This window comes from Rathayibacter sp. Leaf299 (assembly GCF_001423055.1).
Lineage (GTDB): Bacteria > Actinomycetota > Actinomycetes > Actinomycetales > Microbacteriaceae > Rathayibacter > Rathayibacter caricis.
This window is the reverse complement of the sequence record NZ_LMNT01000001.1, coordinates 1,406,415-1,461,849: the sequence shown is the minus strand read 5'-3', so window position 1 is coordinate 1,461,849 and position 55,435 is coordinate 1,406,415. Positions and strand designations below refer to the sequence as shown.

The following is a 55,435-nucleotide window of genomic DNA, read 5'->3' as shown; positions in this document are numbered from 1 at the left end:
TACAACTCCGAGCTTCAGAAGGAGATCCCGGACCGAATCACCGGGCCCGCGGTCGGAGTCACGGTCGACTCCAGCGCTTACGACCGATTCGTCTTCGGCATTCCCAAGCGCATCGGCGGACCGGCAATCACCATGCGAGTCAAGGAGGAGCGCTACTAATGGCCACTCTCATTCATCAGCTCGGGATGAGCGCGAATGTCGCCGCGCTCGAAGCCTCGTCTATCCAGTGGAATGTCGACACTCGGACCATCGTGCACGAGCTTCTCGGCAGCATCTCGCCGGACTTCACCTTCCGCCCGCGTGGCCTTCGTCGGGGCACCCTCACCTACATCCTCCCCGACAAGGAGTCTGCCGACACGGCCATGTCGATTCACACTCAGCCGGGTCGCATCGTCGTGGATGAGCCCGGTGTGGTGAACCTTCGTTATCGGGCAGTGGGAGAACTCCGTCTCGCTCAGGATCCGGTGTCTCGGAAGGCCTGGATCCTCACCACTGATTTCGTTGAGGTGTACGCCACATGATCTCGCAGGACATCGTTAGCGCGGCGCTCATCAGCTCGAATGGCACTCGGCTGGCCGAGCTTCCCATCATCGCCGGTTCCCTGACTCTGGACGAGCGGAACGTCCCCTTCGTGGAGGCTGACCTCACCATCCCGCTCCCTGACTTCGACACCCTCCGGCTCCTGGACCCCCGGACACTTCAGCGCGTGCGGATCGAGATCACGAAGCGGTTCGACGGCGGTGAGCCGCTCTCCATTGCCGTGCTGACATCCCGGTACCGCGGGCGTGGGCTGGCCGGAATGTCGCAGGACTACGCCCCCTCGAAGCAGATTGCTGTGCTCAGCGAGTCGCTCATCAACCGGTGGAACGGACCGAACCCTCCCGAGGACCAGACCCTCTACACCGACCTTTATCTCATGGAGGCGGAGGCCGACTACCAGCGCGACGAGATGACCCTCGTGCTGGCCGGTGAAGAGGCTCTCCTGATGCAGGACGCCAGCTCGGGACAGACGCCCTACGCACCCGGGAATGAGTTCCTCGGCACGATTGTCAGCTACGTGCTTCAGAACACGGTTGGCAGGGTGCTCCTCTCGGAAGACCTCCCTTACCCGAAGGTCGACCCCGAGGCGTCGGTCTGGGAGGCCGGAGTGACGGCATGGGACTACCTGAAGCCGATGGTCGAAGCGGCCGGAAAGCAGCTCTGGTGCGATCACCTGGGCTACTGGCATCTGAAGTCGCAGAACGTCGGCCCGCGCACGCACTCTTTCGAACGAGAGAATGTGACCTCGATGTCCGACGTCCGGAGTCGCCTGAATACCTGGGGTGACGCGGTGATCGTCAAGTACTCCTGGGACGATGCGAACGGAGACGCACAGACCCGGATCGACTATGCGAAGTCCGTTCCCGATCCGACCAAGCCGAGAGTCTTCGAACGAGAGTCGCCTTACCCGGGTCCTGGCGCGGCATCGACTCTTCTTCGATTCGTGCGCACTCGTGGTCAGGATGTCAGGCTGACCGCCGTTTCGGACTACACGGTTTATCCTGGGGATAGTGTGAATCTGCGCCTTCCCGATGGCACTCGACTCACGAAGGTCGTGGCTTCAGTCTCCTACTCATTCGACTCCGATGAGATGACTGTCGTTACCCGCGACGCAATCGCAGAAGGCGAGACCCTCTAATGCCCGGATTCTACGACGAGGATGGCGCCTACGTCTTCGCAGAGGATGACCTTGCCGCACCCGATAGCAAGTTCTCTTCGCTCCTGAACAAGGGCCTCCAGAGCATCAAGGCCGTCGCCAAGATTCCGGGTCCCGCAGGCCCCCGAGGGCTCGCCGGTCCGGCTGGTGCCGCTGGCCCTGCTGGCCCCGCTGGTGCGTCGGTGCAGATCTTCGAGCACGGCTCCAACGCGAACATGATTCGTCCGGCCACCGCTGGCCCGGTCATCTGGGTGGGCACCGTCGATCCCGTCGGACGCATCAACGGTGATCTCTGGCTCACGCCTACCTCTGCCCCCACGCCGGAGATTCCGTCCGGCTTCATTCACCGCTTCGAGGCTGTCGACATCACCTCCGCCGACGGCACGACCGCGACGACCTGGCCCAACCGTGTCGCCGGTGCACCCGCCTTCACCGCCACTGGTGGCGTGATCTTCCAGAACACGAATGGTCTTAAGTCTTTCGTGTTCGACGGCACGAACGGACGGATGGACGCCGCAATCGCGACCGTCCCGCAGGCGTACACGAAGCTCATCCTGGCCCGCTACGTGACCGCAGCAGCGTCCAAGGTGCTGGTCGGTGGCTCGTCCGGCAGCAACAACATCGCGAGCACGAGCACCTCCAAGATTTCGATGACGAACGGCACCACGCTCTCCCACACGGCCACCGTCGATACCGCATGGCACCTCTTCACCGCGGTCTCGGATGGCGCTTCGTCTCAGATTTGGGTGGATGACGTGACCCTCGGCGGTGCCGCAGGAGCGAGCGGTCAGATCGAGCTTCGCCTCGCCGCCAACGGTGGACTCACCAGCTTCGCCAACGTCAAGATCGCCGCAGTCTTCGTCTACCCGCGCTCCCTGACGCCCTCAGAGGTCGCAGCCGTCAGGGCCTACGCCAAGGTTGCCTACCCGGGAACGATCTCCTGATGGCCGGGTACACGGGCGAGTTCTCGGGCCTCCGTATTCGGACCTCCGGAGGATGGACGACGGTCGGCGGCATCACGCCCAAGGTCGTCCCGCCCGCACCGCTGGCGCAGTGGAACTTCACCGAGTCCGCAGCGCCGTTCCGCTCGACGGCGGGAGACCTCCCGCTCTCTCAGGCTGGACCCGGCACGGCTACCCGTGTCACGACCCCCTTCGGCACCGGGATCAACTTCTCGGGCAACAGCTTCCTGCGCCTCGCCAAGGAGAACGTCGGACGGCTCAACATCGGGCTGACCGGCAACGCCGTCACCGTCGCCGCATGGGTCAACCTCACCGACACCAACGCGGGCTTCGTCGGCGGGTGCTGGCAGGAGGACAACGACGACCCCCGCCGCAGCTATGGCCTCTTCTACGACCTGAACACATACGGCGGCGACGAGAAGAGCAACTTCCACATCTCGAAGGATGGTCGCCCCACTCCCGGCTACCCCTTCTCCCGCGACTACGCCGCCAGCAAGCAGAGCTTCACCCGAGGCGCCTGGCAGCTCCACGTGGGCACCTACGACGGTGCGCAGGCCATCTCCTACCTGAACGGTGTGGCGGAGCGCTACCCGACCTACACCGATGGGCTCGGGAACACTTACTCCAAGAACCCCTACGTCTTCACGGCGGGCCTCAACTCGACCCCGTGCGACTTCACCGTCGGTGCCGTCGAGCTGACTGCCGGACCGGGTAACTACGTCATCGGCTCCATCGCTCGCCTGAGGGTCTGGGATCGAGCGCTGACCCCGCAAGAGGTCGCAGCCCTCTACTCCGCGGAGGTGCCCTCGTGAAGATCATCAAGGCAGCACGTGGCCGGGTCACAGGCCACTTCGGAGCGACGAACGTTCCCGGCTCGAACGTGCCCTCCCACCTCGGCACCGACATCGGCCACGGCGACCAGACGGAAGAGGACCTCAGGGTCAACGCGCCCGCCGCGGGCAAGGTCATCGCCGTGGGCAAGCAAGGCACCTACGGCCTCCGCGTCCTCATCGACCACGGCAACCGCTACGAGTCCCTCCTGGCCCACCTGAGCGCCGTACACGTCGCCGTGGGGGAGAACGTCGCGGAGGGCCAGCACATCGCTCGGATGGGCAACAGCGGCGGCAACTGGCCCGTGCACCTCCACCAGGAGCTTCGGCTTAACGGCGTGTTCCTCAACCCCGAGAAGTACTTCTACAACCCCACCGCAGAGAGTGAAGACGACATGTTCAGCGAAGAAGACCGAGCCCTCCTCGCGCGCATCGAGAAGCGCCTCGACGCCCTCGAAGGGGCCGAGCGCGACGCCGACAAGGACCGAGAGAACATCGGCGCGCACATCACCCGCGAGGTTGACCGGATCGCGGGGGTGCTGAACAAGATCATCACCCGCGAGGGCAAGGGCGCCCGCGCCTACGTCGCCACCGACAACGGCGAGTGCATCGTCGTCTCCACCCTCGGCAAGTGGTGGCTCCCGATCGCTACCGAGGGCGCCGAGGGGACCGTCAACATCCTGGAGGACCGCGGCTGGTGCCAGCCCTGGGCCGACCGTAAGAAGCTCGACCGCCCCGCGTTCGATCAGGCCATGCGGTTCTACGACCGCCTCAACACCGGCGCGTTCCACCTGGAGGTGACCCTGTGAACAAGAACGTCATGTTCCTCGCCTTCTCGCTCCTGGGAGGAGTGGGCATCGTGGGGACCTTCATCCTCCAGATCCACCGTCCGGACGCCTCCGCCACCTTCACAGCGTTCGTAGCCACCATTCTCGGGCTCACGGTCACGGCGGCGGTGACGTTCTACGGCCTGGGCAAGGTCAACGAGAAGCTCGACGAGGTGAAGACCCAGACGAACGGCACGCTCTCCAAGCGCGACGAGAAGATCGCGGAGCAGGAGGCCGAGCTGATCGAGCTTCGTGCCGCCGTCGCACGCAAGCAGGGGCAGCACTCCGCGAGCTGAATACCCTTACTCCGAGTAAGGGAATGAGGGGGTGTCCAAAGTTTGGACACCCCTTCGCTCACCAGGCTCCTCCGCCTCCAGTGGGCCACACACCCGGTCGGAACTTGACCGAGTATCGTCCTCCGACCAGGAGTGAGATGTGCACCTCGATGCACCGATCCTCGCTGTCAGCTAGCAGGAACGGCTGATCGAACTCGAAGTGCCACGTCTCCGGACCGCCCGTGATGTCCGCGCCAGTTGCTCTGGCGTACTCGTCGTTGTCCAACTTGGCGGTGAAGTACTGGCGACCACCGCCCACGTTGTCTCGTCGCGGGGCGATGCGTCCGAAGCCCGGGATGGCGATCCATCCGGTGCCTTCTGCGCTCTGCCATTCATCGCTCATGTGCGTTCTCCACTTCTACTTCTGGCCAGAGGTTGCTTGGAAGCGGAACTCCACCACGTCGCCGTCCTGCATCACGTAGTCCTTGCCCTCGATGCGGGCCTTGCCCTTCGAGCGGGCCTCGGCGATCGACCCGGTCTCGACGAGGTCGTCGAACGAGATGATCTCGGCCTTGATGAAGCCCTTCTGGAAGTCGGTGTGGATCACGCCGGCCGCCTGCGGAGCGGTCCAGCCCTTCCCGATCGTCCAGGCGCGCGTCTCCTTCGGGCCCGCCGTGAGGTAGGTCTGCAGGCCCAGCGTGTCGAAGCCGATGCGCGCGAGCTGGTTCAGGCCCGACTCCGTCTGGCCGGTCGACTCGAGCATCTCGGCGGCGTCGGCCTCGTCGAGGTCGATCAGCTCGGACTCGATCTTCGCGTCGAGGAAGATCGCCTGCGCCGGAGCGACCAGCGCCGACAGCTCGGACTTCCGGGCGTCGTCCGTCAGCACGGCCTCGTCGACGTTGAAGACGTAGATGAAGGGCTTCGCGGTCAGGAGCCCGAGCTCGCGGATCGGCTCGAGGTCGATCGTGGTCGCCGACAGCGGCTTGCCGGAGTCGAGGAACTCGCGCGCCTTCTTCGCGGTCTCGAGCACGATCGGCTCGATCTTCTTGCCCTTGAGCTCCTTCTCGTAGCGCGCCTCGGCCTTCTCGAGGGTCTGCAGGTCGGCGAGGATCAGCTCGGTGTTGATGGTCTCCATGTCGCTGGCGGCGTCGACCTTGCCGTCGACGTGCACGACGTCCGAGTCCTCGAAGCCGCGGATGACCTGCGCGATGGCGTCGGCCTCGCGGATGTTGGCGAGGAACTTGTTGCCGAGCCCCTCCCCCTCGGAGGCGCCGCGGACGATGCCGGCGATGTCGACGAAGGAGACGGGAGCGGGCAGGATGCGCTCCGAGCCGAAGATCCCGGCGAGCACCTCCAGTCGCGGGTCGGGCAGGTTCACGACTCCGACGTTGGGCTCGATCGTCGCGAACGGGTAGTTCGCCGCGAGCACCGTGTTCTTGGTCAGTGCGTTGAAGAGCGTCGACTTGCCGACGTTGGGGAGACCGACGATTGCGATAGTGAGAGCCACGGGCATCCATCCTACGGCGTGGCGGCGCAGGCCCCCGCGTGCCTTTCCCGGCCGCGTCGGAGGTGCGTGAGAGGGTGAAGCGTGCCCATCGACTTCACCGCCATCGATTTCGAGACCGCCAACTCCCACGGGGCCTCCGCCTGCTCGGTGGGGCTCGTGAAGGTCCGCGACGGCCGCGTCGTCGACCGCGCGGGGTGGCTCATCCGCCCGCCGTTCGGCTTCGACGACTTCCTCGAGTGGAACACCCGGATCCACGGCATCCGCAAGGCGGACGTGCACGGCGCCCTCGGCTGGAGCGACCAGTTCGCCGACCTCGCGGCGTTCGCCGGCGACGACGTCTTCGTCGCGCACAACGCCGGCTTCGACATGGGCGTCATCCGGGCCGCCTGCGCGGCGACGGAGCTCGAGCACCCCGAGTACGACTACCTCTGCTCGCTGCAGCTCGCCCGCAAGACCTACGAGCTCGAGTCCTACCGGCTGCCGTTCGTGGCGCGCGCGGCCGGCTTCGAGGATTTCCGCCACCACGACGCCTCGGCCGACGCCGAGGCGTGCGCGGCGATCGTCGTGCACGCGGCAGCGCGCCACGGAGCGCGCAGCATGGCCGAGCTGGGCGAACTCGCCGGCATCGCCGTCAAGCGCCTGCGCCCCGCCGCTCCCGTCGCCGCCTGACGCCGCTCAGCCGGCACGCGGGTCGCCGAACCAGTCGCTGAACAGTCGCCAGAAGTTGCGGTTGCCGTACGCCGAGCACGCATCGCCCTCGCCGTACAGGTTCTCGAGGGCCGCCGCGTTGGGCTGATAGGGCGTGTAGTAGTAGAGCCCCGCGGTCGCCGCGTTCTCGATCAGCACCGGAGCCGTGCCGCAGCTCGCATCGGGTGAGTACTGCACCTCGCTCACCTCGCCGACGGGGTACCAGTCGAAGCTGCTGTCCGGGTTCGCGTAGCGCTGGAACTGCCACGCCGCTCCGTAGACCTGGCCGAAGAAGCCGAAGTAGTCGCTGTCGCAGTCGGCCGTGTCGGGGCAGCCGTAGCCCGTCGCGCTGCGGAACTGCCGCTCCCCGGGGGACGGATCGGTCACCAGCGACTGCTCCTTCTGCAGCAGCACCAGGAGCACCGCGGGGCTGACGTCGCAGGCGGCCCCGACCGACCCGATGATCTCGGCCGCCGAGCGCCCCGGGCCTCCGACGTACGCGGCGCACTGCTCGTCGGCCACCACGTCGCCCGTGTCCTCCGCGTAGTCGCGCAGGCAGGGCACGTCCTCGCCCTCGCACTCGAGCACCCGCGCGTCCAGGAACGCCTGGATCGCGGTCGGCGCGAGAGCGTCGCCGTCGAAGAACACCGCGTCCGACACGATCTCGCCGGGGTCGAAACCCGACGCGTCGGCTCTCGGCACGAAGTCCGTCCACATCCGCACCTCGGCGACCGAGGACGGCGTCGCGGCCGACCCGCCGAGATCGCTCGCACCGGACAGCAGCACCGCCGCCGCGAGCGACGCGAGAGCGACCGCCCCTCCCCGGCGCCGACGGGCGGCGCGCGGGGAGGTCGGCGTACTCATCCCTCCACGCTAGCGGCGACCCCCGACGGGGTCGGCCGCACTGCGTGACCCGGGATCAGCCGCAGGGCGTGAGCCGCGCGACCGAGTCCGACAGCGTGTTCGTGCTGCCCAGCAGGACGACCCTCTTCGCGCCGAAGCGCGCGATGTCGTCGAGCACGGCCCGCGGGACGCAGTCCCTCGGCACCGCGAACAGCGGGCTTCCGCTGTAGCCCGCAGCCGTGGCTCCTGCGAGTGCGTCCGGGTAGTTCTCGCCGGTCGCCAGGAGCACGGTGCTCGCCTTCTGGAAGGCCGCCGCGTTCAGCTTCTCGGAGGTGTCGTAGCGGTCGGTGCCGCCGATCCGCGTCGAGGCGATCGGGAGCGTCCGCTTGATGCCGTCGCTGACCGAGAGCGCGCTGCCGGCGATGGTCAGCGTCTTCACGCCGAGCCGGGTGACGACGGTCTTCGTCGCCGGGTCGGCCGCGGGGAGACCGCCGTTGACGAGGATCACCGGAGCGTCGACCGAGCCGGCCGCCGCACTCGCGCCCAGCGCGTCCGGGAACTTCTCCCCGGTGGCGAGCCACGCCTTCGAGGAGCCCTGCGGGAACGCGTAGGCGATGATCTTGCGCGAGGTGTCGTAGCGGTCCACTCCGCCGATGCGCTGGATGGACTTCGTGTAGCGGGCCAGCTCCCGGCCGAGGGAGTCGCTGACGCTCTGCGCCGAGCCGACGACGACGATCTTCGCGGGCTTCAGGCGGGCCAGCTCGTCGCGGACGGGCTGCGACATGGAGTCGCGGTCGACCAGCAGCAGCGGGCCGCCCTGCTTGGCGGCGGCCGGAGCGGCGCTGAGCGCGTCCGGGAAGTTGCCGCCGGTGGCGATGTAGACGACGGGCACGTCGGCCTTGAAGGTGGCCTGCGAGATCTTCACCGCGGTCTCCTGGCGGTCCTTGCCCGCGAGGCGGTCGACCTGCAGCGACCCCTGGCCGCCGACGCTCGAGCAGCCGAGGTCCTTCGAGCCGGGGCCGCGCGAGTCGCCCGAGCCGACCCAGCGGTTCCAGTCGACGGAGGCGGCGCTCACGCAGACCGTGTAGGCGCCGGACTGGGAGGCGGGCGTGGTGACAGTGAAGCCGTGGTTCCCGCCCGCAGCGGGGAGCTGTCCGGGGATGTCGCCGCGTCGGCTGTCCGCCGTCACCGTGCGGACGGTCCTCTCGCCGTTGGGAGCGGTGATCGTCACCGTGGTCGCGAGGGCCGCGCGCTGCGTGGTCGGGTCGACCGTCCACCCGGAGGCGGTGAGCACGCCGCCCGAGATCCGCGGCGCGTCGACGCGGCCCACGGGTGCGGCTCCGGCGTTCGCCAGCGAGCCGCTCCAGTCGCTGAAGATGTACCAGAAGTTGATGTTGCCGTAGCTCGCGCAGGCCTGGTTCCCCGTGTTGGTCAGGGCGTACTCGTTGGGCTGGTACGGCGTGTAGTAGTAGAGGTTCGCCGTGGCCTGGTTGCGCACCGAGACCGGCGACGAGCCGCAGGACGCGTCGGGGTGGAACAGGATGTCCGGGGTCGTCCCCGCCGCGTACCGGCTGAAGGACTGGTCCGATCCGACCGGGTTCGCGTACTTCTTGAACTGGCGCGCCGCTCCGTAGACCTGCGTGAAGAAGCCGGCCGAGCCGGTGTCGCAGCCGGAGCCGTCGGGGCAGTTGAAGCCGGTGGCCTGGTTGTAGAGGCCCGCGGTCGGGCGGGTCGTGGTGACCAGGCTCGTCTCCTTCTGGACCAGCACGGCCAGGACGAGCGGGTTGATGCCGCAGGCCTCGCCGACCCGCGCGAAGATCGACGCCGCGGACTCGCGGGAGCTGCCGCGGTACTCGCGGCACATCGGGTCGGCCGCCTTCGTCGGCGTCGACTGGCTGAACTCCTTCAGGCAGGGCACGCCGTCGTTCGTGCCGGAGCAGGCGCTGCCCTTGTCGTTCAGGAGCGCCTGCATCCCGGAGGCGCTCTTCGCGTCGCTGTCGAAGAAGACGGCGTCGCTGAAGATGAAGCCGGCACGGAAGCTCTTCGTGCTGCTGGCCGGGTACTGGACCTTCAGGTCCCCGGGCGCGTCGTCGGCGACGTCGACGCCGGCGTCGGAGGCGCCCGGCTCGACGAGGACGGAGGCGGGCGGCAGGACGTCCTCGGCGGCCGAAGCGGCGGTGACCGGGACGAGAGCGGTGCCGAGCCCGACGGCGACGGCGAGCGCGGCGGTGAGCAGGCGCGATGATCGGCGGTGATTCCCCATGATCGCGAAGTCTACGAGGAGACCGAGGACGGTCTTGTCCCTCATCAGGGCGCCGCGCCGATGACCGCGTGCTCAGTGTCGGACGTCCGTGGTGTCATCGCGGCATGGACACCTCCTTCCTCCTCGGACTCGTGATCGGCGCTCTGCTGGCCGGTCTGGCCGTCGCGCTGTGGGCGCGCTCCCGCATGCCCGATCAGGCGCTCGCGCTCGAGCTCGCCACCGCGAGCGCCCGGGCCGACGGGCTGGAGGAGCGGCACGAGGCGGTCGTGGAGCAATACCGCGAGCAGGTCGGCACGGCCCGCGAGCAGGTGCGCGAGCTCCAGGAGCAGCTCCGCGCCGTGGCCGAGCGCGAGCGGCACGACGCGCGCATCCTGCAGACACTCTCCCCCGTCGCCGAGAGCCTGCGCGGGATGCAGGAGGCGGTGCGCCGGCTCGAGAGCGAGCGCGCGGAGCAGTTCGGAGCGATCACCGAGCAGCTGGAGGGGCAGCGCGCGGCGGGCGAGCGGCTCCGCTCCACGACCGAGACCCTGGCGTCAGCGCTCCGCTCGAACAGCAGTCGCGGTGCCTGGGGCGAGACGCAGCTGCGCAACGTCGTCGAGGCGGCGGGGCTCGTGCAGCGCGTCGACTTCGACGTGCAGTTCGGCGTCGAGGGCGAGGGGGGCCGCGGTCGCGCCGACATGGTCGTCCGCCTGCCCGGCGGCAAGGCGATCGCCGTCGACGCGAAGGTTCCGTTCGACGCCTACCTCGAGGCGAGCGCGATCCCGGCCGGTGCGGGTGCCGACGAGGAGGCGCGCCGCACGGCTCTCCTGCGCGCCCACGTGCGCGCCCTGCGCGGCCATATCGACGCCTTGGCGGCGCGCTCGTACTGGTCCGGGCTGCCGGCCAGCCCCGAGTTCGTGATCGCCTTCGTCCCCAGCGAGCCGCTGCTCGCGAGCGCGCTCGACTCCGACCCGACGCTGCTCGAGTACGCGTTCCGCAAGCGCGTCGCCCTCGCCTCGCCCGTCACCCTGTGGTCGGTGCTGAAGACGGTCGCCTACACGTGGCAGCAGGACGTGCTGACCGACGACGCGAAGCGGCTCCTCGACCTCGGCAAGACCCTCTACGCGCGCCTGAGCACGCTCGCCGACCATGCGGAGGGGCTGCGCCGGTCGATCGAGAGGACGGTCGACTCCTACAACGCGTTCGCCGGCTCGCTCGAGAGCCGCGTGCTCGTCACCGCCCGCCAGTTCGACTCACTCGACGAGACGCGCGTCATCGCCCCGGCACAGGGCGTCACGTCCTCGCCGCGGCGGCTCACTGCCGTCGAGCTCGTCGAGTCGGAGGCCCTCCCCGACGAACGCAGCGCCTGAGCCGGCGCTCCGGAACGGCGAAGGGGCCCCGCGCCGCAGCGCAGGGCCCCTTCGGGACGAGGAGGAGTGTTTAGATCCACTTCTCCGCGAGGTGCTGCGCGGTCACGCGGCGGATGGTCCCCGAGCGCGAGCGCAGGACGATCGACTCCGTCGTGATGACGTGCCCCTCCTTGCGCACGCCCTTCACGAGCCCGCCGTTGGTCACGCCCGTCGCGACGAAGTAGGTGTTGTCGCTGCGGACGAGGTCGTTCGCGTGCAGGACCCGGTCGAGGTCGTGGCCGGCGTCGATCGCGCGCTGGCGCTCGTCGTCGTCCTTGGGCCGCAGGATCCCCTGGATCACGCCGCCCAGCGCGCGGATCGCGCAGGCCGTGATGATGCCCTCCGGCGTTCCTCCGATGCCGACGCACATGTCGAGGCGCGAGTCGTGACGGGCCGCGTTGATGCCGCCCGCGACGTCGCCGTCGAGCAGGAGGCGCGTGCCGGCGCCCGCGGCGCGGATCTCCTCGATCAGCTTCGCGTGGCGCGGGCGGTCGAGCACGGCGATGCGCATCTCGTCGACGGGCTTCCGCTTGGCGCGGGCCAGGGCGCGGATGTTCTCGCCGATCGGGCGCTCGATGTCGATGATCCCGACGCCCTCGGGCCCGGTGACGATCTTCTCCATGTAGAACACGGCGGACGGGTCGAACATCGCGCCGCGGTCGGCGACGGCGATCATCGAGAGGGCGTTCTGGCGACCCGCGGCGGTCAACGAGGTGCCGTCGATCGGGTCGACGGCGATGTCGGCCGACGGGCCGGAGCCGTTGCCCACGTGCTCGCCGTTGTAGAGCATGGGCGCGTTGTCCTTCTCGCCCTCGCCGATGACGACGACCCCGTCGAAGTTGACGGTGCCGAGGAAGGTGCGCATGGCGTCGACGGCGGCGCCGTCGGCGGCGTTCTTGTCGCCCTTGCCGATGAACGGCACGGCACGGATGGCCGCGGCCTCGGTGGCCCGGACGAGCTCCATGCCGAGGTTGCGATCAGGGTGGAGGTAGAGCGAGTCGTGGTCGGTATCGGTCACAGCGCGGAGTCCTTCGCGTTCGAGTTCGTGCAGACGGCGTCGTCGCAGGACCCGCGAGAGCGGGTCCCCATCCCGCTCGAAGCCTAGCGGAGGCCCTGCTCGCGCCCGAGGGAAGGCCTGCACCCGCCTCGCTAGACTCGACCGCGACGCGGGCCTCGCCCGACCCCCTCCCGTTCATCCGTCAAAGGAGAAGCCATGCCCGTCGCTACCCCGGACCAGTACGCAGAGATGCTCGACAAGGCGAAGGCCGGCGGTTTCGCCTACCCCGCCTTCAACGTCTCGTCGTCGCAGACCATCAACTCGGTCCTCCAGGGCCTCACCGAGGCCGGTTCCGACGGCATCATCCAGGTCACCACCGGAGGCGCCGACTACTTCGCCGGCCACACCGTGAAGAACCGCGCGGCCGGAGCGATCGCCTTCGCGAAGTTCGCGACCGAGGTCGCCAAGAACTACCCGGTGACCGTCGCGCTGCACACCGACCACTGCCCCCAGAACGCGCTCGAGGGCTTCGTCTACCCGCTGATCGCCGCCTCCGAGGAGGAGGTCAAGGCCGGTCGCGAGCCCCTGTTCCAGTCGCACATGTGGGACGGCTCGGCCGTACCGCTGGACGAGAACCTGGCCATCGCCAAGGAGATCCTCCCCCGCATCAAGAACATCAACGCGATCCTCGAGGTCGAGATCGGCGTCGTCGGCGGCGAGGAGGACGGCGTCTCGCACGACATCAACGAGCACCTCTACACGACCCTCGACGACGCGATCGCGACCGTCGAGGCGCTCGGCTTCGGCGAGCAGGGCCGCTACATGGCCGCGCTGACCTTCGGCAACGTCCACGGCGTCTACAAGCCCGGCAACGTGCGCCTGCGACCGGAGCTGCTCCGCGAGATCCAGGACGGCCTCCAGGCGAAGTACGGCACCGACGCCCTCCCGCTCGACCTCGTCTTCCACGGCGGCTCCGGCTCGACCGACGAGGAGATCGCCGAGGCGGTCCGCAACGGCGTCGTGAAGATGAACATCGACACCGACACCCAGTACGCGTTCAGCCGCTCGATCGCGGACACCGTGCTGAAGAACTACGACGGCTTCCTCAAGGTCGACGGCGAGGTCGGCAACAAGAAGGTCTACGACCCGCGCGCCTGGGGCAAGATCGCCGAGACCGCAATGGCCGCGCGCGTGGCCGAGGCGACCCGTCAGCTCGGCTCCGCCGGCAACTCCGGGAAGTAGGCGGACGCTCCGTGACGAACGCACACGACCAGCCGGGCGGCGCCGACCGCCCGAAGCCGCAGTACGGCGAGTACGCGCCTCCCGGCTGGTCGTGGAACCCTCCGGCCGAGACCGTGGTCCCGGATCCGCGCGGCTCCGAGACGGAGCCTCGGCCCGCGACCGCCGGCGCGAAGCCGGGCGTCGCCCACCCGGTCGACCGCCTGCTCACGATCATCCTGCTCGCGCTCGGTGTCTTCTTCGCCGTGCCGACGCTGCTCGATCCGTCGAGCTTCGCGACGACGCTGTCCGACCTCTACACGAGCCAGGGCATCGGCACCTACGCCTCGCCCGACCTGGCGCGGACGCTGGGCGTCGTCACGGCGCTCGTGCAGTCGCTGATCGTCGCGTTCGCCGTCTGGATCTCGGTCCGGCGGCTTCGGGCGGGCAAGCGGGCCGTCCTCGTCCCGATCCTCGGGATCGCGGCGACGATCGTCCTCTCGATGGTCGTCGCGGGAATCGCGATCCTGGGCGACCCGACTTTCGCCGACTACGTCTCGCGCCTGTCGAGCCAGGGCGCTGCCGGGCTCGACGCCTGACCCCCTCGCACGGACGAGGCCGCCGCCCCCTCGGGGACGGCGGCCTCGTCTCGTGTCGCCGGACGGACCGGCGTCAGTTCGCGGCGGGCGCCGTGACGCGGCCGCCGATGGCGCGGGCGTCGCGCTTGCCGGCGACGTCCTTCCGGAGCTCCTTGGGGAGCGAGAACATCAGGTCCTCCTCCGCCGTCTTGACCTCTTCGACCTCGCCGTAGCCCGCGGCGGCCAGGTCGTCGAGCACCTCGCGCACGAGGACCTCGGGCACCGACGCGCCGCTGGTGACGCCGACGGTGCGGATGCCGTCGAGCCACTCCTGCTTGATCTCGCTGGCGTAGTCGACGCGGTAGGCGGCCTTGGCGCCGTACTCGAGCGCGACCTCGACGAGGCGCACCGAGTTGGAGGAGTTGGCGGAGCCCACCACGATCACGAGCTCGGCGTCGGCGGCGACCTTCTTGATCGCGACCTGCCGGTTCTGGGTGGCGTAGCAGATGTCGTCGCTGGGCGGGTCCTGCAGGTTGGGGAAGCGCTCGCGGAGGCGGCGGACCGTCTCCATGGTCTCGTCGACCGAGAGCGTGGTCTGCGAGAGCCAGACGACCTTGTCGGGGTCCTTCACGACGATGGTGTCGACCTCGTCGGGGCTGCCGACCAGGGTCACGTGGTCCGGAGCCTCGCCCGCGGTGCCCTCGACCTCCTCGTGGCCCTCGTGGCCGATCAGGAGGATCTCGAAGTCGTCGCGCGCGAAGCGGACCGCCTCGCGGTGCACCTTGGTGACGAGCGGGCAGGTCGCGTCGATCGCCTGGAGGTTGCGGTCGGCGGCGCCCTGCACGACCGCCGGAGAGACTCCGTGCGCGCTGAAGACGATGTGCGAGCCCTCGGGGACCTCGTCGACCTCGTCGACGAAGATCGCGCCCTGGCTCTCGAGCGTCGAGACCACGTGCACGTTGTGCACGATCTGCTTGCGCACGTAGACCGGAGCGCCGTAGTGCTCGATGGCCTTCTCGACGGCGACGACCGCGCGGTCGACTCCGGCGCAGTAGCCGCGCGGGGCGGCGAGGAGCACGCGCTTCGCGCCGTCGACGGGGACGTCGCGGAGACGCCCGGTGGCGCGGGGCATGCGCGGCATGGGCAGGCTGATCGAGACTTGACTCACCCCCTGATTCTATGCGCTCCCGGCTGAGCGGAGGCCGATGCGCTGTCGGAGGCATCCCGTACGGTGGTCGACGCGGGCAGCCCCCGCCACTCCCCGCCCGCCCGAGCGAAGGCACCGATGACAGACGCCCCTCCCACCGCCGAGAACCCGTGGCCGGTCGGCCTGCTCGCGAGCAAGCTCAAGGGCTGGATCGAACGGCTGGGCACCGCGTGGGTCGAGGGCGAGATCACCCAGTGGGGGGTCTCGGGCGGCAACGTCTACGGCAAGCTCAAGGACGTCTCGGGCGACGCCACGGTCGGGTTCACGATCTGGTCGTCGGTCCGCTCCCGCATCCCGGCCGATCTGGCGCAGGGCGCCCGCGTGATCGCGCTCGTGAAGCCGAACTACTGGCTCAAGGGCGGAACGCTCACCATGCAGGTGTTCGAGATGCGCCACGTGGGCCTCGGCGACCTGCTCGAGAAGCTGGAGCGGCTGCGGCGGCAGCTCGCCTCCGAGGGGCTGTTCGAGCCGGGTCGCAAGAAGCGCCTCCCGTTCCTCCCGCACGGCGTGGGCCTGATCACCGGCAAGGACTCGGACGCAGAGAAGGACGTGCTGCGGAACGCGCAGCTGCGCTGGCCCGCCGTGCGCTTCCGGGTCGTCCACGCTGCGGTCCAGGGGGATCGCACGGTGCCCGAGGTGCTGTCGGCACTGCGCGCCCTCGACGCCGACGAGAGCGTCGACGTCATCGTGATCGCCCGCGGCGGCGGCGACTTCCAGAACCTCCTCGGCTTCAGCGACGAGTCGCTCGTGCGCGCCGTCGCCGCCTGCTCGACGCCCGTCGTCAGCGCCATCGGCCACGAGGCCGACCGGCCGCTCCTCGACGACGTCGCCGACCTGCGCGCCTCGACGCCGACCGATGCCGCCAAGCGCGTGGTGCCCGACGTGTCCGACGAGCTCCTCCGGGTGCAACAGGCGCGCCTGCGGATGACCACGCGGGTGAGCGGGCTCGTCTCGCACGAGGTCGACCGGCTCTCGCAGCTGCGCTCGCGCCCCGTGCTGGCGAATCCCCGCGTCCTGGTCGACCAGCGCTCGGAGGAGCTGACCCGCTGGGTCGCCCGCGGCGCCGAGCTCGTCGAGCGCCGGATCGAGCGCGCGCACCTCGAGGTGGAGCGCCTGCACGGGCATCTGCGCGCCCTCTCGCCGCAGCACACGCTCGACCGCGGCTACGCGATCGTGCAGAACGCCGCCGGTCGTGTCGTCCGCGCTCCGGGAGACGCCGAGGCGGGCGAGGCGCTCGTCCTGACGCTCGCGGAGGGCGCCGTCGCCGCCCGCTCCGAGGGGTCCGCCGCCGACCCCGCCGGCCGCGGCTGACCCTCCGCCCGACCTCCCCCGCCGCGCCTGCCCGGGCGCACCGATCGATAGGATCAAGACCATGGCCGACGCCCGCACCGACTCCCCCGCTCCCGAGGGACTCGATTCCGACGTCTCCGGTCTCAGCTACGAGCAGGCCCGCGACGAGCTCGTGCGCGTGGTCTCCGAGCTCGAGCAGGGAAGCTCGACCCTCGAGCGCTCCCTCGCCCTCTGGGAGCGCGGCGAGGCACTCGCGGCGCGCTGCGAGGAGTGGCTGATCGGCGCCCGCGCCCGTCTCGAGGCCGCCCGCTCCGGATCGAGCGCCGGATGAGCCGCCGCAAGGAGCCGAGGGTCGTCGCCGAGCTCGGCCGCCCCGAGACCCCCGCCGAGATCGCGGCGCGCAAGGCCGAGAACTCCCGGCTCTACCGCCAGCGCAAGACCGTCAACAACCTCGTGTTCTCGCTGCTCGCGACGGTCGGAGTCGTGGCCCTCATCGTGCTCATCGTGCCCCGGGGGGACGGCACGGATCGTCCGGCGATCGACGTGCCGCTCGTCGCCTCCCAGCTCCAGCTCGGCGAGACCGACACCCTCGCCGTGCCGCGGATGCCCGACGACTGGTCCGCGAACGCCGCCGAGCTGCGCACCGACGGCGGCATCGACTACTGGTACGTGGGCCTGCTGACTCCGGCGCCCGACTCCGGCTACATCGGCCTCAGCCAGGGCTTCGACGCCGACGAGGCCTGGGTCGCCCGGCAGCTCGACCGCGCCGCCGCCACGGGCGTCGAGCGGATCGACGGCCGCGAGTGGACGGTCTACGACCGCCGCGACTCGGGCCAGGACACCGGCAACACGCCCTACGCACTCGAGACCACCGAGGGCGCCAGCACCTACCTCGTCTACGGAACCGCTCCCGTCGAGCGGATCCGCGAGGTCGTCGACGCCGTCTCGCCCCAGATCGGCCAGGAGGAACAGTGAGCATCCACGACGACGCCCTCGGCGGCGACGCCCCGCAGACCATCCCGGTGCCGCGCGAGTCCCGCCCGCCCGCGTGGGTGTGGAAGGAGATGCTGCGCGGCAACCAGCGCTTCGTCGCCGGCGAGCCCCGCCACCCGCGGCAGGACGTCGAGCGACGCGCCGAGCTCGCCGCCGCGCAGCGTCCGCTCGCCGCCCTCTTCGGCTGCAGCGACTCCCGCCTCGCCGCCGAGATCATCTTCGACCTGGGCCTCGGCGACCTCTTCGTCGTCCGCAACGCCGGGCAGGTCATCGCCGACTCCATCCTCGGCTCCCTCGAGTACGCGGTCGCCGTGCTGGGAGTGAAGCTGATCCTGGTCCTCGGGCACGACGAGTGCGGCGCGGTGAAGGCCGCGATCGAGTCCCAGGCCCCGGGAGCGCAGCGCCTCCCTCCGCACATCGAGCACCTCATCGAGCCGATCATCCCCGCGGTCCGCCGCGTCGTCGGGCCTCAGCCGGACGGGCGCGTGCTCGTCGACCCGTCGGCCACCGACGCACTCGTCGTCGGCCGGGAGCACCTGCGCGACACCGTCGCCGAGATGCTCCAGCGGTCGCCGCTGATCGCCGACGCGGTCGCCTCGGGCTCGCTCGCGGTCGTCGGAGCGAACTACCGCCTCTCCGACGGCACGGTCGTCTCGGACGTCGTGCTCGGCATCGATCCTCCCCAGCTGAGCCCCTACCTCTCCGAGCAGGAGCGCACGCCCAGCACCCTTCCGTCCGGCGCGTCGACCGACGCGACGGAGTCCGGCGCCGAGTAATCGGCCCCGGCGAACAGCACCGATCAGACAAGGACGAACACAGCGTGGTGGATCACCTCCCTACCGACTCCGGCGACTTCCGCATCGAGCACGACACGATGGGCGAGGTGCGCGTTCCGCGGAACGCCCTGTACGCCGCGCAGACGCAGCGCGCCGTCGAGAACTTCCCGATCTCGGGAGCCGGACTCGAGCCTGCCCAGATCGCGGCTCTCGCGCGCATCAAGAAGGCCGCGGCACTGGCGAACGCCGAGCTGGGCGTCCTCGACGCCGACATCGCGGGGGCGATCGCCGACGCGGCCGACCTGATCGTTGCGGGCGGGTACGACGAGCACTTCCCGATCGACGTCTACCAGACCGGCTCGGGCACGTCCTCGAACATGAACATGAACGAGGTGCTCAGCAGCCTCGCGACCACCGCGCTCGGGCACACGGTCCACCCCAACGACCACGTCAACGCGTCGCAGTCCTCCAACGACGTGTTCCCCACCTCGGTGCACGTCGCCGTGACGGGCGCGCTGATCGAGAGCCTCATCCCCTCCCTCGAGCACCTCGCCGAGGCGCTCGAGACCAAGGCCGAGCTGTGGTCCGAGGCCGTCAAGTCGGGCCGCACCCATCTGATGGACGCGACCCCCGTGACCCTCGGGCAGGAGTTCGGCGGCTACGCCGCGCAGATCCGACTCGGCATCGAGCGCGTGCAGTCGGCGCTCCCCCGCGTCGCCGAGGTCCCCCTGGGCGGCACCGCGGTCGGCACCGGCATCAACACCCCCGCCGGATTCCCGCAGAAGGTCATCGCGCGCCTCGCGGAGGAGACCGGCCTGCCCGTCACCGAGGCCCGCAACCACTTCGAGGCCCAGGGCGCCCGCGACTCGCTCGTCGAGGCGTCCGGCGCGCTGCGCGTGCTCGCCGTCAGCCTCACCAAGATCAACAACGACCTCCGCTGGATGGGCTCGGGCCCCAACACCGGGCTCGGCGAGCTGCACATCCCCGACCTGCAGCCGGGCTCCTCGATCATGCCCGGCAAGGTCAACCCGGTGATCCCGGAGGCGGTGCTCATGGTCTGCGCCCGCGTCATCGGCAACGACGCCACCATCGCCTGGGCGGGCGCCTCCGGAGCCTTCGAGCTGAACGTCGCGATCCCCGTCATGGGAACCGCTCTGCTCGAGTCGATCCGCCTGCTCTCGAACTCGTCGGTGCTCCTGGCCGACAAGACCGTCGACGGTCTCGAGGCCAACCTGGAGCGCGCCCGCGCCCTGGCGGAGTCCTCGCCCTCGATCGTCACGCCGCTCAACAAGGTCATCGGCTACGAGGCGGCCGCCAAGGTCGCGAAGAACTCCGTGGCCAAGGGCATCACCGTCCGCGAGTCGGTCATCGACCTCGGCTTCGTCGAGCGCGGCGAAGTCACGGAGGAGCAGCTGAAGAGCGCCCTCGACGTGATGAGCATGACCCACCCGGGATGAGTTCTCTGGTCCGTCCTGCGCACGCGCAGGACGGACCGTGGTCGGCTTCTCGGGACGGATGCCTTCCGCAGAGCGTCCTGCGTTCGGCTAGCGCGAAACGCTGGCACGCCTTTCACGGGTTCGCCTTGAAGGCGTACGGCTGGGCGTCCGCCGACAGCTCAGTAGTCGGTCGACAGGGCCGTCCGGTCGCGAACCTTCGAGAGAGCCGCAACTCCTCGGAGGGGAGGCGTCACTCCGCTGGGGGCAGAGGGCCGAGCCAGGCGGTCGCGAAGGTGGAGTGGGCGGACTCGTCGTCGGACGGGTGGAAGAGGCCGGCGAGGACGTCGCGGTACAGGCGCGAGAGTTCCGAGCTCCGCGAGTAGGCCGACCCGCCCGCCACGCGCACGGCGCTCTCCACGATCCGCAGAGCCGCCTCCGTCGTGCGGATCTTGACGCCCACGAGCGAGGGGAACCAGCGCGCGCCGCGGTCGACGAGGGCGTCGACGTCGGCGGCGGCCGAGCGCAGCGGAGCATCGAGACCGTCGAGCAGGATCGCCGCGTCCGCGACGCGCCACCGGACGTCCGGGTCGTGCGCGAGGGAGCGCCCACCCGCCTTCCTCGACGTGCGCCGCGCCGCGGACTCGACCGCCAGCGTCAGCGCGCGCTGCGCGATCCCGAGGTACACGGACGCGATCAGCAGCTCGAACGCCGCGAAGATCGCGAAGACCAGCGGATCCGCGCTCGGCCCCACGGGCAGCGAGCGGAACATCCGCCCGGCCGGGATCTCGACGCCGTCCAGGATCGTCGTGCGGCTCTGCGTCGCGCGCATGCCGAGCGTGTCCCAGTCGTCGCGGGTTGCCAGGCCCGCGACGGGCGACTCCGGAGTGTCGCGATCGACGAAGCCGTGCACCAGCCGCGGCTCCGGACCGCTGTCGTCCAGCCCGAAGACGCCCAGCCGCGTCCACGCGGGCGAGAGCGAGGTGAACACCTTCATCCCGGTGAAGCGGTGGCCGCCGCCCGGCAGCGGCTCGGCACGAGTCAGGGAGTCGAAGAGCACGAGGTCGTTGCCCGGCTCGCTGTTCCCGAAGGCGAACACATGCCCGGCGGCGGCGTCCACGAGAACGTGCTCCAGGGAGGAGTCGCCCCGGTCGCGCAGGATCTTCGCGACCCCGGTCCAGACGAGGTGCATGTTGACGGCCAACGCTGTGGCCGGCGCCGCGGTCGCGAGCCGGGTCTGCTCCGCCGCCGCCTGCTCGACCGAGACCCGCACCGCCCAGCTCGGACGGCACGAGCAGCGCCAGGTAGCCGATCGTTCGCAGCTCCTCGAGGTCCTCGGCGAAGAAGGCGTTGCGCTCGTCGTAGTCGGCGGCGCGGAGGCGGAAGCGCTCGAGGAGCGCGTCGTCGAGGATGCTCACCCGGTCCACGCTACGCCCGTCGACCCGCACGGCCGCCACGAGAGCTGCCTCCGGCTCGCAGAACCGCGTCCGGCACGCAGGGATCCGTGGATCCTGCGCGCCGGACGCGGCTCTCGAGCGGGAGCGAACTAGGCCAGCTCGTTCGACTCCAGCATCTCGGTCACCAGCGCCGCGATCGCCGAGCGCTCCGAGCGGGTGAGCGTGACGTGGGCGAACAGCGGGTGCCCCTTCAGCGTCTCGATCACGGAGGCGACGCCGTCGTGACGGCCGACCCGCAGGTTGTCGCGCTGGGCGACGTCGTGGGTCAGCACCACCCGCGAGTTCTGCCCCACACGGGACAGGACGGTCAGGAGCACGTTCCGCTCGAGCGACTGCGCCTCGTCGACGATCACGAAGGCGTCGTGCAGCGAGCGCCCGCGGATGTGGGTCAGCGGCAGGACCTCGAGCATCCCGCGCTCGATCACCTCGTCGAGCACGTTCTGCGACACCAGGGCACCGAGCGTGTCGAAGACCGCCTGGGCCCAGGGGTTCATCTTCTCGGCCGCGTCGCCCGGCAGGAAGCCGAGGTCCTGACCGCCGACGGCGTACAGCGGGCGGAAGACCATGATCTTCTTGTGCTGGCGCTTCTCGAGCACCGCCTCCAGTCCTGCGCACAGCGCCAGCGCAGACTTGCCGGTGCCCGCACGGCCACCCAGCGAGACGATGCCCACCTCCTGGTCCAGGAGGAGGTCGATCGCGAGCCGCTGCTCCGCCGAGCGCCCGTGCAGCCCGAAGACGTCGCGGTCGCCGCGCACGAGCGTGATCTGCCGCTTGCCGGTCACCCGCGCGAGCGCCGAGCCGCGATCGGAGTGGACGACGAGACCCGTGTTGATCGGGATCCCCTCGACCGCGTCGGTGAAGAGGCGCTCCCGGTCGTAGAACTCGCTCATCGCGCCGGCCTCGAGCGTGATGTCGTCCATTCCGGTCCACCCCGACTCCGGAGCGAGCTCGGCGAGGTACTCCTCGGCGGCGAGGCCGATCGACGCCGCCTTGACGCGCATCGGCATGTCCTTGGACACGACGGTGACGGTCGAGCCCTCGTTGGCGAGGTTCATCGCCACCGCGAGGATCCGCGCGTCGTTGTCGCCCAGCTGCAGCCCGCTGGGCAGCACCGACATGTTCGAGTGGTTGAGCTCGACGCGGAGGGTGCCCCCGTTGCCGACGGCGATCGGGAAGTCGAGGCGCTCGTGCTTGATGCGCAGCTCGTCGAGGTGCCGCAGCGCCTGGCGCGCGAAGTAGCCGATCTCGGGATCGTGGCGCTTGCCCTCGAGCTCGCCGATCACGACGATCGGCAGCACGACGGCGTGCTCCGCGAACCGGAACATCGCCATCGGATCGGAGAGCAGCACCGAGGTGTCGAGCACGTACGTGCGGAGGAGTTGATCGGAGGACCCGGTCGAGCCGTGCTGCGGTCGGCGGTGGACGCCGCCCTGCGCTCCGGCCTGCTGGTCCATACCCTGGGGAACTGTCACGACGACTCTCCACACCCCGGAGGCTCGAACGCCCCCGGCTCATGCTGCGAAGCCGGCCCTCCGGTGCGCCTCGGCACCGCGCAGTTCCCTCTCACCGATCTGCGCGATGTCGAGCCGTTCCCTCGGGTCCGTCTCGACCAGGCGCTTCACCTGATGACTCGAACATAACCCCGCGAATGACATCCGTGTGGTTCGAGTGTGTAACCAGTGTGTGAACGCCGGGCGCAGGTCAGAAGTCGGCGCCCGTGCCGGCCGAGACGAGAGCGGCCCGCAGGGCGGCCAGCGTCTCGTCCGTGGTGCTGGCATGGGGGCTGAACCGGACCGTTCCCGGCCGGAGGCGCGCGGTCACTCCGTGGACCTCGAGCGACGCGGCCAGCGGAGCGAGCTCCTCCGGGGCCGGTTCGACGACGACGATGCCCGCGCGGTCGCGCTCGTCGCGCGAGCTCGTCACGGCGAGGCCGAACTCGTCGGCGAGATCGATCACGGCGCTGACCCGCTCGGCGATCACCGCGGCGATCGCGGGCACTCCCACCGCCGCGATGTCCTCCAGCGCCCCGGCGAAGCGCGCCTGGGCGATCGGATCCGGGTTCGTCACGCTGTAGGCGGGCGCGCCGGAGGCAGGCGGTGCGACCTCGTCCCAGGGTTCGACGGCGTCGGAGCCCGTCCAGCCCGAGAGCACCGGCGAGAGCCGCTCGATCGCCCGCTCGCCGAGGGCCAGGAAGCCCGTGCCCCAGCCCGACCGCACCCACTTCTGACCGCCGGACACGACGACGTCGGCCGCGGCGTACGGTGCGTCGACGACTCCGAAGCCCTGGATCGCGTCCACGATCAGCAGGCGATCGCCGATGACCTCGCGGAGCGCGCCGAGGTCGGCGAGATAGCCCGTCCGGGAGTCGACGAGGCTCACGGCCACGGCGACCACGTCCGGAGTGAGAGCGTCGCGCACCGCCTCCGGAGTCACCCGACCGCCCTCGGTCGGCAGCCAGACGGGCGACACCGCCCCGAGCGCCTGCTGCGCACGCACCGCGGCGTAGGGCAGGCTCGGGAACTCGGCGGAGGAGAGCAGCACGCTCCCCCGCAGACCGAGCATCGTGTGCAGCAGACCCGTCGACGTGTTGGGCTGGAAGACGACCTGCTCGGCCGGAAGCTGGACCAGGGCGCTCACGGCGGTGCGCACCCGCTCGTCCTGCCGCTGCAGCTCGTCGAGGGCCCGGCCCGCCTGCAGGAGCCGCGTCGCCGCCTCCTGCTCGGCCACGGCCGTCGCCGAGATCGGACCGACGCGGGCGAAGTCGAGGTAGCCGGTCTCCTCGGCGAAGGCTCCGAGGTACTCGTCCATCGCGAGGGTGTTCGTCGTGCTCATGCCGGCCCTTCCGGTCGGTGGTGGCGCGGGCGCCTCAGCTGCCGAAGCGGCGGTGCCGCCCCGCGTAGTCGCGCAGGGCCCGGAGGAAGTCGACCTCGCGGATGTCCGGCCCCAGCGCCTCCATGAAGTAGAACTCGCTGTGCGCGCTCTGCCAGAGCATGAAGTCCGAGAGCCGCTGCTCCCCCGAGGTGCGGATGACCAGGTCGGGGTCGGGCTGGCCGCTCGTGTAGAGGTGCTCGCCGATCAGCTCGGGCGTCAGCAGCTCCGCGACGTCCTCGATCGTGGATCCGCGCTTGCCGTGCTCGTCGAGGATGCTGCGGACCGCCTGCGCGATCTCATGGCGCCCGCCGTACCCCACCGCGAGGTTCACGTGCAGGCCGGTGTGGCGGGCCGTGCGCTCCTCGGCGGCGTCGAGGGCATCGATGAGCGACTCCGGGAGCCCGTCGTCGGAGCCGACGTGCTGCACGCGCCAGTCCGGCTGCTGGGAGACCTCTTCGGCGAGGTCGGCGATGATCGCGATCAGCTCGGTCAGCTCGGAGCTGTCGCGGCCGACGAGGTTGTCCTGCGAGAGCAGGTAGAGGGTGACGTGCCGGACGCCCAGCTCGTCGCACCACTGGAGGAACTCGTGCACCTTCGCGGCGCCCGCGCGGTGGCCGTGGGCCGCCGTCTCGAGGGCCCGCTGCCGCGCCCAGCGCCGGTTGCCGTCGATGATCATCGCGACGTGGTTCGGCAGGGTGCCGGGAGCCAGGCTCGACCTCAACCGCTTCTTGTAGACGCCGTAGAGGAGGTCCCTTCCCACTGGCAGTCTCGGCTTCGGCACATCGCTACGGTAGCCGATGCTCCTGCCCGGGAAGGGTCGCGGCGCCCGGCCGCGTCACCGGGACCGGCCGTATCCTGAGCCGTATGAGCCACCGGCCGACGCCCCCCGCCCCCGAGCCCGCTCGTCGGTCCTCCCCCCGTGCCGACGACGCCGTGGCGCGGGACGACGCCGACGGGCCGGACCTGCCGAACCTCCCCCTCGTCGACGACGAAATCGACCACGGAGCGGTGGCCGAGTCGAAGCCGACCTGGCGCGGCTGGATCCACGCCGGGCTCTTCCCGTTCGCGATCGTGGCCGGGGTCGTCCTCGTCTCGGTGGCCGACGGCACCGCCGCGAAGTGGGCCGCCGCCGTCTTCGCGACGTCCTCGCTCCTGCTCTTCGGCAACTCCGCCCTCTACCACCGGTTCGACTGGGCGCCGCGGACGAAGGTGATCCTCAAGCGGATCGACCACGCCAACATCTTCCTGCTGATCGCGGGCACCTACACGCCGCTCGCGGTCCTCGCGCTGCCGCCCGCGCAGGGCACGCTGCTGCTCGTGCTCGTCTGGTCCGGCGCGCTGCTCGGGATCGGCTTCCGGGTGTTCTGGATCTCGGCGCCGCGCTGGCTCTACGTGCCGCTCTACCTGCTCCTGGGCTGGGCGGCGGTGATGTACCTCGGACCGCTGCTCGAGGCGAGCGCGACGATGATGGTCCTCGTCCTCGTGGGCGGTCTCTGCTACACGGTCGGAGCGATCGTGTACGGCTTCAAGCGGCCGAACCCCGTGCCGGGGGTCTTCGGGTTCCACGAGATCTTCCACGCGCTGACCGCCGTGGCGTTCGTCTGCCACTGGACGGCGGCGCTGCTGATCTCGCTGCACCCCGCCTACAACGGCGGCTGAGCCGACGTCAGCGCTCCGAGCGGTCGTCCGCCGGCCCGCGCTCCGAGCGCCCCGCCTCGGCGGCGCGCTCGCGCTCCTCGGCGTCGAGCCGCTCCGCGACCTGCTCGCGGTAGGTGGTCCGCCGGACTCGGCGCACCATGTCGAGCGCGAGGAGGACGGCGGCCACCGCGATCACCAGCATCGTGATGAAGCCGAAGAGGCCCGGCGTGACGGTGTCCTCGTTGAAGTCGGGCGCGGGCGACGGCGTCGCCGCGGCGATCCGGGACAGCGCCAGGGCGGCGGAGTCGAGCACGGCGGGGATCACGCGTCCACCTCGTTCCGCGCGCCGGTCGGGAAGGCGACGTCGAGTCCGGCGAAGAGATCGGTCTCGGGCGTCGGCGCCTCGACCCGCGACTGCACGAGCTGGAAGTCGTCGGTCGGCCACGCGGCGTCGATGGCCTCGTGCGGCAGGAAGAAGAAGGCGTTGTCGGGCGCGACCTGGCTGGCGTGCGCGCGCAGGGCCGCGTCCCTCCGGTCGTGGAAGCCCGAGATGAGCACCTGCGTCGTCGCGAGGTACGGAGCGTCGTCCGACCAGCGCTTCATCTCCTCGAAGGTCGCCAGGCGCGGGTCCTCCGGGTCGAGCGAGCGGAGGTGCTCCGCGATCGCCCGCAGCTTCTGACCGCTGAACACGCGGTCGTAGTAGAGCTTGGCGACCGACCAGGGCGCCCCGAGGCCGGGGTACTCGTCCGGCTCCCCCGCCGCCCGGAACGCCTCCATGGCGACCTGGTGCGCCCGGATGTGGTCCGGGTGCGGATAGCCGCCGTTCTCGTCGTAGCTGATGATCACGTGCGGCTTGAAGCGTCGGACGAGGCGGACGAGCGGAGCCGACGCCGTCGCGAGCGGGAGCGCCGCGAAGCTCGCGGGCGGAACCGAGCCGTCCTCCTCCATCCCGGAGTCGACGAAGCCCAGCCAGGTGTGCTGCACGCCCAGGATCCGCTGAGCCTCGGCCATCTCGAGGCGGCGGAGCCCGCCCATGTCGCGCTCAGCGTGCGCGCGGGCGGCGAGCGACTCGTTCAGGACGGAGCCGGCCTCCCCTCCGGTGCAGGAGACGACCATGACCTCGGCGCCGCGGTCGGCGTAGGCCGCGAGAGTCGCGGCGCCCTTGCTCGACTCGTCGTCGGGATGGGCGTGCACGGCGAGGAGGCGCGGGACCTCCCGCACCTCCGAATCGACGGAGACCTGGGCGGCCTGGGACACGATCGCTCGATTCCTCGGGGTTTAATGGGGCGGTGCGACCGCTCGCAGCGAGCGCGCACCATCCGTCAACAGTAACCGCTAGATCCGGGGAGTTCCGTGGCCGTCCGCACGTCCGACAGCTCCGAGCGGAGCGACGAGACCGCGGTCGATCCCGACGCCGTCCGGGCGAGCGGCCCGCTCGCGTCCCGCTACGGCCGCACCGCGCGCAGCCGCCGCGGCAACCGCTGGCTCTTCGGCGCGGTCGCGCTCGCCTTCGTCGCGGTCTTCGCCGCCTGGGTGGTCTGGGCGGGCCTGGACAGCGGACGCGACGGCGTCGACGTGCAGGACACGGCGCACCGGGTCGTCGACGACCGCACGGTCACCGTCTCCTTCGACCTCACCGCGCCCGCCGGGACGGACGTCGCCTGCGCCGTCCAGGCGCTCAACGAGCAGTCGGCCGTGGTGGGCTGGCTCGTCGTGGAGTACCCCGCCTCCCCCGAGCGCTTCCGCTCCTTCACCGAGACGGTGCGCACGACCGAGCTCGCGAACACAGGTTTGATCTCCTCCTGCTGGCTCCCGTAGGGTTGCCGAGTGCCCTGACGGACTCGTCGGGGCCTTGTCTTTTTCCACCGCCGCCGGGCGTCGGACGACACGGACGCCGGGGCGGGAGCCCCGGACCCGGACGCCGGACCCCTGCACGCGGCAGTCACGTGAGGAGCCCACCATGGCCGACCAGCCTCAGGTCACCTGGATGACCCAGGAGTCGTACGACCGCCTCCAGGCGGAGCTGAACGAACTGTCCACCGCGGGCCGCGAGGAGATCGCGAAGCGCATCGAGGTCGCCCGCGAGGAGGGCGACCTCAAGGAGAACGGCGGCTACCACGCCGCGAAGGACGAGCAGGGCAAGATCGAGGCGCGGATCCGCCAGCTCACCTCGCTCCTGCGCGAGGCCGAGATCGGCACGCCGCCCGAGAGCCACGGAGTGGTCGAGGCCGGCACGATCATCACGGCCGAGATCGCCGGCGACGAGTCGCGGTTCCTGCTCGGCAACCGCGAGATGGCCGGCGAGAGCGACCTCGACGTCTACAGCCCGCAGAGCCCGCTGGGCGGCGCGATCATGGGCCTGAAGGTCGGCGACTCGACGAGCTTCGAGGCCCCGAACGGCCGGACGATCAGCGTCCGCGTCGTGAACGTCGAGACCTGGAACGGCCACTGATCGTCCCGACGCAGCACGCGAGTGGAGACGCCACCTGCGGAGTCCGGAAGGTCTCCGCGGGTGGCGTCTCTCGTTGCAGCGGTCAGTTGCGGGCGACTCGGGGTTCGTAACCCGCGTCGCGGAGCACCTGGAGGACGCGCTCGGCGTGCTCCGGACCGCGCGTCTCGACGCTGATCTCGAGTTCGACCTCGCTGATCTGCAGACCTCGACCGTGACGGGTGTGCAGCACCTCGACGACGTTCGCGTTGGCCTCGGAGATGAGCTCGGAGATGCGGGCGAGCTGGCCGGGGCGGTCCGGCAGGCCGATGCTCATCTTGAGGTAGCGCTCGGAGGCGGCGAGGCCGCGGCTGATCACGCGCTCCATCATCAGCGGGTCGATGTTGCCGCCCGAGAGGATCACGGCCGTCCTTCCGGCGTCGCGGATCTTCCCGGTGAGGATCGCCGCGATGCCCACGGCGCCCGCGGGCTCGACGACGAGCTTCGCCCGCTCGAGCAGCACGAGCAGCGCGCGGGCGATGTCGTCGTCCTCGACCGTCACGACCTCGTCGACGACGTCGCGGATGATCGCGAAGTTCAGCGCTCCGGGCATGGCCACCGCGATGCCGTCGGCGATCGTCGGCGAGATCGTGATCAGGGTCGGCTCCCCGCTCGCCAGCGACAGCGGGTAGGGAGCGGCGTTCGCGGCCTGCACGCCGATGACGCGCAGCGTGCGCCCCTCCTGCGCGGCCTTCTGCTTCGCCGCCGAGGCGACGCCGGCGATGAGGCCACCGCCGCCGATCGGGACGACGATCGTCTCGACGCCCTCGGCCTGCTCGAGGATCTCGAGTCCGATCGTGCCCTGCCCGGTGACCACGTCCGGGTGGTCGAACGGCGGGATGAAGACGGCCCCGGTGCGCTCCGCGAACTCGGCCGCCGCCGCGAGCGATTCGTTGAAGATGTGGCCGCTCAGCACCACGTCGGCGCCGTAGTCGCGGGTGGCGGCGAGCTTGGGCAGCGCGACTCCGATCGGCATGAAGATGGTGGCCGAGATGCCCAGCTCGCGCGCGGCGTACGCGACGCCCTGCGCGTGGTTGCCCGCCGACGCCGCGACGACGCCGCGCGCGCGCTCCTCGGGCGAGAGCCGCGACATGCGGAACACCGCGCCGCGGATCTTGTAGGAGCCGGTGCGCTGCAGGTTCTCGCACTTGAGGAACACCGGCGAGCCGAGCACCTGGGCGAGGAACGTGCTCGTCTCCATCGGGGTGTTCGCGATCACGGGCGCGATGACGCTGCGCGCCGCCTCGAACTCCTGGAGGGACGGTCCGGCGACGTGACTAGTCTGCATGCTCTGCGGCAACTCTCTCGGGGGTTCGGGTCGGCGTGCGCCAGGCGCCGCTGGCGATGTAGTTGACCATGACGTTCAGGGTCGCGACGAAGGGCACCGCGAAGAAGGCGCCCGCGATGCCCGCGACGATGGAGCCGCCGGCGACGGCGAGCACCACGGCGAGCGGGTGGATCTTGATGGCCGATCCCATGACGAGCGGCTGGAGGATGTGCCCCTCGAGCTGCTGGACGCCGAGGACGACGATCAGCAGGATCAGGGCGATCAGCGGCCCGTTGTAGACCAGCGCGATGAAGACGGCGAGAGCGCCGGTCGCCACCGCTCCGATCACCGGCACGAACGAGCCCAGGAACACCAGGACGCCGATCGGGATCGCCAGCGGCACGCCCAGGAGGGCCGCGCCCACGCCGATGCCGACGGCGTCGATGAACGCGACGAAGATCTGCACCTTGACGAAGTTGGTGAGCGTCACCCAGCCGGCCCGCCCGGCGCCGTCGACCGCGGGGCGAGCGCGGTGCGGGAAGAGCCGCACGACCCAGCGCCAGATGTTCGGGCCGTCGATCAAGATGAACAGGGTCGAGAAGAGGGTGAGCAGGACGCCGGTCAGGACGTGGCCGATCGTCGAGCCGACGCTCAGCGCTCCGCTGACGAGCATGCCCGAATCCTGCTGCAGGGCGGTCAGCGCCTGCTGCGCGTACTCGTTGATCTCGTCCTCGGTGAGGTGCAGCGGCGATTCGAGCAGCCAGGCCTTCAGATCGTCGTAGGACTGCACCGTCTGGCGGCTCAGGTCGTCGAACCCCTGGTAGACCTGCGTCACGACCAGGAAGAGCAGGCCGCCGATGATGACGATGATGCCGAGCTCCGACACGGTGATCGCGAGCCACTTGGGCCAGCGGTGCCGCTGCAGGAAGCTCGAGAACGGCACCAGCAGCGCCGCGATGACGATGGCGACCAGCAGCGGGATCACGATGAGGCGCAGCTCGATGATGAGCAGCGCCAGCACCGCGAGGGCGGCCACGACGACGAGCACGCGCCACGCCCAGGCGCCCGCGATGCGCATCCCGTCGCTCACGAAGGCGGAGTCGGGAACGGGGCGCGAGGTCCCCGGGACGTGCAGGACAGGCGGCGCCGCGGTGTCGACGACGCGGGCGCCGGAGGAGCGGCGGGACCTGCCGAGTCTCATCCCCACAGACTAGGCCCCGGCGCATTCCCCGGGCGGTATCGACCGCGAGGACTCAGGAGACGGCCGTGCGCGATCGGGCGCAGGCGATGTCGGAGGCCTTCGCTAGCGTGGTCGGACCATGACCGAGCAGCTCTCCCCCGCCCTCGCGCGCCGCATCGCCCTCGCCGCGCAGGGCTTCGGAGCGCCGCGGCCGCCGCGGATCGGCACGCGTCAGGTCCTCGGCGTCGTCGACCGCATCCGGCCGCTGCAGCTCGACTCGGTCAACGTCTTCGAGCGGAGCCACTACCTTCCGCTGCTCGCGCGCCTGGGGCCGTACGACCGCTCCCTGCTCGACGCGGTCGCCTTCGCGCCGAAGGGGCACTACCTCGAGTACTGGGCGCACGAGGCGGCGCTGATCCGGCGCGCCGACGTGCCCCTCTACCGCTGGCGGATGGCGCGCTACCGCCGCACCGAGCACGAGGGCTGGGCCGGTGAGAACCGGGCCACGCTCGACTGGCTCCGCGCCGCACTGGCCGACGGACCGCTCCGCGCGTCCGAGATCGAGCACGAGTCGAACGTCCGCACCGGGCCGTGGTGGGGCTGGTCCGACATCAAGCGCGGTCTCGAGGTCCTCTTCCGCTGGGGCGAGGTGGTCAGCGCCGGGCGCACGCGCTTCGAGCGCTCCTACGCCCTCGCCGAGCAGGCCCTGCCGCGAAAGGTCCTCGACGCCGAGGTGGCGGAGGAGGACGCGGTGCGCGAGCTGGTCCGCCGCGCCGCCGTCGCGCACGGAGTCGCGACGCTCGGCGATCTCGCCGACTACCACCGGCTGCGGCGGGCGCCCACCCTCGCCGCGGTCCACGACCTGGTCGAGGCGGGCGAGCTGCTCCCCGTCGCGGTCCGCGGCTGGGAGCGCTCCGGACGTCCCGTCCCCCTCTGGCTCCACGCGAACGCCCGTCGGCCGCGATCGCTCCGCGCCGACGCCCTGCTCTCTCCGTTCGACCCGGTCGTCTGGCACCGCCCGCGCGCCGAGCTCCTCTTCGGCTTCCACTACCGGATCGAGATCTACACGCCCGCAGCACAGCGCGTGCACGGCTACTACGTGCTGCCCGTGCTCCTCGACGACGTCCTCGCCGCCCGGGTCGACCTCAAGAGCGACCGGCAGCGCAAGGTCCTGCGCGTGCAGGCCGCCTGGCTCGAGCCGGGGGCACCCGCCGACACCGCGGAGCGGCTGGCGGTGCTGCTCCTGGAGGCTGCCGCCTGGCAGGGGCTCGACGCGGTGGAGATCGTCGAGCGGGGCACGCTCGCGGCGGCACTCCTCTCGGCGGTGCGGTCCGCCCGTCCGGATGTCCTAGCGTGAGCGGCATGGTGGACGAACGCTCCGGATCGATCGCGCTCGCCCTCTCCGAGAAGTGCGTGGGGCTCCTCCTCGAGCGCGGCACGGTGAAGGGTGTGAGCTCGATCGACCTCTCCCATGCGGCCGGCATCTCGCTGCGCACCTTCCACCGCTACCTCGGCGGCAAGGAGGACTGCGTCCGTCCCGTGCTCTACGCCGCCATCGCGGCCATGGGCCGGGCGCTGACCGCCCGCCCCGCCGACGAGCCGCTGAGCACGGCGCTCGGCGCCGCCTTCGCCGCCGCCGCGTCGGGCCCGCAGCTCGACCGCACGCTGCGCCTCATCCCGCTCCTCACCGAGACCCCGGCGATGCGCGCGGTCTGGGCGCAGTCCCTGCACGACGGCGAGGCGGCCCTCACTCCGTGCATCGCTGAGCGCATGGGGTTCGAACCCGATGAGACCCCGCGCGCCGCCGTGCTCGCGACCATCGTGATGGCCCTCGTCCGCCGCGCCCTGGTCGACGCGGTCGCGAGCGGCGCGGATCCGGCACCCGTCTTCGAGGAGTACCTCACGACCTTGAACGGCGGGCCGCTGGCCGTTCCGGCGACGGCCGGACCGTCCTCCTGAGAGCCGCCCGCTAGAACTGGACGCGCGGCGGCTCGGAGATCGCGGCGAGGCTGTCGACCTCGAAGAAGTCGCGCTCCGAGAAGCCCAGTCGACGCGAGAAGAGCGTGTTGGGGAACACCTTCACCTTGGTGTTCATCTCCCGCACGCCGCCGTTGTAGAAGCGGCGGGCCGACTGGATCCTGTCCTCGGTCTCGACGAGCTCGCCCTGCAGCTGGAGGAAGTTCTGGCTGGCCTGCAGCTGCGGATAGGCCTCGGCCACGGCGAAGATCGACTTGAGCGCCTTCTGCATGTGGTCCTCGGCCGCGGACGCCTCGGCGGGCCCCTGCGCCGACAGGGTCTCGGCTCGCGCGCGGGTCACCTGCTCGAAGACCTGCTTCTCGTGGGCGGCGTAGCCCTTCACGGCGTCGATGACGTTGGGGATCAGATCCGCGCGCCTCTTCAGCTGGACGGTGATGTCGCTCCAGGCCTCGTCGACCCGGACGTTCAGGGTGACCAGGGAGTTGTAGGTCGCCCAAAGGTAGATCCCGAGGATCACCACGAGGGCCACGACGACGATGAGCGGGACCAGCCATTCCATGCCGACAAGTGTAGGGAACGGCGGTCGGCGGCCCGCGCGGGCACGGCGCTTTCGCAGTGTCCGCGGCGACGCTACTTCAGCGTCTTCTGCAGCAGGACCGTGCTCAGCCAGCGGTTGAACTTGAAGCCCACCCGGCCCATGCGGCCGACCTCGACGAAGCCGTACTGCGCGTGCATCGCGAGCGACGCCTCCGCCCCCTTGTCGGCGATGACGGCCATGATCTGCCGGATGCCGACCGCCTTCGCCCGGTCGAGCAGCTCGGTCATCAGCGCCTTGCCGAGTCCCTTGCCCGTGGACGCCGCACGAAGGTAGATCGAGTTCTCGACCGTGAATCGGTAGGCGCGCTTGGACGACCACGGCGAGACCATCGCGTAGCCGAGGATCTGTCCCGACGGGGACACCGCGACGATGAACGGCAGGCCGAGCTTCACGTTGCGGGCGAACTTCGACCGCCACTCCTTGATCGTGGAGTCGTCCTCGTCGAAGGTCACGACGGTGTTGCGCACGTAGTGGTTGTAGATCTCGCGGATGTCGGGGAGGTCCTCCTCGCGCGCCTCGCGGATCTCGTACGAGAAGTCGGGCTCGGGCGGCGGCGCCTTCCGCAGGTGCGGCGGCAGGACGCGTCGCTGCTCGTACTCTTCCTCCAGCATGGGGATCCCCTCCGTCGACCCGGGCCGCTCGCGCGGACCTCGTCCAGCGTATCGGCGCGCACGAGCGCGCCGCGGCTCACTCCGCGAGGCTCCAGTCCACCGGCTCGGCGCCCCGCTCCTCGAGGAGCGCGTTCGCCCGGCTGAAGGGCCGCGAGCCGAAGAAGCCGCGCGAGGCCGACAGCGGACTCGGATGCGCGCTCTCGATCACGCCGGCGTCGCCGAGCATCGGGCGGAGGCCGGCGGCGTCCCTCCCCCAGAGGATCGCGACGAGCGGAGCGTCGCGCGCGGCGAGCGTGCGGATCGCGTGCTCGGTCACGGCCTCCCAGCCCTTCCCCCGATGCGACGCCGGAGCGCCGGGTGCGACGGTGAGGACGCGGTTGAGCAGCATCACGCCATGGCGCGTCCACGCACCGAGATCACCGTGCGCCGGAGGCGTGACCCCCAGATCGTCGCGGAGCTCGCGGTAGATGTTCTGGAGACTGCGCGGCACCGGCCGCACGTGCCGCTCGACCGCGAACGACAGCCCGATCGGATGCCCGGGCGTCGGGTAGGGGTCCTGGCCGACGATCAGCACGCGGACGTCGACGAGAGGTGCCGCGAACGCGCGGAGCACGTCCTTGCCTGCCGGGAGGTAGGGCCGCCCGGCCGCGGTCTCGGAGCGGAGGAAGTCGCCCATCGCCGCGATGTCCGGCCCGACGGGAGCGAGGGCGTCCGCCCAGCCCCGGTCGATCAGTCCGGCGCCGGCCAGCTCCTGCAGATCCATCAGCCCGCGGCGAGTGTCGCCACGACCACGCCGGCCTCGCCTGCGCTCGCGCGCCAGACCGAGCCGGAGCCCGAGACGCGCAGCGCGCCGGTGCCGACCGTGAGGACGGTGGACTCGTCGATGGCGACCCCTCCATCGACCAGGCCCGCCTCGACGGCGGCGACCAGTCGGCCCAGCGTGCCCCACTGCGCGGCGTGCACGTCGATCGAGACGTCGACCAGGCCGATCCCCTCGAGGACCGTCACCTCGTCGAGCTCCTCGGCCGCCTCCTCCGGCGCCACGACGACGCCGCCGATGCGGAAGCCGCCGACGATGGCGCGGTCGGCGGCGATCGCGGCTCCCGCCGAGAACCCGGCGTACGGGGTCCCCGACGAGACGAGATCGCGCAGCCGCGCGAAGGACGGCTCGAGCGCGTCGCGGTAGGCGGGGGTGAGTCCGCCGCCCACGAGGATCCCGTCGACCCCGTCGAAGACGGACGGGTCGATGCGACCGCCCTCGGGCTTCAGGACGGGGACCGGCTCGAGCTGGCCGACGGAGGCGAGGGTCGCCGCGTAACCGGAGTAGGCCTCGGGGCCCAGGCCGTCGTGCACCACCACGATGGCGATGCGGGGTCCCTCGATGCGCCCGGCGTCGACGGCGCGGGCGCGCGCCTCCGACAGGAATGCGCCGTAGAGGTCGGAGTCGTGCTCGGCGCCGCCACCGCCGCCGATCAGGTGGACGCTCACTCGTCGTCCTCGCCGAGCGCTCCGTCCACCGGGGGCAGAGCCGACCACGGGAAGACGATCCAGCGCGGAGTCCGGCGCCAGAAGAAGTCGGGCTCGAGCACCGTGCGGGGCTTCGTGTAGAGCGTGACGGTGCGCACCTCGGCGCCCATCGCGCGGATCAGCTTCACCGACAGGGCGAGGGTGTGCCCGGAGTCGGAGACGTCGTCGACCAGGAGGATCCGCTTGCCGCGCACCGACGCCTCGTCCAGGAGCGGCGGGAGCACCACGGGCTCGGCGAGCCGGGCCTCGACGCCTGTGTAGAACTCGACGTTCAGAGCGCCGCAGCTCTTGATGCCGAGCGCGTAGGCGACGGCCCCCGCGAGCAGCAGTCCGCCGCGCGCGATGGCGACGACGAGCTCGGGGCGGTAGCCCGACGCGACCACGTCGTCCGCGAGATGGCGTGCGGCATCGCCGAACTCGAGCCAGCCGAGGACCTCCTTCTCCGTGGCGGCGAGGAGGGCGGCGGAGTCGTCGGCGTCGGAAACCATGAGGGACAGGCTAAGGCGTCACGCGCCTCCGCGTCACATCAGCGCCCGACGGGACGGCCCCCGTCAGAGCTTCGGAGCGAGCTCGCCGCGGACGACCTTGTGCGGCGCGGCCTGCGCGACCGGCTTGATCGTCACCAGGTCGAGGTCGACGTGGGGCGGCAGCTCGACCGAGGACACGATCGCGGCTGCGACGTCCTCCGCGACCAGCGGCGCCGCGACTCCGTCGTACACCTTGTCGGCCCGGGCCTTGTCGCCGCCGAAGCGGACGAGCGAGAACTCCTCGGTGTGCACCATGCCCGGCGCGATCTCGATGACCCGGATCGGCTCGCCGGCGAGCTCGAGGCGCAGGACCGCCACCAGGGCGTGCGCGGCGAACTTCGCGGCGTTGTAGCCGCCTCCGCCCTCGTAGGCGACGTGCCCCGCGATCGAGGTCACGGTGACGATGTCGGCGGAGCCCTCGGAGCCCTCGTCGGCGAGGCCCCGGCGCAGCAGCGGGAGCAGGGCGCTGGTGACGAGCTTCACCGACAGCACGTTGATCTCGAACATGCGCGTCCAGTCGGCGGGGTCGGACGCCTCCACGGTGTCGAGTCCGAGGGCGCCGCCGGCGTTGTTCACGAGCGCGTGCACCGCCCCGGTCGCCTCCAGGTGGTCGCGCAGCGCGTCGACCTGATCGGAGTCCGTGAGATCCGCCACGAACAGGTCCGCGCCGGTCTCCGCGGCGAGCGCTTCGAGCCGCTCGCGGCGCCGTGCGACGGCCACCACGTCCCAGCCGTGCTCCCGGAACAGGCGCACCGTCGCCGCACCGATCCCCGAACTCGCTCCTGTCACCACGACGCGTCGAACCACGCTCGTCTCCTTCCGTCAAGCCTCGGACACCACCGACTCCGTCGTCGACCCCAACGCTAGTCTGGCCGCGTGCAGCCCGCCGACCCGGCACCCGCCACCGGCGGTGTCACCGCTCCCCCGAAGCGACGCGTCCCCCTGTGGGACAACGCGCGCTTCGTCTGCGTGACCCTCGTCGTCATCGGCCACGGCATCCAGCGGCTGACCGCCAACTCGGACGTCTCCCTGATCGTGTACCTCACGGTCTACGCGTTCCACATGCCCGCCTTCGCCATCATCTCGGGCTACTTCTCGAAGGCGGGGGCGCCGAACTCCCGGGCGATGCGTCGCGTCCTGACCGACATCCTGCTGCCCTACCTGATCATGGAGACGGTCTGGACGCTGGTGCAGTTCCTGGTCGAGGGACAGTCCGAGTTCAACCCGACGAAGCCGAGCTGGACGCTGTGGTTCCTGCTCGCGCTCGGCATCTTCCGACTCGTGCTGCCGTACCTGGCCCTGCTGCGCTGGCCCCTGCTGATCAGCGTCGTGCTCGCGGTCGGAGTGAGCTACTACGACAACATCGACTCGACCTTCTCCCTCGCCCGGGCGATCGGGATCCTCCCCTTCTTCGTGTTCGGCTGGCGGCTGCGCGGATGGAGGGCCGGCTCGGCGCTGCTGGTCGACCGCTGGCTCGCGCTCCCGGCGCCGCGCGTGCTCGCCGTGCGCGCCGTGGCGGTCGTGCTGTTCGCGATCACGGCGCTGGTGATGACCGTCAACATCGACGCGTTCCGAGCCGCCGACCTGCGCTTCTGGTTCTTCTACGACCGCCCGTACGACGCGCTCGGCGAGACCGCCTGGTGGGCGGGGCTCGTGCGGCTCGCCCTGATGCTCACGGCCGTCGTCCTCTCGCTCGCGCTCTTCGCGCTCATCCCCCGCGGTCGCACGGTCCTCACTCCCTGGGGCCAGTCGACGATGTACGTGTACCTGCTGCACAGCTTCGTCCTCTACCCGCTGCGGGAGTCGGGGGTGCTCTCCTCGGCCGACAGCGTCCTCGCACTCGTCCTCATGATCGTGCTCTGCATCGCGGTCTCGGTCGTCCTCTCCCTCGGCTGGGCCCGCACCGTGTTCCACAAGATCGTGGAGCCGCGGGCGGCCTGGCTCTTCGCTCCGGTGAAGGACGAGCGGCCGGAGCGGTCGGGGCGCGCGGACCCCACGGGGTCGAAGCGGGACGCGCCCGCCGCGACGGATCGCGGCCCGCGCCGCTGACCGAGCGCCTCGCCGGGATTACCCCGTGTGTCGGGCACCTCGCCCCCGCGCGGCGGCACGCCTAGGCTCGTCGCGGCGGAGAACGGACTCCGCCTGGACGACTTCACGACCCGATTGGATGCACCATGACCGACCCCGCCCAGTGGCAGTTCGAGACCAAGCAGATCCACTCGGGAGCGGCTCCGGATCCTGTCACCAAGGCCCGCGCGACTCCGATCTACCAGACCACGTCCTACGTGTTCGACAACGCTCAGCACGCCAAGAACCTCTTCGCCCTCGCCGAGTTCGGCAACATCTACACGCGCATCCAGAACCCCACGCAGGCCGTGGTGGAGGAGCGCCTCACCGCTCTCGAGGGCGGCTCCGGCGCCCTGCTGCTCGCGTCGGGTCAGGCCGCCGAGACCGCCGCCGTGCTGAACATCGCGCACGCGGGCGACCACATCGTCTCGTCCTCCTCGATCTACGGCGGCACGTACAACCTCTTCAAGTACACGCTCGCCAAGCTCGGCATCGAGACGACCTTCGTCGAGAACCAGGACGACCAGGAGGAGTGGCGCCGTGCGGTGCGCCCGAACACCAAGCTCTTCTTCGCCGAGACCGTCGGCAACCCCAAGATCAACATCCTCGACATCCGAGCGGTCGCCGACGTCGCCCACGCGGCCGGCGTGCCCCTGATCGTCGACAACACGATCGCGACCCCGTACCTGATCCGCCCCTTCGAGCACGGCGCCGACATCATCGTGCACTCGGCGACCAAGTTCCTCGGCGGGCACGGCACCGTCATCGGCGGCGCCATCGTCGACGGCGGAACGTTCCCGTGGACCGAGAACGCAGCGAAGTTCCCCGGACTGACGACGCCCGACGAGTCGTACCACGGCGCCGTCTACACCGCCGCGGTCGGCGACTCCCTCGCCTACATCATCAAGGCCCGCGTGCAGCTGCTGCGCGACCTCGGCGCCTCGATCGCCCCGGCGAGCGCCTGGCAGCTCATCCAGGGCATCGAGACCCTGTCGCTGCGGATCGAGCGCCACGTGCAGAACGCGCAGGAGATCGCCGAGTACCTCGAGAACCACTCGGACATCGCCTCGGTCAACTACTCGGGCCTGCCCACCTCGCCGTGGTACGCCGCCGCGAACCGCTACGCGCCCAAGGGCGTCGGCGCCGTGCTCTCGTTCGAGCTCAAGGGAGGAGTGGACGCCGGCCGCGCGTTCGTCGACTCGCTCACGCTGTTCTCGCACCTCGCGAACATCGGCGACGTCCGCTCGCTCGTCATCCACCCCGCCTCGACCACCCACTCGCAGCTCACCCCGGAGCAGCAGTTGACGGCGGGGGTCACGCCCGGCCTCGTCCGCCTCTCGGTCGGTCTCGAGAGCATCGACGACCTGCGCGCCGACCTCGCCCAGGCCCTCCGCGCCGCCCGCGCGGTCGTCGAGGCCTCCCGCGCGAACGCCTGATCCACTCCCCTCCCGCGGGAGGGGCAGCGCACGGTCGAGATCCCCTGCTGCGGCGGGGGATCTCGTCCGTGAGAGGCGATCTCGCGCACGCACGCCGGGAGGGGCGTAACACACCACGGCGCGGGGCGGCGCTCTGACACGATGGACACCGCTATGGACTGGCAGCAGACACTCGAGGACACCGTCCCTTCCGCGTTCGTCACCGAGCGCCAGCTGCGCTCGGTGATCGGCAAGCCACCGGCCACCGGGGCCTGGCGCGACGGGGACGACCCGGGGAACCGCCGCTTCGTCGACGTCGGCCCGTTCGACTTCGAGTCGGGCGGCCACCTCCCGCACGTGCGCATCGCCTACGAGACCTGGGGCGAGCTCTCGCCCTCCGGCGACAACGCGGTGCTGGTGCTGCACGCTCTGACCGGCGACTCCCACCTGATCGGCCGCGGCGACCGCGGGCACGCCACCGACGGCTGGTGGTCCGGGCTCGTCGGGCCGGGCGAGGTCATCGACACCGATCGCTACTTCGTCGTCGCCCCGAACATGCTCGGCGGCTGCCAGGGCTCGACCGGCCCCGCCTCCCTCGCGCCGGACGGGCACGAGTGGGGAGCCCGCTTCCCGTACACGAGCGTCCGGGACCAGGTCCGCGCGCAGGCGCTCTTCTCGGACCTCCTCGGCATCGAGCGCTGGCACACGGTCATCGGCGGATCCATGGGCGGGATGCAGGCGCTCGAGTGGGGCATCGAGCATCCGGAGCGCGTGGCCCGGCTCGCCGTGCTCGCCGCTCCCCCGCGCGCGACCGCCGATCAGATCGCCCTCAACTTCGTGCAGCTCGAGGCGATCCGCAGCGATGCGAACTTCGCCGGCGGCGCGTATTACGACGCCGGCGACGGCCAGGGCCCGTACCACGGCCTCGCCCTCGCCCGACGGATGGCCCTGCTCAACTACCGCAGTCCCTCCGAGCTCAACGACCGCTTCGAGCGCAGCTGGCAGTCCGGGATCAGCCCTCTCGGCGGCGGCGGGCGGTTCGCGGTCGAGTCCTACCTCGACTTCCACGGCAACAAGTTCACCCGGCGCTTCGACGCCAACAGCTACATCACGCTCGTCGAGGCCATGAACTCGCACGACGTCGGGCGCGGACGGGGCGGCGAGGCGGAGGCGCTCTCCCGCATCACGAGCCCCACTCTCGTCCTCGGCATCGACAGCGACCGCCTCTTCCCGGTCGGGGGTCAGCGGATCATCGCCGCGCACGCCCCCGGGAACATCGACGGCGACGAGGTCGCCGTGATCAGCTCGACGTTCGGGCACGACGGCTTCCTGATCGAGGACGACGCGGTCGGCGGCCACCTCGCGCGACTGCTCGCCGTCTGATCGGGTCCGGGCGGACGGGCGAGCAGTGGCTATCGTGAGTCGGGGGGCTTCCCCCCGGAGACCCGAGGGAGCAGCCCGGTGCCGATGATCCGCAGCGCGCGGGAGCGCGACCGCCTCCTGCGCCAGTCCGCGCGGGCCGTGGGCCTGCTGACGGACACCGCCGCTCTCGCGCTGGTCCTCGTGCCCGGCACGCTCGGTCCGATCGCGGTTCCGGCCGCGGTGGCCCTCCTGCTGGGTCTCGCCGCCGTGCACGTCCAGCTCGGCCGCAGCGGCGGGCGGCTGTGGCTGATCGCGAGCGGAGCGGGCGGCCTGCTGCTCAGCGCCGGGCTCGCCCTCGATCTCGCGGACTCCCCCGATTTCGCCGCCTTCGTCCTCGTCAGCACGGCGAATGCGGTCACCAGTACGGTCGCCGTCGTCGTCACCACGTCGACGCGGCGGGCACTGCTCCTGCTGCCCGTGATGGTCGCCAGCCTGATCCCGTCGATCCTGATCGCGAGCAGCGCCATGACCCTCAACGCCCTGCTGCTGAGCCTGCTGCCCTGGGGCTGCCTGTGCGCCCTCGCGCTCTGGATCAGCACCGCGGTGCCCCGGGTCGTCCGTCGGATCGACAGCATCGGCAACGCGCACCGCGTCGAGCGGCAGGCCAGCGAGACGGAGGCGCAGCGCCGCCAGGGCGCGCGGCTGCTGCACGACACCGTCCTCGCGACGCTGACCCTGCTCGCCCACTCCGGCGTCGGAGTCTCGGTCGAAGCGCTCCGCCAGCAGGCCGCCGAGGACGCGCACCTCCTGCGCCAACTCCGCCTGGGAGCCACGCCCACCCCGAGCGCGTCGGGCTCCTACCAGCTCACCAGCGTGACCAGCGCTCCCGCGGCGAACACGCTCGAGAGCGTCAAGAAGCGCTTCGGCCGGATGGGCCTGGACGTCATCTGGCACGGCTCCGGCCAGATCGTGCTCAGCGGCGCCGCTCTCGACTCCTTCCTGATGGCCCTCGCGGAGTGCCTCGAGAACGTCCGCCGCCACTCCGGGGTCAACTCGGCCGACGTCACGATCACGGAGGACGACGGGACGGTGCGCGCGATGGTGACCGACGCGGGCGTCGGCTTCGACATCGACACCGTCCCCGCGGCGAAGCTCGGCTTCAAGGAGTCGGTCGTCGCCCGCCTCGCGGACGTCGGCGGGCGGACCCGGCTCTTCAGTGCGCCGGGAGCCGGCACGACCGTCGTCCTGGAGGTGCCGAAATGACCGAGCCGGTCGCTCCGCTGCTCCGCGGGGCGCCCTCGCGCCGAGGGCGGCCCTCGCGAGCGGCCTCGTCCGCCAAGCGGCAGCACGAGGGGCTCGGCACGAGCTACCTCGGGAGCGGCCTGACCGGCATCGCGCTCGCGATCATGGTGTACGAGCTGCTCGTCTTCCTCACCACTCTCGACGACTACGACGACGCCGGCCTCGTCGTCGCGGCCTGGCTGCTGCTGCTCGCGACGTTCGGAGCGACGGTCCTCGCGATCCGCCTCTCCGGCCAGAGCCTCCCGTCGTGGGCGTACGCCGCCTTCCTCGCGGGAGCCGCGACCACGGTCGTCCTCGATCTGATCGCCGTCGCAGGTGCGCCGGGTGCCGGAGCCGCGCCGACCGCCGCGGTGGGCGCCGCCGTCGCGCACGCGGCGCTGATCGTGCACCGCCGAGGAGTCGAGATCATCGTCGTGGCGCTGATCATCACCGCCGCCGAGCTGCTCGCGTTCGCGGCGATGGCGTCGGACGGCGCGGCCGCGATCTCGGTCCGGGTCTGCGCGCTCGTGCTGACCGCGACCCCGGCCGTCGTGGTGGTCGTGATGATGCGCGGCTTCCGCCGCATGGTGCAGCTCGAGATCGACCGGGCGCTCGTGCAGAGCACCACGACGGGCCCGCGCTACGCGGTCGGGATGCTCGCGTCCGAGGAGCTCGCGCGGCTCGACCTCGCCGCGGAGCAGCTGCTGGCCGAGGTCGGCGACGCGACCACTCCGCTCCCCCTCGACTCCACCCGAGCCGCCCGCGCCGCCTCGCTCGCCACCCAGCTGCGACTCCACCTCATCGAGGGGCGCCGCGAGACCTGGCTGCACCACGCGATCCTCGAGTCGGAGTTCCTCGCCCCCCTCGTCCACCTCGAGGACCCCGACGGCACCGCCGGACTGCTCGGCCAGGCTCAGCGCGACGGCCTCCTCTCGGCCATCTGGCTGATCCTCGACGGAGCGGTCGGCACGCCAACGGCACTCCACGTGCACGCCGGAGCACCGCGTGAACCCGGCCCGGGAGCCCCCGCACGCACCCTCCTCGTCCCGATCCTGCTCCGCTGCGAGGGCGTGCCACTGCGCGGAGTCGATCCTGCGACGTGGGAGGCTATCGCTCAGGTGGGCGCCTCGCGCACCCCGTCCCGCGGCGGCGAACTGCGGATCGAGATCGACTGCCTGGTCGAGAACCCCGTCGACCGATGACGGGACGACCCGGGACACCGCCCACCCGCCTCCGCCACGAACAGCCGAAGGACCCCCGATGACACACACCGCCGAGCCGAAGATCACCCTCGCCGTCGTCGACGACCACAAGATGCTCCTCGGCGCCCTCACGGAGTGGATCCGGGGCGCCGCCTCCGACATCCAGCTCGTCGCCGCCGTCGCCTCCTGGCCCGAGCTCCTCACCCACCCCGAGTTCCCCATCGACGTGGTGCTGCTCGACCTCGACCTCAAGGACAACATCCCGATCTCGGTGAAGCTCTCCACCCTGAAGACCACCGGCGTGAAGACGGTGCTGATGAGCACCTACTCCGAGCCGGCCGTCGTCCGCGAGGCGCTCGCTTCGGGTGCGCTCGGCTACCTCGTGAAGACCGAGGACGCCGACATGATCGTCGAGGCGATCCGCGCGGCCAAGGACGGCCACTCCTACATCTCGCACGAGCTCGACATGGCCCTGTCGACCGGCGACTCCGACGGCGCCCCGAAGCTGAGCGCCCAGGAGCGCCGCGTGATGGCGCTCTACGGCGGAGGCGAGCCCGTGAAGTCGGTGGCGTTCGAGCTGGGCATCTCGGAGGAGACGGCCAAGTCGTACCTCAAGCGCATCCGCGAGAAGTACCGCGTGGTCGGCATCGACGTCGGCACGAAGGTGGCTCTGCGCAAGCGCGCCATCCACGACGGGATCCTGATCGAGACGGACTGAGTCGTTTGGCCCGGCGGTCCCCGCCCGCCGGGCCGCGGTCGGCTTCGCGACGTGGAGCGTTCCGCAGAGCGTCCTGCGGCGCCCTGCCGGAATCCGCTGGCACGCGGATTCCGGTCGCGGGGCTCACGCGATGCGCTCACCGGCCCGGTGGTCGCCGCCCGCCGAGCCGCAGTCGGCTGTGCGACGGTGTTCGTTCCGCAGAGCGTCTCGCGACGCCCTGCCGGAATCCGCTGACACGCGGATTCCGGTCGCGGGGCTCCTCCGGTCTCAGGGACCCAATGGTCCCCGCCCGCCGGCCGCGGTCAGGCTAGCGACGTGGAGCGTTCCGCAGAGTGTGCCGCCCGGATCGGGCCCTGCCTCTCCCCTGCTGGTCGAGTAGCCGGCCGCAGGGCGGCGTATCGAGACCCGCGTCCTCCCGGGTCGGGCCGTCCAGCGCCGGGACCGGCTGACGCAGGCCCCCCTACAGGGCGTTGATCGGGACGCTGCCGGTGCCGGGGGCGGCGGGCTCGCGGGGGCCGGTGTGCACGGTGCCGCGCGCGCGGTCGAGGGCGAGGCTGCCGATCGCGAGCAGGATTCCGGCGACAGTGAGCACGACGCCGACCCAGATCGGCGAGAGGTAGCCGAAGCCGGCGGCGATCGCGACTCCGCCCAGCGCGGCGCCGACCGAGTTGCCGATGTTCAGCGCCGAGTGGTTGAGGGCCGCGGCGATCGTCTGGCTGTCGCGGGCGACGTCCATCAGCCGGGTCTGGATCGCGGGCGAGGCGCCCGCCGAGAAGCCCGCGGCGAGGAACCCGAAGACGAGCAGGCCGACCGCCGTCGTGGCCGTCAGCGCCAAGCCGATGAGCGAGAAGGCCACTCCGACGAACAGCACGATCAAGGCGCGCGTCACGTTCCGATCGGCCGCCCAGCCGCCGACGAGGTTGCCGACGGTCATACCGAGGCCGATCACGACGAGCACCCACGGCACCGCACCGAGCGGGAGTCCGGTGATCTCGGTCGACAGCGGAGTGATGTAGCTGTACATCGCGAAGAGGCCGCCGAAGCCGATGGCACCGATCGCGAGCGTCCACCAGACCTGCAGTCGCCCGAACGCCTTGAGCTCGTTCCGCATGGTCGCGCGGGGATCGCCCGGTTGGTGCGGCACGAGCAGCTGGACGGCGACGACCGTCGCGGCGAAGATCGCGGCGACGACGAGGTACGCGGTGCGCCAGCCGGCGTTCTGCCCGATCCAGGTGATCGCGGGGACTCCGACGACGTTCGCGATCGTCAGCCCCGAGAGGACGAAGGCGACGCCCTTGCCGCGGCTGCCGGGACCCATGAGATCGGCGGCGACGAGCGACGCGATGCCGAAGTAGGCGCCGTGCGGCAGCGCGGCGACGAAGCGGGCGACGAGCACGAGCTCGAACGTCGGCAGGAGGGCCGAGGCGACGGTACCGAGCGTGAACGCGACCAGCAGGCCCAGGAGCAGGCGCTTGCGCGGCCAGCGGGCGGCCGCGGCGGCGATCGTGGGGGCCCCGACGACGACTCCGAGGGCGTACGCCGAGATGAGCATCCCGGCCTGCGAGTTGGCCAACTCGGTGTCGGTCGCCCAGACGCCGGGGAGCAGGTCGGCGGCGAGCTGCGGGAGCAGGCCCATCGCGACGAACTCGGTCGATCCGATGCCGAAACCGCCCATCGCAAGGGCGAGCAGGGCGAGGCGGGTCCGTCCGGGCGAGAGAGTCACCGCACCAGGGTACGCGGAATCCGGAGTCGATCGAAACGATTCGAGCGGGAGCGCTCTCCCGCTCGACTCACTCGCCGAGCGCGCGGTCGAGTCGCTCGATCTTCGCGTCGATCTCGCCCGAGTAGCCGGGGCGGATGTCGGCCTTCAGGACGAGCGAGACCCGCGAGCCGTACGCGCCGACAGCCTCCGTCGCCCGCTTGATCACGTCGAACACCTCGTCCCACTCGCCCTCGATCTCGGTGAACATCGAGGTCGTGCGATGGGGCAGTCCGGAGTCGCGGACGATGCGGACAGCGGCGGCGACCGCGTCGTGGACGGAGGCGTCGGGGCCTTCGCCACCGGAGGGAGCGACCGAGAACGCGACGAGCATGGGGACCTCCTGCTGTGCGGCCGCGAGTCGACCGCTCGTCCCCGAGCCTACGAGCCGTGCGGACTCAGCGGGCGACAGCCGTCTTCCGCACGATCCCGGACTGCAGCGCTCCGTCGGTGACGCGGGTCCCCGAGCGCCACAGCTCACGGACGACCCAGCCCAGCAGGACCAGCAGCAGGACGTTGCGCGCGGTGAGCACGAGCACCATCCACCAGTGCGAGTAGAGCAGGAAGAGGTAGAGGTACGGATAGACGAGCTGGGTGAGCGCGGCGATCATGAGCGTCAGCCGGGCACCCGTCCGGAAGGCGTCGCGGCTGACGACCAGGCCCGCGATCACGGGCGGGGCCAGCCAGACGACGTACTGCGGCGAGAGCACCTTGTTCACGTCGATGAACACGACGACGAACGCGAGCGCGAGGAGCGGGAACAGGCGCACGGCCGAGGCGCCGGACCGCAGCGCACGCAGCCCCAGCAGTGCGACGGCGAGCATGCACACGGCGAGCAGCGGCGTCATCAGGTCGGCGGCGGCACCGGTCGAGGGCCCGTGCATCTCGAAGGTGTTGATGTCAGCCGCGTACCAGACGTAGCTCCCCGACCCCGGGATCACCGAGAGCCACATCCACGGGGTGCTCACCACCGCCTCGATCTGGAGCCCCCGCGTCGTCTGATCGGAGACGAAGCTGAAGACGTGGTCCCCTCCTCCCGCGAGGACGACGGCGGCGACGATCACCGCGGACGCCGCGGCGGGCACGAGGATCCGGCGCACCCGACCGCGCAGCACGAGGACGGCGGCCGCGAGGATCGCCGCCGGCCAGACCTTCACCCAGGTGGCGATCGTGAGCAGCAGGGCGGAGACTCCGGGCCGGGTGGCGGCCCACAGCATCCCGGCGATCGCGGGAGGTGCCGTGAACGCGTCGATCCGCCCGACAGCGATCGGGCCCAGCAGCACGAGGAAGAGGAGCCACCAGCGCGCGGCGGCCAGCCGCGCGGGACGCCGACCGTGGACGAGGACGGCGAAGGCCGCCGCGTCGGCCAGCGCCACCAGCATCAGCCACACCAGGTCGTACCCGGCGGCGCCGAGCAGCCATGCGGCCGCGATCGGCGCCCAGGCGAGGATCGGGTACACCCAGCCGGTGTCGATCCCGGCGATGCCGCCGCCGTCGACGGCCGTCTGCATCCACTGCTTGTAGACGATGCTGACGTCGCCCATCGGCAGGCCCGGCGCGAAGAGCGCCAGCACCGAGAGGACGACGTGCACGAGGGCGAAGGCGCCCCAGAGCACCGTGGCGGAGTCGCGGTTCTCGCGCAGCCAGGCGGTCGGGCGGGCGGTCGCGCGGGGTCCTGGGGTCGTCACGGCGTCATCATAGAGCGGGCGTCGAACGGCATCCTGGCAGGCACCGACCGACGGCCGATCCTCAGTACCCGGCGAACGCGTCGGTGCGGATGCGCTTCGCGCCGGCGCCGCGCAGGGCAGCGCGGACGGAGTCGACGAACAGCGGAGAGCCCGAGACGAAACCGGTGCGGCGCGGGGCGTCCGGCACCAGAGCCGCGAGGGACTCGGCGGTGAGGCGTCCCGACACGTGGGTCCAGCCCTCGGGCAGCAGGTCCGGAGCGGTCGGTGCGACGAGCACGACCCGTGCGCCCGACTCCTCGAGCAGCTCGCGGTACGCGACGTCCTCGATCCGCGGGGCCGCGTAGACGACCACGACGTCGCGCGGCGGTCCGGCGGCGAGCGCGCGGAGCTGCGCGGCGAACGGGGTGATCCCGATGCCTCCGGCGACGAGGAGGAGGGGAACGGCGGAATCGGCCGGCAGCACGAAGTCCCCGCCGACACCCGTGGCGCGGACGACCGCCCCGGGCTCGAGGGACGCGAGGGCGCGCTTGAAGCTGCTCGCCTTCTCGGGCACCCGCATCGCGATCGCCAGTTCGGCGTCGCCGGGGGCGGAGGCGAGCGAGAAGGTGCGCCGGCTCCCCCGCGCATCGGAGCGGTGCGGCAGATCGAGCTCGAGCCACTGGCCCGCCTCGAAGTGCAGCGGTGTGCGCGAGTGGAACCGGTACTCCGTGATGCCCGGCGCGATCGTCTCCGCCGAGCGCAGCTCGAGCGGCAGCCGTCGGCGCTGGCGGTGCGCGAAGGCGAACGCGAGCGCGTTGCCGACGACGAGTCCGAGCTCCGGGCTCGAGTAGAGGATCCCGAGGTGGAACGGGACGCTCGTGATCAGCGCCGCGACGACGGCGACGACGAGCTGCTGGGAACGGCGCGGCGCGAGCGTCAGCGGCTCCGTGAGCATGAAGGCGGCGGCGAAGACGAACGGGTAGGCGGTGAGGACGGAGAGCGCGGCCGCAGTCGGCTCCTGCCCGCCGAGGACCGACTGCGTGATCGAGACGGCACCCGCGACCAGCACGAACACGAGGAAGATCGCCCAGCGCCGCACCCGCGCCACGATCACGAGCGCCGCCACCAGCACCCAGGGCCAGAGCGCGCCGGTCGGCAGCACCCAGGCGGCGGCCGTGAGCGAGCCGTCCAGCGGAGTGCCCTCGAGCAGACCCGCCGCGAGGGCGACGAGGAGGACGGCCACGGCGGCCGGGTTGAAGAGATGGCGGCCGCGCCAGGCGAGGACGTACTTCGACGCCGCGGCGATCGCGCCGACCAGCGCGACGACGAGCAGCGCTCTCGGCTCCGCGGTCGGGAAGAGGAGGAACGCGATGAGGAGGCCGGTGACCAGCGAGGACTCGAGGTGCGCCGGCGAGCGCACCGCCCGTGCGATCAGCCAGGTCGCGGCCGTCGTCGAGACCACGGCCACCACCGCCGTCGCGGCGATCTCGAGCGGCGTGAAGAAGATGCGACCGGCCGCGGAGTAGGCGAGGGCCACCAGGAGGAGCGCGGCGAGCGTCATCCAGACGAGGCGGTACATGGTGATGCGCCCGAGGGCGCGATCGAGGGTGCCGATCATCGGAAGACCTCTCCGGGGAAGCGGGGCGAGTGGTGGAGGGTGCCGTCGCTGAAGACGCGGACGAACTCGAAGTCGAAGCGCTCGGCGAGCGTCTCGGGCGCAGCGACGAAGAGGGCGGTGGCGAGGCCGTCGGCGAGCAGGGCGGAGTCGGCGACGGCCCAGGTGGCCACGACGGTGTCCACCGGCCGGCCGGTGCGTCCGTCGAGCACGTGGTGCAGGCCGTCGCCCCAGGCGCGGCGGTTGCTGGCGGAGGCGCACAGCGCGCGCTCGAGGGGAACGGCGACGCCGATCGCGCGAGCGGGATCGTAGGGGTGCTCGAGCGCGACGCGGAACGGGCCGGCCGCGCGGGCGCGGAGATCGCCTCCGGCGTCGACGACCGAGTGCTCGACACCGGCCCCGGCCAGCTCGTCGAGGACCAGGTCCACGAGGTGGCCCTTGCCCGCCGCTCCGACGTCGAGCACGACGGGAGCCGCCGTGTCGAGGCCGCGTCCACCGCGTGCGCGGGCGTCGGGCCACGACGGCGCAGCGGCGACGGGGCCGCGGGGCACGAGCGTGTAATCGGCGTCGTAGCCCAGCTGCTCGAGCGCGTCGCCCACGAAGGGGCTCACCGCTCCGCCCGTCAGCTCGTGCAGGTCGTCGTAGAGGGCGAAGAGCTCCTCCGCCTCCTCGGGGAAGACGTGCTCCCCCGGCTCGGCGCGCAGGCGCGCCGCTTCGGAGTCGGCCCGGAAGCGCGACCAGGTGCGGTCGTACCGGTCGACGACCGCGTCGACACGAGCGCGCACGCCCGCGTCGAGCGCGTCACCGGAGTCGATGCGCCAGACGGTGCCGATCGCGTCGAACCGCCAGACGTGCTCGAGCACGTGCCGGTCGTCAGGCCGCGGCATCGGCCTTGATCGTCTCCACGGCGTCGTTGAAGCCGCCGGAGGTGAGCGAGGAGCCCGAGACGACGCTCACGTCGAGCTCGTCGAGGGGCACGCCCACGACCTCGCCGGCGATGCCGCTCGCGAAGCGCTCCTGGTACTGCTCGCCGGTCGGGTTCTCGGACTGCGGGGTGACGGCGACGGCCGTGACGACGCCGCCCTCGAGCGTCAGCTCGACTCCGACGGTCTCGTTCCCGCCGGGCGAGGTGTAGGCGCCCTCGGCGTCGTAGGTGCCGTCGGCGTAGGCGCTGTCGCTCGTCGCCGCGTCGCCGGTCGCCGCCTCGGTCGAGGCTGTGGTGGGCTCGGCCGCGGCCGAGCTCGAGCCGGTCGTCTCCTCGGCGGAGTCGGTGCCGGCGGTGGCCGTGCTGGAGCAGGCGGCGAGGGCGGCGAGCGTGCCCGCTCCGGCCAGGAGGGTGAGGGCGTAGCGGACGGGAGTCGTGGTCTTCGCGGTCATGTCTGTTCTCCTGAGTGGGGTGCGGACGCGGCTGTGGGTCCCGACCTTAGGGGCGGGACGTGTGGGGATCCGATGAAGCGGCCGTGGGGCTGCGGTGATGCGGCCGCGTCGCGCGCTTCTCCCGGGACAACGACGGGGCGGCGGGATCGGTTCAGCCGTCCGGATCATTGCCCGGCTGTCCTTCTCGCGGGGACAGCCCGGCGCGTCACTTCAGGAGGCTCGCGACGACGCGCGGGAGGTGCTCGGCGATGTCGAGGGCCGCGATCGGCCCTCCTCCCGATGCGCTGCCGCCCGCTCGGGCGTGCAGGACGGCCGCGGCCGCTGCGGTGGAGGCGAGCTCGCGGTCGCTGAGGGCCGCCCCTCTCGCCTCGGCATCGGCCGAGCGTCCTGCGAGCAGTGCGCCCAGCACTCCGCCGAGGACGTCGCCGCTGCCGGCCGTCGCGAGCCAGGGAGTGGATCCGCTCACCTCGAGCGCGACGTCGCCCGAGACCACGTGCGTCGTGCTGCCCTTCAGCAGTACGCAGACCCCGAACCGCTCGGCGGCGCGGCGCGCCCAGTGCCCCGGATCCGCGGCGATCGTCGCGGCGTCGACGTCGACTCCGGCCCGCTGGAGCATCCCGGAGAGCTCGCGGAAGTGCGGAGTGATGATCACCGGTCCGGCGACCTCGTCGACCAGGTCCAGCGCGCCCGCGTCGAGCACGACCGGCACCCCCGAGTGCAGCTGGTCGAGCAGCACGCGCCGCTCCTGCTCGGACCGGTCGTCGGCGCTGGTGCCCGACCCGACCAGCCAGGCCTGCACCCGTCCGACCGAGGTGACCACCTCGGGCCGCCGTGCGAGCACGAGCCCGGAGGGCCGCTCCGCCCCCAGGTACCGCACCATGCCGACCCCCGTCCGGACGGCCGCCTCCACCCCGAGCACCGCCGCCCCCGGATACCTCTCGGACCCGGTCGCGACCCCCAGCACCCCCCTGCTGTACTTGTCGTCCTCCGCCCGCGGCCGCCGCAGCACCCCCGCCGCCTCCGCCGCCCCGAACTCCCGACTCGCACTCATCCCCCCACCCTAGGTCGCCCCCTCCCGCCCCCGGCAGCCCCGCCAGCACGCCTCGTCCGCGCTCGTGCGCCCCGCGCACGGCACACTCCCCGGCTCGTGCGCGCAGCGCACGGCCCCACTCCGGCTCGTGCGCGCAGCGCACGGCCCAACTCCGGCTCGTGCGCGCAGTGCACGGCCCCTCGCCTCACCGGAGTTCTCCGCGGGGCGTGGGTGGTGCGATCGCAAGGCGGAGGAAGGAGCGATACCGGCGGTATCGCGACTGACGACAACGCCGCGAGCGCGCCGCCCACGCCCCGCGACTAGCGGCGGGTGGCGTCGTCTACTTCGCCGACCAGCTCCTCGATGATGTCCTCCAGGAACAGCACTCCTGTGGCCGTCCCCTGCTCGTCGAAGGACCGCGCGAGGTGCGCTCCGGTGCGGCGCATGATGGCGAGGGCGTCCTCGAGGTCGGTGGCTTCGAAGATGGAGGCGAGCTGGCGGATCCGCTTGGCCGGGATGGGCAGGCGGAATTTCGCTCCCTCGGTGTCCCCGTCGAGGTCGAGGACGTCCTTGAGGTGGATGTAGCCCTCGGGCGCTCCGTCGGTGCCGAGGACGACGTAGCGTGAGAAGCCGTGCTTGGCGACGGCGCGCTCGACGTCGGCCGGGGTGGCTCCGGCCGGGAGGCTGACGATCCCGTCGAGCGGGAGCGCGACGTCGTGCACCTTCTTCTCGGTGAACTCGAACGCGGCGAGGAGGGTGCTGGAATCGCGCAGCGTGCCCTCGCGGGTGGACTGGTCGACGATGGTCTGCACCTCCTCGAGGGTGAAGGTGCTGTTCGCCTCGTCCTTGGGCTCGACCCGGAAGAGCCGCAGCACGCCGTTCGAGATCGCGTTGAGGGCGACGATCAGGGGGCGGATCACCCGGGCGATGGCGACGAGCGGGGGCGCGAGGAGCAGCACCGCCTTGTCGGGCATCGAGAACGAGATGTTCTTGGGCACCATCTCGCCGAGCACGACGTGCAGGAACGACACGATCAGCAGGGTGATGACGAACGCGACGGTGCCGGTCAGCTCCTCCGGCAGGCCGACGGCGTGCAGGGGGATCTCGAGCAGGTGGTGGATCGCCGGCTCGGACACGTTGAGGATCAGCAGCGAGCAGACGGTGATGCCCAGCTGGGTGGTCGCCAGCATGAGCGTGGCGTGCTCCATCGCGGCGAGCGCGGTGATGGCGCTCCGGCGACCGCTCTCGGCGAGGGGCTCGATCTGGGAGCGGCGCGCGGAGATGACCGCGAACTCGGCTCCGACGAAGAAGGCGTTCGCGGCCAGCAGCACCACGAGCCACGCGATTCCGGCCCAGTCACTCATCGCCGGCCTCCTTGCGCGATCGGTGGGGTCTGCCCGCGTCGGCCAGGGGGTCCGGCAGCGTGTCCGGCTCGGCCTCGGGGTCGGGGGTGAAGCGGATGCGGTCGATGCGACGGCCGTCGAGGCGCTCGACGCGGAGGGATCCTCCGTCGACGGCCACCTCGTCTCCGGCGGCGGGGAGCCGGCCGAGCTCGCTCATGACGAAGCCGGCGACGGTCTCGTAGGGGCCCTCCTCCGGGATGTGCACGCCGACGCGGTCGCGGACCTCGTCGGGGCGGAGCATGCCGGGGAAGGTCGTGGAGCCGGGAAGCTTGACGACGTCGGGGCGGGAGCGGTCGTGCTCGTCCGCGACCTCGCCGACGAGCTCCTCGACGAGGTCCTCGAGCGTGGCGACGCCGGCCGTTCCTCCGTACTCGTCGACGACGACGGCGAGCTGGAAGCCGCGGCCCCGCAGCTCGGTCAGGAGCACGTCGAGCTTCATCGTCTCGGGGACCCGGAGCGGTTCGGAGCGCAGCGCCGTCACCGGCACCTCGGACCGCTTGCCGCGCGGCACCGCCACGGCCTGCTTCACGTGGACGACGCCGACGATGTCGTCGATGTCGTCGTCCGTGATCGGGAAGCGCGACAGCCCGGTCGTCCGGGCGAGGTCGAGCACGTCCTGCGCCGTGCTGGAGCGCTCGACCGTCGAGAGGCGCAGGCGCGGCGTCATGACGTCGCCCGCGCTGAGCGCCGAGAAGCGGAGCGTGCGCCCGAGCAGGTCTGCCGTGTCCTCCTCGAGGAGGCCGGCGCTGGCGGAGTGGCGGACGAGGCTCGAGAGCTCCTCGGCGCTGCGCGCGCCCGACAGCTCCTCCTTGGGCTCGATGCCCACGAGGCGCAGCAGCGCGTTGGCGCTGCCATTCAGCAGCGCCACGGCGGGGCGGAAGACGGTGGTGAACGCGGTCTGCAGCGGGACGACGAGCTTCGCCGTCGCCCGCGGCAGGGCCAGGGCGAAGTTCTTGGGCACGAGCTCGCCGAGGATCATCGACAGCAGGGTGGCGATCACGATGGCCACGACCGTCGCGATCGGCGCGACCGCCGCCTCCGGCACTCCGAGTCCCAGGAAGGGCTGCTCGAGCAGGGTCGAGAGCGCCGGCTCCATCGTGTAGCCGGTGAGCAGCGTGGTGAGCGTGATGCCCAGCTGCGCGCTCGAGAGGTGCGTCGAGGTGACCTTGAGGGCCGCGATCGTCATCCCGAGGCGGGTCTCGCCGCGATCGCGCCGCGCCTCGAGGTCGGCCCGGTCGAGGTTGACGAGCGCGAACTCGCTCGCGACGAAGACGCCGGTGCCCAGGGTGAGCAGGAGGCCGACGCCGAGCAGGATCCACTCAGTCCCCATCGCGGGCACCTCCGCTCGGGGCGGCGGGGATCAGGGCGTCGAGGAGCTCGAGGGACGCGGATCGGACGGGTCGGTCCGACGGCGGATGAGCAGAGGGAGGGTCGTCCATTGTGGCGTCGAGTCTATCCGGAGCACCGGGCCCCGCGGGGTGCACGAGGGCAGGTCAGAGCCACTTCTTCGCCTTGAACACGGCGTAGAGCCCCACGCCGAAGACGACCATCAGCCCGAGTGCCCACGGGTAGCCGAACTCCCAGTGCAGCTCGGGCATCTCGTCGAAGTTCATGCCGTAGACGCCCGCGATGAGCGTCGGCGCGAACAGGATCGCCGCCCACGACGAGATCTTCCGCACGACGTCGTTCTGCGCGAGCCCCGTCTCGGTCTGCCGGCGCGAGACCAGGGTCGAGTGCACGGTGAGCGCCTTGTCGAGGATCGCACGGAGGGCGTCGACGGCCTCCGTGACCCGGATCGTGTGGTCGAGCACGTCGCGGAGCGAGCGGTGCAGCTCCACGTGGTCCGGCGAGGCGGTCTCGGCGGGCGTCTCCTCGGCGAGCGCCCGGAGCAGCGCGGTCAGGGGTTGCACGGAGCGCTGGAAGTGGATGACCTCGCGCGAGAGCCGGTAGATGCGCTCCGAGAGCTTGTCGTCCGAGTCGGCTCCGAAGAGCTGGTCCTCGATCTCGTCCACGTCGCCCTGCACTCCCGCGACGACCGGGGCGTACTCGTCCACCACCTGATCGAGGATCGCGTACAGCACCGCCTCCGGACCTCGGGCCAGCAGCGCCGGGTCCTCCTCGAGCCGGCGGCGCACGCGGGCGAGGTCCGGGGAGTCGGCGTGCCGGATCGTGACGACGAAGTCCGGGCCCACGAACACGTGCAGCTCGCCGAACACGACCGCCTCGTCGGCGTCGAGGTACCGCGCCGGCCGCAGCACCACGAACAGCCCGTCGTCGTACCGCTCGAGCTTGGCCCTCTGGTGCCCGCTCAGCGCGTCCTCGACGGCGAGCGGATGCAGTCCGAACTCCTCGGCGACGGCCTCGACCTCCTCGCGGGTCGGCCGGTACAGGCCGATCCACGCCATGCCGTGCTCCTCCCGCATCAGCTCGAACGTGTCCTCGAGGGAGTCCGGGTTGCGGATGCGGTGGCCGCCGACGTACACGGCGTTGTCGACGATGGTCATGCGCTCGGTTCTAGCAGACGGGCGCCCGACTCCCGCTGACGGCCGGCGCACCGGCTCTCAGATCACCAGCTGACCGGCAGCGCCTTGCCCTCCTCGTAGCCCGAGGCCGACTGCAGCCCGACCA

The 55,435-nt window shown here is 71.2% G+C and carries 57 protein-coding genes and 1 pseudogene (2 of these 58 only partly in view); 27 read left to right on the top strand and 31 right to left on the bottom strand.

The window, feature by feature from the left end:
* The 7 genes in view from ASF48_RS06975 to ASF48_RS06945 are tightly spaced (each overlapping or abutting the next) and all read left to right on the top strand, a layout consistent with a single transcriptional unit that may run on beyond the window.
* Positions 1–159, top strand: the 3' end of a protein-coding gene (locus tag ASF48_RS06975; RefSeq protein ID WP_055788394.1) for a hypothetical protein. It extends 1,422 nt beyond the left edge of the window; only the last 159 of its 1,581 coding nucleotides appear in the window; the start codon falls outside the window, past its left edge; it ends in the stop codon at positions 157–159.
* Complete coding sequence (locus ASF48_RS06970) at positions 159–521, top strand: hypothetical protein (RefSeq protein ID WP_055788392.1); 363 nt, start codon at positions 159–161, stop codon at positions 519–521. The genes ASF48_RS06975 and ASF48_RS06970 overlap by 1 nt, the downstream gene beginning before the upstream one ends.
* Positions 518–1,678: a hypothetical protein gene (locus ASF48_RS06965; protein ID WP_055788389.1), complete on the top strand. Its 1,161-nt coding sequence runs from the start codon at positions 518–520 to the stop codon at positions 1,676–1,678. Before ASF48_RS06970 ends, ASF48_RS06965 begins: the two co-directional genes overlap by 4 nt.
* Positions 1,678–2,640 carry a hypothetical protein gene (locus ASF48_RS19770; RefSeq protein ID WP_200930972.1) on the top strand — a complete coding sequence of 321 codons (963 nt, stop codon included), beginning with the start codon at positions 1,678–1,680 and terminating at the stop codon, positions 2,638–2,640. The genes ASF48_RS06965 and ASF48_RS19770 overlap by 1 nt, the downstream gene beginning before the upstream one ends.
* Positions 2,640–3,470 carry a LamG-like jellyroll fold domain-containing protein gene (locus ASF48_RS06955; protein WP_055788383.1) on the top strand — a complete coding sequence of 277 codons (831 nt, stop codon included), beginning with the start codon at positions 2,640–2,642 and terminating at the stop codon, positions 3,468–3,470. The genes ASF48_RS19770 and ASF48_RS06955 overlap by 1 nt, the downstream gene beginning before the upstream one ends.
* On the top strand, positions 3,467–4,297 hold the full coding sequence (locus ASF48_RS06950) for a M23 family metallopeptidase (RefSeq protein ID WP_055788380.1): 831 nt from the start codon (positions 3,467–3,469) through the stop codon (positions 4,295–4,297). The genes ASF48_RS06955 and ASF48_RS06950 overlap by 4 nt, the downstream gene beginning before the upstream one ends.
* Positions 4,294–4,611, top strand: coding sequence for a hypothetical protein (locus tag ASF48_RS06945; protein ID WP_055788377.1), 318 nt, complete (start codon positions 4,294–4,296; stop codon positions 4,609–4,611). Before ASF48_RS06950 ends, ASF48_RS06945 begins: the two co-directional genes overlap by 4 nt.
* Positions 4,612–4,669: 58 nt before the next feature.
* On the opposite strand, the gene ASF48_RS06940 is transcribed toward ASF48_RS06945, so the two are convergent.
* Together ASF48_RS06940 and ychF are read right to left on the bottom strand one after the other, a co-directional pair.
* Positions 4,670–4,993, bottom strand: coding sequence for a hypothetical protein (locus tag ASF48_RS06940; RefSeq protein WP_055788373.1), 324 nt, complete (start codon positions 4,991–4,993; stop codon positions 4,670–4,672).
* A 15-nt stretch (positions 4,994–5,008) separates the two neighbouring features.
* The gene (ychF, locus tag ASF48_RS06935) at positions 5,009–6,097 is read right to left on the bottom strand and encodes a redox-regulated ATPase YchF (protein WP_055788369.1); all 1,089 of its coding nucleotides are present in this window, start codon (positions 6,095–6,097) and stop codon (positions 5,009–5,011) included.
* Between the two features lie 81 nt (positions 6,098–6,178).
* On the opposite strand from ychF, the gene ASF48_RS06930 reads away from it, so the two are divergent.
* Positions 6,179–6,766: an exonuclease domain-containing protein gene (locus ASF48_RS06930; protein WP_055788366.1), complete on the top strand. Its 588-nt coding sequence runs from the start codon at positions 6,179–6,181 to the stop codon at positions 6,764–6,766.
* Between the two features lie 6 nt (positions 6,767–6,772).
* On the opposite strand, the gene ASF48_RS06925 is transcribed toward ASF48_RS06930, so the two are convergent.
* Positions 6,773–7,648 carry a hypothetical protein gene (locus tag ASF48_RS06925; RefSeq protein ID WP_055788365.1) on the bottom strand — a complete coding sequence of 292 codons (876 nt, stop codon included), beginning with the start codon at positions 7,646–7,648 and terminating at the stop codon, positions 6,773–6,775.
* Positions 7,649–7,703: 55 nt separating this feature from the next.
* Positions 7,704–9,935 carry a cell wall-binding repeat-containing protein gene (locus ASF48_RS06920; protein ID WP_055788361.1) on the bottom strand — a complete coding sequence of 744 codons (2,232 nt, stop codon included), beginning with the start codon at positions 9,933–9,935 and terminating at the stop codon, positions 7,704–7,706.
* A gap of 59 nt (positions 9,936–9,994) precedes the next feature.
* On the opposite strand from ASF48_RS06920, the gene ASF48_RS06915 reads away from it, so the two are divergent.
* Complete coding sequence (locus tag ASF48_RS06915; protein ID WP_055788359.1) at positions 9,995–11,239, top strand: DNA recombination protein RmuC; 1,245 nt, start codon at positions 9,995–9,997, stop codon at positions 11,237–11,239.
* A gap of 70 nt (positions 11,240–11,309) precedes the next feature.
* Here the strand turns inward: ASF48_RS06915 and glpX are convergent, their stop codons facing one another.
* Positions 11,310–12,296 carry a class II fructose-bisphosphatase gene (gene glpX / locus ASF48_RS06910; protein WP_416351479.1) on the bottom strand — a complete coding sequence of 329 codons (987 nt, stop codon included), beginning with the start codon at positions 12,294–12,296 and terminating at the stop codon, positions 11,310–11,312.
* Between the two features lie 195 nt (positions 12,297–12,491).
* Between glpX and fbaA the strand changes: the two genes are divergently transcribed.
* On the top strand, positions 12,492–13,517 hold the full coding sequence (fbaA, locus tag ASF48_RS06905; protein WP_055788354.1) for a class II fructose-bisphosphate aldolase: 1,026 nt from the start codon (positions 12,492–12,494) through the stop codon (positions 13,515–13,517).
* Positions 13,518–13,528: 11 nt separating this feature from the next.
* On the top strand, positions 13,529–14,092 hold the full coding sequence (locus tag ASF48_RS06900) for a DUF6264 family protein (protein ID WP_055788351.1): 564 nt from the start codon (positions 13,529–13,531) through the stop codon (positions 14,090–14,092).
* A gap of 73 nt (positions 14,093–14,165) precedes the next feature.
* Here ASF48_RS06900 and ASF48_RS06895 read toward each other — a convergent pair whose 3' ends face one another.
* Positions 14,166–15,212, bottom strand: a complete 1,047-nt coding sequence (locus tag ASF48_RS06895) for a 4-hydroxy-3-methylbut-2-enyl diphosphate reductase (protein ID WP_055788346.1) — start codon at positions 15,210–15,212, stop codon at positions 14,166–14,168.
* A 144-nt stretch (positions 15,213–15,356) separates the two neighbouring features.
* On the opposite strand from ASF48_RS06895, the gene xseA reads away from it, so the two are divergent.
* From xseA to ASF48_RS06870, 5 genes are all read left to right on the top strand, one after another.
* Positions 15,357–16,589, top strand: coding sequence for an exodeoxyribonuclease VII large subunit (gene xseA / locus ASF48_RS06890; RefSeq protein ID WP_055789104.1), 1,233 nt, complete (start codon positions 15,357–15,359; stop codon positions 16,587–16,589).
* Positions 16,590–16,650: 61 nt separating this feature from the next.
* Entirely contained in the window at positions 16,651–16,899 is a 249-nt protein-coding gene (locus tag ASF48_RS06885) for an exodeoxyribonuclease VII small subunit (RefSeq protein WP_055788343.1), read from the top strand.
* A complete protein-coding gene (locus tag ASF48_RS06880) occupies positions 16,896–17,543 on the top strand; it encodes a DUF4245 domain-containing protein (protein ID WP_082481040.1) in 648 nt (215 codons plus the stop codon). Before ASF48_RS06885 ends, ASF48_RS06880 begins: the two co-directional genes overlap by 4 nt.
* Before the next feature lie 89 nt (positions 17,544–17,632).
* Positions 17,633–18,337, top strand: a complete 705-nt coding sequence (locus ASF48_RS06875) for a carbonic anhydrase (protein ID WP_082481110.1) — start codon at positions 17,633–17,635, stop codon at positions 18,335–18,337.
* Between the two features lie 47 nt (positions 18,338–18,384).
* Positions 18,385–19,794 (top strand): class II fumarate hydratase, encoded by a 1,410-nt coding sequence (locus ASF48_RS06870; RefSeq protein WP_268788500.1) that lies wholly within the window; start codon positions 18,385–18,387, stop codon positions 19,792–19,794.
* A gap of 229 nt (positions 19,795–20,023) precedes the next feature.
* On the opposite strand, the pseudogene ASF48_RS06865 reads toward ASF48_RS06870, so the two are convergent.
* The 4 genes and pseudogenes from ASF48_RS06865 to ASF48_RS06850 all read right to left on the bottom strand — a co-directional run bounded on the left by ASF48_RS06865 (position 20,024) and on the right by ASF48_RS06850 (position 24,858).
* Positions 20,024–21,197: pseudogene (locus ASF48_RS06865) on the bottom strand (acyl-CoA dehydrogenase family protein).
* 119 nt (positions 21,198–21,316) lie between these two features.
* Positions 21,317–22,681: a PhoH family protein gene (locus ASF48_RS06860; protein WP_082481036.1), complete on the bottom strand. Its 1,365-nt coding sequence runs from the start codon at positions 22,679–22,681 to the stop codon at positions 21,317–21,319.
* A gap of 247 nt (positions 22,682–22,928) precedes the next feature.
* Entirely contained in the window at positions 22,929–24,059 is a 1,131-nt protein-coding gene (locus ASF48_RS06855) for an aminotransferase class V-fold PLP-dependent enzyme (RefSeq protein WP_230671461.1), read from the bottom strand.
* 34 nt (positions 24,060–24,093) lie between these two features.
* The gene (locus ASF48_RS06850; protein ID WP_327205437.1) at positions 24,094–24,858 is read right to left on the bottom strand and encodes an isoprenyl transferase; all 765 of its coding nucleotides are present in this window, start codon (positions 24,856–24,858) and stop codon (positions 24,094–24,096) included.
* A 104-nt stretch (positions 24,859–24,962) separates the two neighbouring features.
* Here ASF48_RS06850 and trhA point away from each other — a divergent pair, with 104 nt between their 5' ends.
* Positions 24,963–25,757 (top strand): PAQR family membrane homeostasis protein TrhA, encoded by a 795-nt coding sequence (trhA, locus tag ASF48_RS06845; protein ID WP_082481034.1) that lies wholly within the window; start codon positions 24,963–24,965, stop codon positions 25,755–25,757.
* 7 nt (positions 25,758–25,764) lie between these two features.
* Here trhA and ASF48_RS06840 read toward each other — a convergent pair whose 3' ends face one another.
* Both ASF48_RS06840 and mca read right to left on the bottom strand, forming a co-directional pair.
* Positions 25,765–26,061, bottom strand: coding sequence for a hypothetical protein (locus tag ASF48_RS06840; protein WP_235577188.1), 297 nt, complete (start codon positions 26,059–26,061; stop codon positions 25,765–25,767).
* Positions 26,058–26,993, bottom strand: coding sequence for a mycothiol conjugate amidase Mca (mca, locus tag ASF48_RS06835; protein ID WP_230671468.1), 936 nt, complete (start codon positions 26,991–26,993; stop codon positions 26,058–26,060). The genes ASF48_RS06840 and mca overlap by 4 nt, the downstream gene beginning before the upstream one ends.
* A 96-nt stretch (positions 26,994–27,089) precedes the next feature.
* Between mca and ASF48_RS06830 the strand changes: the two genes are divergently transcribed.
* Positions 27,090–27,554, top strand: a complete 465-nt coding sequence (locus ASF48_RS06830) for a DUF4307 domain-containing protein (protein WP_055788335.1) — start codon at positions 27,090–27,092, stop codon at positions 27,552–27,554.
* A 142-nt stretch (positions 27,555–27,696) separates the two neighbouring features.
* A complete protein-coding gene (gene greA, locus ASF48_RS06825; RefSeq protein WP_055788332.1) occupies positions 27,697–28,188 on the top strand; it encodes a transcription elongation factor GreA in 492 nt (163 codons plus the stop codon).
* Positions 28,189–28,270: 82 nt separating this feature from the next.
* Here greA and ilvA read toward each other — a convergent pair whose 3' ends face one another.
* Both ilvA and ASF48_RS06815 read right to left on the bottom strand, forming a co-directional pair.
* Positions 28,271–29,512: a threonine ammonia-lyase gene (gene ilvA / locus ASF48_RS06820; protein ID WP_055788329.1), complete on the bottom strand. Its 1,242-nt coding sequence runs from the start codon at positions 29,510–29,512 to the stop codon at positions 28,271–28,273.
* Complete coding sequence (locus ASF48_RS06815; protein ID WP_157603073.1) at positions 29,502–30,692, bottom strand: AI-2E family transporter; 1,191 nt, start codon at positions 30,690–30,692, stop codon at positions 29,502–29,504. Before ASF48_RS06815 ends, ilvA begins: the two co-directional genes overlap by 11 nt.
* Positions 30,693–30,810: 118 nt before the next feature.
* Here ASF48_RS06815 and ASF48_RS06810 point away from each other — a divergent pair, with 118 nt between their 5' ends.
* The gene (locus ASF48_RS06810; RefSeq protein WP_055788326.1) at positions 30,811–32,028 is read left to right on the top strand and encodes a winged helix-turn-helix domain-containing protein; all 1,218 of its coding nucleotides are present in this window, start codon (positions 30,811–30,813) and stop codon (positions 32,026–32,028) included.
* 5 nt (positions 32,029–32,033) lie between these two features.
* The gene (locus ASF48_RS06805) at positions 32,034–32,630 is read left to right on the top strand and encodes a TetR/AcrR family transcriptional regulator (protein ID WP_157603072.1); all 597 of its coding nucleotides are present in this window, start codon (positions 32,034–32,036) and stop codon (positions 32,628–32,630) included.
* Between the two features lie 10 nt (positions 32,631–32,640).
* Here ASF48_RS06805 and ASF48_RS06800 read toward each other — a convergent pair whose 3' ends face one another.
* From ASF48_RS06800 to ASF48_RS06775, 6 genes are all read right to left on the bottom strand, one after another.
* Positions 32,641–33,207 carry a LemA family protein gene (locus ASF48_RS06800; RefSeq protein ID WP_055788320.1) on the bottom strand — a complete coding sequence of 189 codons (567 nt, stop codon included), beginning with the start codon at positions 33,205–33,207 and terminating at the stop codon, positions 32,641–32,643.
* Between the two features lie 71 nt (positions 33,208–33,278).
* Positions 33,279–33,857, bottom strand: a complete 579-nt coding sequence (locus ASF48_RS06795; protein ID WP_055788317.1) for a GNAT family N-acetyltransferase — start codon at positions 33,855–33,857, stop codon at positions 33,279–33,281.
* 76 nt (positions 33,858–33,933) lie between these two features.
* On the bottom strand, positions 33,934–34,620 hold the full coding sequence (locus ASF48_RS06790) for a uracil-DNA glycosylase (protein WP_055788314.1): 687 nt from the start codon (positions 34,618–34,620) through the stop codon (positions 33,934–33,936).
* Positions 34,620–35,345, bottom strand: a complete 726-nt coding sequence (locus tag ASF48_RS06785; protein ID WP_055788311.1) for a peptidase S51 — start codon at positions 35,343–35,345, stop codon at positions 34,620–34,622. Before ASF48_RS06785 ends, ASF48_RS06790 begins: the two co-directional genes overlap by 1 nt.
* Positions 35,342–35,872: a phosphoribosyltransferase gene (locus ASF48_RS06780; RefSeq protein WP_055788307.1), complete on the bottom strand. Its 531-nt coding sequence runs from the start codon at positions 35,870–35,872 to the stop codon at positions 35,342–35,344. The genes ASF48_RS06785 and ASF48_RS06780 overlap by 4 nt, the downstream gene beginning before the upstream one ends.
* Positions 35,873–35,935: 63 nt before the next feature.
* A complete protein-coding gene (locus ASF48_RS06775) occupies positions 35,936–36,718 on the bottom strand; it encodes an SDR family NAD(P)-dependent oxidoreductase (RefSeq protein ID WP_230671481.1) in 783 nt (260 codons plus the stop codon).
* A 69-nt stretch (positions 36,719–36,787) separates the two neighbouring features.
* On the opposite strand from ASF48_RS06775, the gene ASF48_RS06770 reads away from it, so the two are divergent.
* The 6 genes from ASF48_RS06770 (at position 36,788) to ASF48_RS06745 (ending at position 43,956) form a co-directional block, all read left to right on the top strand.
* Positions 36,788–37,960, top strand: a complete 1,173-nt coding sequence (locus tag ASF48_RS06770) for an acyltransferase family protein (protein ID WP_055788301.1) — start codon at positions 36,788–36,790, stop codon at positions 37,958–37,960.
* A gap of 125 nt (positions 37,961–38,085) precedes the next feature.
* The gene (locus ASF48_RS06765; protein WP_055788297.1) at positions 38,086–39,414 is read left to right on the top strand and encodes a bifunctional o-acetylhomoserine/o-acetylserine sulfhydrylase; all 1,329 of its coding nucleotides are present in this window, start codon (positions 38,086–38,088) and stop codon (positions 39,412–39,414) included.
* Positions 39,415–39,567: 153 nt separating this feature from the next.
* Positions 39,568–40,776 (top strand): homoserine O-acetyltransferase MetX, encoded by a 1,209-nt coding sequence (gene metX / locus ASF48_RS06760; protein ID WP_055788294.1) that lies wholly within the window; start codon positions 39,568–39,570, stop codon positions 40,774–40,776.
* An 84-nt stretch (positions 40,777–40,860) separates the two neighbouring features.
* Complete coding sequence (locus ASF48_RS06755) at positions 40,861–42,018, top strand: sensor histidine kinase (protein ID WP_055788291.1); 1,158 nt, start codon at positions 40,861–40,863, stop codon at positions 42,016–42,018.
* Positions 42,015–43,238 carry a hypothetical protein gene (locus ASF48_RS06750; protein ID WP_055788287.1) on the top strand — a complete coding sequence of 408 codons (1,224 nt, stop codon included), beginning with the start codon at positions 42,015–42,017 and terminating at the stop codon, positions 43,236–43,238. The genes ASF48_RS06755 and ASF48_RS06750 overlap by 4 nt, the downstream gene beginning before the upstream one ends.
* Before the next feature lie 58 nt (positions 43,239–43,296).
* Entirely contained in the window at positions 43,297–43,956 is a 660-nt protein-coding gene (locus tag ASF48_RS06745; protein WP_055788283.1) for a response regulator transcription factor, read from the top strand.
* A gap of 460 nt (positions 43,957–44,416) precedes the next feature.
* On the opposite strand, the gene ASF48_RS06740 is transcribed toward ASF48_RS06745, so the two are convergent.
* The 11 genes from ASF48_RS06740 to ASF48_RS06690 form a co-directional block, all read right to left on the bottom strand.
* Positions 44,417–45,631 (bottom strand): MFS transporter, encoded by a 1,215-nt coding sequence (locus ASF48_RS06740; protein ID WP_055789083.1) that lies wholly within the window; start codon positions 45,629–45,631, stop codon positions 44,417–44,419.
* 115 nt (positions 45,632–45,746) lie between these two features.
* Positions 45,747–46,049, bottom strand: coding sequence for a thiamine-binding protein (locus tag ASF48_RS06735; RefSeq protein ID WP_055788280.1), 303 nt, complete (start codon positions 46,047–46,049; stop codon positions 45,747–45,749).
* 64 nt (positions 46,050–46,113) lie between these two features.
* Positions 46,114–47,403 (bottom strand): glycosyltransferase 87 family protein, encoded by a 1,290-nt coding sequence (locus ASF48_RS06730; protein WP_055788276.1) that lies wholly within the window; start codon positions 47,401–47,403, stop codon positions 46,114–46,116.
* 61 nt (positions 47,404–47,464) lie between these two features.
* Positions 47,465–49,000, bottom strand: a complete 1,536-nt coding sequence (locus tag ASF48_RS06725; RefSeq protein ID WP_055788273.1) for an FAD-dependent oxidoreductase — start codon at positions 48,998–49,000, stop codon at positions 47,465–47,467.
* A complete protein-coding gene (locus tag ASF48_RS06720) occupies positions 48,997–49,884 on the bottom strand; it encodes an FAD:protein FMN transferase (protein ID WP_055788270.1) in 888 nt (295 codons plus the stop codon). The genes ASF48_RS06725 and ASF48_RS06720 overlap by 4 nt, the downstream gene beginning before the upstream one ends.
* Complete coding sequence (locus ASF48_RS06715; RefSeq protein WP_055788267.1) at positions 49,871–50,374, bottom strand: FMN-binding protein; 504 nt, start codon at positions 50,372–50,374, stop codon at positions 49,871–49,873. Before ASF48_RS06715 ends, ASF48_RS06720 begins: the two co-directional genes overlap by 14 nt.
* 205 nt (positions 50,375–50,579) lie before the next feature.
* Complete coding sequence (locus ASF48_RS06710; RefSeq protein WP_055788264.1) at positions 50,580–51,425, bottom strand: ADP-dependent NAD(P)H-hydrate dehydratase; 846 nt, start codon at positions 51,423–51,425, stop codon at positions 50,580–50,582.
* Positions 51,426–51,724: 299 nt separating this feature from the next.
* Positions 51,725–52,768, bottom strand: a complete 1,044-nt coding sequence (locus ASF48_RS06705) for a hemolysin family protein (protein WP_055788261.1) — start codon at positions 52,766–52,768, stop codon at positions 51,725–51,727.
* Positions 52,761–54,137: a hemolysin family protein gene (locus tag ASF48_RS06700; protein WP_082481032.1), complete on the bottom strand. Its 1,377-nt coding sequence runs from the start codon at positions 54,135–54,137 to the stop codon at positions 52,761–52,763. Before ASF48_RS06700 ends, ASF48_RS06705 begins: the two co-directional genes overlap by 8 nt.
* 163 nt (positions 54,138–54,300) lie before the next feature.
* Complete coding sequence (corA, locus tag ASF48_RS06695) at positions 54,301–55,311, bottom strand: magnesium/cobalt transporter CorA (RefSeq protein ID WP_055788258.1); 1,011 nt, start codon at positions 55,309–55,311, stop codon at positions 54,301–54,303.
* A 62-nt stretch (positions 55,312–55,373) separates the two neighbouring features.
* On the bottom strand, positions 55,374–55,435 hold the end of the coding sequence (locus ASF48_RS06690) for a GuaB1 family IMP dehydrogenase-related protein (protein ID WP_055788254.1). 1,378 nt of this gene lie beyond the right edge of the window; the window shows 62 of its 1,440 coding nt (coding positions 1,379–1,440); the start codon falls outside the window, past its right edge; its stop codon occupies positions 55,374–55,376.

Excerpts from the sequence above, each read along its gene's own strand:
- ASF48_RS06970 (WP_055788392.1), top strand. The coding sequence starts at position 159 with ATGGCCACTCTCATTCATCAGCTCGGGATGAGCGCGAATGTCGCCGCG.
- ASF48_RS06965 (WP_055788389.1), top strand. The coding sequence starts at position 518 with ATGATCTCGCAGGACATCGTTAGCGCGGCGCTCATCAGCTCGAATGGC.
- ASF48_RS19770 (WP_200930972.1), top strand. The coding sequence starts at position 1,678 with ATGCCCGGATTCTACGACGAGGATGGCGCCTACGTCTTCGCAGAGGAT.
- ASF48_RS06955 (WP_055788383.1), top strand. The coding sequence starts at position 2,640 with ATGGCCGGGTACACGGGCGAGTTCTCGGGCCTCCGTATTCGGACCTCC.
- ASF48_RS06940 (WP_055788373.1), bottom strand. The coding sequence starts at position 4,993 with ATGAGCGATGAATGGCAGAGCGCAGAAGGCACCGGATGGATCGCCATC.
- ASF48_RS06925 (WP_055788365.1), bottom strand. The coding sequence starts at position 7,648 with ATGAGTACGCCGACCTCCCCGCGCGCCGCCCGTCGGCGCCGGGGAGGG.
- ASF48_RS06920 (WP_055788361.1), bottom strand. The coding sequence starts at position 9,935 with ATGAGGGACAAGACCGTCCTCGGTCTCCTCGTAGACTTCGCGATCATG.
- ASF48_RS06915 (WP_055788359.1), top strand. The coding sequence starts at position 9,995 with ATGGACACCTCCTTCCTCCTCGGACTCGTGATCGGCGCTCTGCTGGCC.
- fbaA (WP_055788354.1), top strand. The coding sequence starts at position 12,492 with ATGCCCGTCGCTACCCCGGACCAGTACGCAGAGATGCTCGACAAGGCG.
- ASF48_RS06895 (WP_055788346.1), bottom strand. The coding sequence starts at position 15,212 with ATGCCGCGCATGCCCCGCGCCACCGGGCGTCTCCGCGACGTCCCCGTC.
- xseA (WP_055789104.1), top strand. The coding sequence starts at position 15,357 with ATGACAGACGCCCCTCCCACCGCCGAGAACCCGTGGCCGGTCGGCCTG.
- ASF48_RS06885 (WP_055788343.1), top strand. The coding sequence starts at position 16,651 with ATGGCCGACGCCCGCACCGACTCCCCCGCTCCCGAGGGACTCGATTCC.
- ASF48_RS06880 (WP_082481040.1), top strand. The coding sequence starts at position 16,896 with ATGAGCCGCCGCAAGGAGCCGAGGGTCGTCGCCGAGCTCGGCCGCCCC.
- ASF48_RS06875 (WP_082481110.1), top strand. The coding sequence starts at position 17,633 with ATGCTGCGCGGCAACCAGCGCTTCGTCGCCGGCGAGCCCCGCCACCCG.
- ASF48_RS06860 (WP_082481036.1), bottom strand. The coding sequence starts at position 22,681 with ATGGACCAGCAGGCCGGAGCGCAGGGCGGCGTCCACCGCCGACCGCAG.
- ASF48_RS06855 (WP_230671461.1), bottom strand. The coding sequence starts at position 24,059 with ATGAGCACGACGAACACCCTCGCGATGGACGAGTACCTCGGAGCCTTC.
- trhA (WP_082481034.1), top strand. The coding sequence starts at position 24,963 with ATGAGCCACCGGCCGACGCCCCCCGCCCCCGAGCCCGCTCGTCGGTCC.
- greA (WP_055788332.1), top strand. The coding sequence starts at position 27,697 with ATGGCCGACCAGCCTCAGGTCACCTGGATGACCCAGGAGTCGTACGAC.
- ilvA (WP_055788329.1), bottom strand. The coding sequence starts at position 29,512 with ATGCAGACTAGTCACGTCGCCGGACCGTCCCTCCAGGAGTTCGAGGCG.
- ASF48_RS06815 (WP_157603073.1), bottom strand. The coding sequence starts at position 30,692 with ATGAGACTCGGCAGGTCCCGCCGCTCCTCCGGCGCCCGCGTCGTCGAC.
- ASF48_RS06810 (WP_055788326.1), top strand. The coding sequence starts at position 30,811 with ATGACCGAGCAGCTCTCCCCCGCCCTCGCGCGCCGCATCGCCCTCGCC.
- ASF48_RS06805 (WP_157603072.1), top strand. The coding sequence starts at position 32,034 with ATGGTGGACGAACGCTCCGGATCGATCGCGCTCGCCCTCTCCGAGAAG.
- ASF48_RS06800 (WP_055788320.1), bottom strand. The coding sequence starts at position 33,207 with ATGGAATGGCTGGTCCCGCTCATCGTCGTCGTGGCCCTCGTGGTGATC.
- ASF48_RS06795 (WP_055788317.1), bottom strand. The coding sequence starts at position 33,857 with ATGCTGGAGGAAGAGTACGAGCAGCGACGCGTCCTGCCGCCGCACCTG.
- ASF48_RS06790 (WP_055788314.1), bottom strand. The coding sequence starts at position 34,620 with ATGGATCTGCAGGAGCTGGCCGGCGCCGGACTGATCGACCGGGGCTGG.
- ASF48_RS06780 (WP_055788307.1), bottom strand. The coding sequence starts at position 35,872 with ATGGTTTCCGACGCCGACGACTCCGCCGCCCTCCTCGCCGCCACGGAG.
- ASF48_RS06765 (WP_055788297.1), top strand. The coding sequence starts at position 38,086 with ATGACCGACCCCGCCCAGTGGCAGTTCGAGACCAAGCAGATCCACTCG.
- metX (WP_055788294.1), top strand. The coding sequence starts at position 39,568 with ATGGACTGGCAGCAGACACTCGAGGACACCGTCCCTTCCGCGTTCGTC.
- ASF48_RS06755 (WP_055788291.1), top strand. The coding sequence starts at position 40,861 with ATGATCCGCAGCGCGCGGGAGCGCGACCGCCTCCTGCGCCAGTCCGCG.
- ASF48_RS06750 (WP_055788287.1), top strand. The coding sequence starts at position 42,015 with ATGACCGAGCCGGTCGCTCCGCTGCTCCGCGGGGCGCCCTCGCGCCGA.
- ASF48_RS06745 (WP_055788283.1), top strand. The coding sequence starts at position 43,297 with ATGACACACACCGCCGAGCCGAAGATCACCCTCGCCGTCGTCGACGAC.
- ASF48_RS06740 (WP_055789083.1), bottom strand. The coding sequence starts at position 45,631 with ATGGGCGGTTTCGGCATCGGATCGACCGAGTTCGTCGCGATGGGCCTG.
- ASF48_RS06735 (WP_055788280.1), bottom strand. The coding sequence starts at position 46,049 with ATGCTCGTCGCGTTCTCGGTCGCTCCCTCCGGTGGCGAAGGCCCCGAC.
- ASF48_RS06725 (WP_055788273.1), bottom strand. The coding sequence starts at position 49,000 with ATGATCGGCACCCTCGATCGCGCCCTCGGGCGCATCACCATGTACCGC.
- ASF48_RS06720 (WP_055788270.1), bottom strand. The coding sequence starts at position 49,884 with ATGCCGCGGCCTGACGACCGGCACGTGCTCGAGCACGTCTGGCGGTTC.
- ASF48_RS06715 (WP_055788267.1), bottom strand. The coding sequence starts at position 50,374 with ATGACCGCGAAGACCACGACTCCCGTCCGCTACGCCCTCACCCTCCTG.
- ASF48_RS06710 (WP_055788264.1), bottom strand. The coding sequence starts at position 51,425 with ATGAGTGCGAGTCGGGAGTTCGGGGCGGCGGAGGCGGCGGGGGTGCTG.
- ASF48_RS06705 (WP_055788261.1), bottom strand. The coding sequence starts at position 52,768 with ATGAGTGACTGGGCCGGAATCGCGTGGCTCGTGGTGCTGCTGGCCGCG.
- ASF48_RS06700 (WP_082481032.1), bottom strand. The coding sequence starts at position 54,137 with ATGGGGACTGAGTGGATCCTGCTCGGCGTCGGCCTCCTGCTCACCCTG.
- corA (WP_055788258.1), bottom strand. The coding sequence starts at position 55,311 with ATGACCATCGTCGACAACGCCGTGTACGTCGGCGGCCACCGCATCCGC.